The organism is Streptomyces zaehneri (assembly GCF_032248645.1).
Classification (GTDB): domain Bacteria; phylum Actinomycetota; class Actinomycetes; order Streptomycetales; family Streptomycetaceae; genus Streptomyces; species Streptomyces coriariae.
This window is the reverse complement of the sequence record NZ_JASTTJ010000002.1, coordinates 56,484-112,739: the sequence shown is the minus strand read 5'-3', so window position 1 is coordinate 112,739 and position 56,256 is coordinate 56,484. Positions and strand designations below refer to the sequence as shown.

At 71.9% G+C, this 56,256-nt stretch carries 51 protein-coding genes and 1 pseudogene (2 of these 52 running past the window's edge); 25 read left to right on the top strand and 27 right to left on the bottom strand.

Going from position 1 to position 56,256, the window contains the following annotated elements; all coding sequences use genetic code 11:
- Positions 1-137, bottom strand: the start of a protein-coding gene (locus tag QQM72_RS03345) for a TetR/AcrR family transcriptional regulator (protein WP_314219258.1). It extends 430 nt beyond the left edge of the window; only the first 137 of its 567 coding nucleotides appear in the window; the start codon lies at positions 135-137; the stop codon falls past the left edge of the window.
- Between the two features lie 187 nt (positions 138-324).
- Between QQM72_RS03345 and QQM72_RS03340 the strand changes: the two genes are divergently transcribed.
- On the top strand, positions 325-618 hold the full coding sequence (locus tag QQM72_RS03340; RefSeq protein WP_314219257.1) for an SHOCT domain-containing protein: 294 nt from the start codon (positions 325-327) through the stop codon (positions 616-618).
- A gap of 204 nt (positions 619-822) precedes the next feature.
- Here QQM72_RS03340 and QQM72_RS03335 read toward each other — a convergent pair whose 3' ends face one another.
- Positions 823-1,359 carry an ATP-binding protein gene (locus QQM72_RS03335; protein WP_314219256.1) on the bottom strand — a complete coding sequence of 179 codons (537 nt, stop codon included), beginning with the start codon at positions 1,357-1,359 and terminating at the stop codon, positions 823-825.
- Between the two features lie 224 nt (positions 1,360-1,583).
- On the bottom strand, positions 1,584-1,907 hold the full coding sequence (locus QQM72_RS03330) for a hypothetical protein (RefSeq protein ID WP_314219255.1): 324 nt from the start codon (positions 1,905-1,907) through the stop codon (positions 1,584-1,586).
- A 397-nt stretch (positions 1,908-2,304) separates the two neighbouring features.
- On the opposite strand from QQM72_RS03330, the gene QQM72_RS03325 reads away from it, so the two are divergent.
- Entirely contained in the window at positions 2,305-3,429 is a 1,125-nt protein-coding gene (locus tag QQM72_RS03325) for an L-cysteine desulfhydrase Cds1 (protein WP_314219254.1), read from the top strand.
- 40 nt (positions 3,430-3,469) lie between these two features.
- Here QQM72_RS03325 and QQM72_RS03320 read toward each other — a convergent pair whose 3' ends face one another.
- Entirely contained in the window at positions 3,470-3,940 is a 471-nt protein-coding gene (locus tag QQM72_RS03320) for an SRPBCC family protein (protein WP_314219253.1), read from the bottom strand.
- 55 nt (positions 3,941-3,995) lie between these two features.
- Positions 3,996-4,826: a DeoR/GlpR family DNA-binding transcription regulator gene (locus QQM72_RS03315; RefSeq protein ID WP_314219252.1), complete on the bottom strand. Its 831-nt coding sequence runs from the start codon at positions 4,824-4,826 to the stop codon at positions 3,996-3,998.
- 281 nt (positions 4,827-5,107) lie between these two features.
- On the opposite strand from QQM72_RS03315, the gene QQM72_RS03310 reads away from it, so the two are divergent.
- Complete coding sequence (locus tag QQM72_RS03310) at positions 5,108-7,453, top strand: hypothetical protein (protein WP_314219251.1); 2,346 nt, start codon at positions 5,108-5,110, stop codon at positions 7,451-7,453.
- Between the two features lie 5 nt (positions 7,454-7,458).
- Here QQM72_RS03310 and QQM72_RS03305 read toward each other — a convergent pair whose 3' ends face one another.
- The 4 genes from QQM72_RS03305 to QQM72_RS03290 form a co-directional block, all read right to left on the bottom strand.
- Complete coding sequence (locus QQM72_RS03305; protein ID WP_314219250.1) at positions 7,459-9,906, bottom strand: right-handed parallel beta-helix repeat-containing protein; 2,448 nt, start codon at positions 9,904-9,906, stop codon at positions 7,459-7,461.
- Positions 9,907-10,013: 107 nt separating this feature from the next.
- Positions 10,014-10,619, bottom strand: a complete 606-nt coding sequence (locus QQM72_RS03300; protein WP_314219249.1) for an Rv1733c family protein — start codon at positions 10,617-10,619, stop codon at positions 10,014-10,016.
- A 181-nt stretch (positions 10,620-10,800) separates the two neighbouring features.
- Positions 10,801-11,625 carry an MOSC domain-containing protein gene (locus tag QQM72_RS03295; protein ID WP_314219248.1) on the bottom strand — a complete coding sequence of 275 codons (825 nt, stop codon included), beginning with the start codon at positions 11,623-11,625 and terminating at the stop codon, positions 10,801-10,803.
- A gap of 39 nt (positions 11,626-11,664) precedes the next feature.
- On the bottom strand, positions 11,665-12,096 hold the full coding sequence (locus tag QQM72_RS03290) for a DUF6643 family protein (protein ID WP_020125984.1): 432 nt from the start codon (positions 12,094-12,096) through the stop codon (positions 11,665-11,667).
- A gap of 281 nt (positions 12,097-12,377) precedes the next feature.
- Here QQM72_RS03290 and QQM72_RS03285 point away from each other — a divergent pair, with 281 nt between their 5' ends.
- Entirely contained in the window at positions 12,378-13,700 is a 1,323-nt protein-coding gene (locus QQM72_RS03285; protein ID WP_314219247.1) for a TerD family protein, read from the top strand.
- Between the two features lie 53 nt (positions 13,701-13,753).
- Here QQM72_RS03285 and QQM72_RS03280 read toward each other — a convergent pair whose 3' ends face one another.
- Complete coding sequence (locus tag QQM72_RS03280) at positions 13,754-14,917, bottom strand: glycosyltransferase (RefSeq protein WP_399076063.1); 1,164 nt, start codon at positions 14,915-14,917, stop codon at positions 13,754-13,756.
- Between the two features lie 69 nt (positions 14,918-14,986).
- Between QQM72_RS03280 and QQM72_RS03275 the strand changes: the two genes are divergently transcribed.
- The gene (locus tag QQM72_RS03275; RefSeq protein WP_314219245.1) at positions 14,987-15,772 is read left to right on the top strand and encodes a glutamate racemase; all 786 of its coding nucleotides are present in this window, start codon (positions 14,987-14,989) and stop codon (positions 15,770-15,772) included.
- Positions 15,773-15,877: 105 nt separating this feature from the next.
- A complete protein-coding gene (locus QQM72_RS03270; protein ID WP_314219244.1) occupies positions 15,878-16,453 on the top strand; it encodes a hypothetical protein in 576 nt (191 codons plus the stop codon).
- Positions 16,454-16,478: 25 nt separating this feature from the next.
- Here QQM72_RS03270 and QQM72_RS03265 read toward each other — a convergent pair whose 3' ends face one another.
- Entirely contained in the window at positions 16,479-17,561 is a 1,083-nt protein-coding gene (locus QQM72_RS03265) for an O-antigen ligase family protein (RefSeq protein WP_314219243.1), read from the bottom strand.
- A gap of 219 nt (positions 17,562-17,780) precedes the next feature.
- On the opposite strand from QQM72_RS03265, the gene lnt reads away from it, so the two are divergent.
- The 4 genes from lnt to QQM72_RS03245 all read left to right on the top strand — a co-directional run bounded on the left by lnt (position 17,781) and on the right by QQM72_RS03245 (position 22,769).
- Positions 17,781-19,391: an apolipoprotein N-acyltransferase gene (gene lnt, locus QQM72_RS03260; protein WP_314219242.1), complete on the top strand. Its 1,611-nt coding sequence runs from the start codon at positions 17,781-17,783 to the stop codon at positions 19,389-19,391.
- Positions 19,392-19,417: 26 nt separating this feature from the next.
- Positions 19,418-19,897, top strand: coding sequence for an NUDIX hydrolase (locus tag QQM72_RS03255; RefSeq protein WP_314219241.1), 480 nt, complete (start codon positions 19,418-19,420; stop codon positions 19,895-19,897).
- Between the two features lie 54 nt (positions 19,898-19,951).
- Positions 19,952-20,755, top strand: coding sequence for a 3-hydroxybutyrate dehydrogenase (locus tag QQM72_RS03250; protein WP_314219240.1), 804 nt, complete (start codon positions 19,952-19,954; stop codon positions 20,753-20,755).
- An 85-nt stretch (positions 20,756-20,840) separates the two neighbouring features.
- Entirely contained in the window at positions 20,841-22,769 is a 1,929-nt protein-coding gene (locus QQM72_RS03245) for a helix-turn-helix domain-containing protein (protein WP_314219239.1), read from the top strand.
- Between the two features lie 62 nt (positions 22,770-22,831).
- Here QQM72_RS03245 and QQM72_RS03240 read toward each other — a convergent pair whose 3' ends face one another.
- Positions 22,832-24,265: an MFS transporter gene (locus tag QQM72_RS03240; RefSeq protein WP_314219238.1), complete on the bottom strand. Its 1,434-nt coding sequence runs from the start codon at positions 24,263-24,265 to the stop codon at positions 22,832-22,834.
- A 232-nt stretch (positions 24,266-24,497) separates the two neighbouring features.
- On the opposite strand from QQM72_RS03240, the gene QQM72_RS03235 reads away from it, so the two are divergent.
- Positions 24,498-26,303, top strand: a complete 1,806-nt coding sequence (locus QQM72_RS03235) for a RecQ family ATP-dependent DNA helicase (protein ID WP_314219237.1) — start codon at positions 24,498-24,500, stop codon at positions 26,301-26,303.
- A 495-nt stretch (positions 26,304-26,798) separates the two neighbouring features.
- Complete coding sequence (locus QQM72_RS03230; RefSeq protein ID WP_314219236.1) at positions 26,799-27,611, top strand: VOC family protein; 813 nt, start codon at positions 26,799-26,801, stop codon at positions 27,609-27,611.
- 92 nt (positions 27,612-27,703) lie between these two features.
- Here QQM72_RS03230 and QQM72_RS03225 read toward each other — a convergent pair whose 3' ends face one another.
- Entirely contained in the window at positions 27,704-30,010 is a 2,307-nt protein-coding gene (locus QQM72_RS03225) for an ATP-binding protein (RefSeq protein WP_314219235.1), read from the bottom strand.
- 278 nt (positions 30,011-30,288) lie between these two features.
- Here QQM72_RS03225 and QQM72_RS03220 point away from each other — a divergent pair, with 278 nt between their 5' ends.
- Positions 30,289-30,432: a hypothetical protein gene (locus QQM72_RS03220; RefSeq protein WP_314219234.1), complete on the top strand. Its 144-nt coding sequence runs from the start codon at positions 30,289-30,291 to the stop codon at positions 30,430-30,432.
- Positions 30,433-30,515: 83 nt separating this feature from the next.
- On the top strand, positions 30,516-31,190 hold the full coding sequence (locus QQM72_RS03215; RefSeq protein WP_314219233.1) for a DUF4232 domain-containing protein: 675 nt from the start codon (positions 30,516-30,518) through the stop codon (positions 31,188-31,190).
- Between the two features lie 272 nt (positions 31,191-31,462).
- Here QQM72_RS03215 and QQM72_RS03210 read toward each other — a convergent pair whose 3' ends face one another.
- On the bottom strand, positions 31,463-31,864 hold the full coding sequence (locus QQM72_RS03210) for a ribosomal maturation YjgA family protein (protein ID WP_314219232.1): 402 nt from the start codon (positions 31,862-31,864) through the stop codon (positions 31,463-31,465).
- A 318-nt stretch (positions 31,865-32,182) separates the two neighbouring features.
- Here QQM72_RS03210 and QQM72_RS03205 point away from each other — a divergent pair, with 318 nt between their 5' ends.
- A complete protein-coding gene (locus QQM72_RS03205) occupies positions 32,183-33,214 on the top strand; it encodes a hypothetical protein (RefSeq protein ID WP_314219231.1) in 1,032 nt (343 codons plus the stop codon).
- A 332-nt stretch (positions 33,215-33,546) separates the two neighbouring features.
- Here the strand turns inward: QQM72_RS03205 and QQM72_RS03200 are convergent, their stop codons facing one another.
- Both QQM72_RS03200 and QQM72_RS03195 read right to left on the bottom strand, forming a co-directional pair.
- Positions 33,547-34,752: a PP2C family protein-serine/threonine phosphatase gene (locus QQM72_RS03200; protein ID WP_314219230.1), complete on the bottom strand. Its 1,206-nt coding sequence runs from the start codon at positions 34,750-34,752 to the stop codon at positions 33,547-33,549.
- Positions 34,749-36,356: a sensor histidine kinase gene (locus tag QQM72_RS03195; RefSeq protein ID WP_314219229.1), complete on the bottom strand. Its 1,608-nt coding sequence runs from the start codon at positions 36,354-36,356 to the stop codon at positions 34,749-34,751. Before QQM72_RS03195 ends, QQM72_RS03200 begins: the two co-directional genes overlap by 4 nt.
- A 110-nt stretch (positions 36,357-36,466) precedes the next feature.
- Here QQM72_RS03195 and QQM72_RS03190 point away from each other — a divergent pair, with 110 nt between their 5' ends.
- From QQM72_RS03190 to QQM72_RS03180, 3 genes and pseudogenes are all read left to right on the top strand, one after another.
- Entirely contained in the window at positions 36,467-37,237 is a 771-nt protein-coding gene (locus tag QQM72_RS03190) for a response regulator (protein ID WP_314219228.1), read from the top strand.
- Between the two features lie 113 nt (positions 37,238-37,350).
- Positions 37,351-37,941 (top strand): annotated as a pseudogene (locus QQM72_RS03185) (GNAT family N-acetyltransferase); the annotation flags it as partial.
- 223 nt (positions 37,942-38,164) lie between these two features.
- Positions 38,165-39,682, top strand: a complete 1,518-nt coding sequence (locus QQM72_RS03180) for a glycoside hydrolase family 43 protein (RefSeq protein ID WP_314219227.1) — start codon at positions 38,165-38,167, stop codon at positions 39,680-39,682.
- A gap of 86 nt (positions 39,683-39,768) precedes the next feature.
- Here the strand turns inward: QQM72_RS03180 and QQM72_RS03175 are convergent, their stop codons facing one another.
- Both QQM72_RS03175 and QQM72_RS03170 read right to left on the bottom strand, forming a co-directional pair.
- Positions 39,769-40,626: an SDR family oxidoreductase gene (locus QQM72_RS03175; protein ID WP_314219226.1), complete on the bottom strand. Its 858-nt coding sequence runs from the start codon at positions 40,624-40,626 to the stop codon at positions 39,769-39,771.
- A gap of 126 nt (positions 40,627-40,752) precedes the next feature.
- Entirely contained in the window at positions 40,753-41,163 is a 411-nt protein-coding gene (locus QQM72_RS03170; RefSeq protein ID WP_314219225.1) for a hypothetical protein, read from the bottom strand.
- A gap of 233 nt (positions 41,164-41,396) precedes the next feature.
- Between QQM72_RS03170 and QQM72_RS03165 the strand changes: the two genes are divergently transcribed.
- Positions 41,397-42,116: a DinB family protein gene (locus QQM72_RS03165; protein WP_314219224.1), complete on the top strand. Its 720-nt coding sequence runs from the start codon at positions 41,397-41,399 to the stop codon at positions 42,114-42,116.
- A gap of 248 nt (positions 42,117-42,364) precedes the next feature.
- On the opposite strand, the gene QQM72_RS03160 is transcribed toward QQM72_RS03165, so the two are convergent.
- A complete protein-coding gene (locus QQM72_RS03160) occupies positions 42,365-42,832 on the bottom strand; it encodes a winged helix-turn-helix transcriptional regulator (protein WP_314219223.1) in 468 nt (155 codons plus the stop codon).
- Positions 42,833-42,923: 91 nt separating this feature from the next.
- Between QQM72_RS03160 and QQM72_RS03155 the strand changes: the two genes are divergently transcribed.
- Positions 42,924-43,424, top strand: coding sequence for a PaaI family thioesterase (locus tag QQM72_RS03155; protein WP_314219222.1), 501 nt, complete (start codon positions 42,924-42,926; stop codon positions 43,422-43,424).
- 187 nt (positions 43,425-43,611) lie between these two features.
- Here the strand turns inward: QQM72_RS03155 and QQM72_RS03150 are convergent, their stop codons facing one another.
- Positions 43,612-44,271, bottom strand: coding sequence for a YceI family protein (locus QQM72_RS03150; RefSeq protein ID WP_314219221.1), 660 nt, complete (start codon positions 44,269-44,271; stop codon positions 43,612-43,614).
- Positions 44,272-45,081: 810 nt separating this feature from the next.
- Here QQM72_RS03150 and QQM72_RS03145 point away from each other — a divergent pair.
- The 3 genes from QQM72_RS03145 (at position 45,082) to gndA (ending at position 49,245) form a co-directional block, all read left to right on the top strand.
- Positions 45,082-46,776 carry a cellulase family glycosylhydrolase gene (locus tag QQM72_RS03145; protein ID WP_314219220.1) on the top strand — a complete coding sequence of 565 codons (1,695 nt, stop codon included), beginning with the start codon at positions 45,082-45,084 and terminating at the stop codon, positions 46,774-46,776.
- Between the two features lie 334 nt (positions 46,777-47,110).
- Complete coding sequence (locus QQM72_RS03140; RefSeq protein WP_314219219.1) at positions 47,111-47,617, top strand: MarR family winged helix-turn-helix transcriptional regulator; 507 nt, start codon at positions 47,111-47,113, stop codon at positions 47,615-47,617.
- A gap of 188 nt (positions 47,618-47,805) precedes the next feature.
- Complete coding sequence (gene gndA / locus QQM72_RS03135; protein WP_054240726.1) at positions 47,806-49,245, top strand: NADP-dependent phosphogluconate dehydrogenase; 1,440 nt, start codon at positions 47,806-47,808, stop codon at positions 49,243-49,245.
- Between the two features lie 66 nt (positions 49,246-49,311).
- Here gndA and QQM72_RS03130 read toward each other — a convergent pair whose 3' ends face one another.
- Together QQM72_RS03130 and QQM72_RS03125 are read right to left on the bottom strand one after the other, a co-directional pair.
- Positions 49,312-50,766 (bottom strand): glyceraldehyde-3-phosphate dehydrogenase, encoded by a 1,455-nt coding sequence (locus QQM72_RS03130; protein WP_314219218.1) that lies wholly within the window; start codon positions 50,764-50,766, stop codon positions 49,312-49,314.
- A gap of 116 nt (positions 50,767-50,882) precedes the next feature.
- Positions 50,883-51,284 carry a DUF3291 domain-containing protein gene (locus QQM72_RS03125; protein WP_314219217.1) on the bottom strand — a complete coding sequence of 134 codons (402 nt, stop codon included), beginning with the start codon at positions 51,282-51,284 and terminating at the stop codon, positions 50,883-50,885.
- 157 nt (positions 51,285-51,441) lie between these two features.
- Here QQM72_RS03125 and QQM72_RS03120 point away from each other — a divergent pair, with 157 nt between their 5' ends.
- Together QQM72_RS03120 and QQM72_RS03115 are read left to right on the top strand one after the other, a co-directional pair.
- Complete coding sequence (locus QQM72_RS03120; protein WP_314219216.1) at positions 51,442-52,071, top strand: MerR family transcriptional regulator; 630 nt, start codon at positions 51,442-51,444, stop codon at positions 52,069-52,071.
- Positions 52,072-52,315: 244 nt separating this feature from the next.
- Positions 52,316-52,714, top strand: a complete 399-nt coding sequence (locus QQM72_RS03115; RefSeq protein ID WP_314219215.1) for an SseB family protein — start codon at positions 52,316-52,318, stop codon at positions 52,712-52,714.
- A gap of 55 nt (positions 52,715-52,769) precedes the next feature.
- Here the strand turns inward: QQM72_RS03115 and QQM72_RS03110 are convergent, their stop codons facing one another.
- The 5 genes from QQM72_RS03110 to QQM72_RS03090 form a co-directional block, all read right to left on the bottom strand.
- On the bottom strand, positions 52,770-53,162 hold the full coding sequence (locus QQM72_RS03110; RefSeq protein ID WP_020126045.1) for a MarR family winged helix-turn-helix transcriptional regulator: 393 nt from the start codon (positions 53,160-53,162) through the stop codon (positions 52,770-52,772).
- Between the two features lie 84 nt (positions 53,163-53,246).
- Entirely contained in the window at positions 53,247-53,597 is a 351-nt protein-coding gene (locus QQM72_RS03105) for a VOC family protein (RefSeq protein ID WP_054240730.1), read from the bottom strand.
- 126 nt (positions 53,598-53,723) lie between these two features.
- Positions 53,724-54,758, bottom strand: a complete 1,035-nt coding sequence (locus tag QQM72_RS03100; RefSeq protein WP_314219214.1) for a LacI family DNA-binding transcriptional regulator — start codon at positions 54,756-54,758, stop codon at positions 53,724-53,726.
- Positions 54,755-55,660, bottom strand: a complete 906-nt coding sequence (locus QQM72_RS03095) for a carbohydrate ABC transporter permease (protein ID WP_314219213.1) — start codon at positions 55,658-55,660, stop codon at positions 54,755-54,757. The genes QQM72_RS03100 and QQM72_RS03095 overlap by 4 nt, the downstream gene beginning before the upstream one ends.
- Positions 55,657-56,256, bottom strand: the 3' portion of a protein-coding gene (locus tag QQM72_RS03090) for a carbohydrate ABC transporter permease (RefSeq protein WP_314219212.1). 387 nt of this gene lie beyond the right edge of the window; 600 of the gene's 987 nt are visible here — the last part of the coding sequence; its start codon lies beyond the right edge, outside the window; it ends in the stop codon at positions 55,657-55,659. The genes QQM72_RS03095 and QQM72_RS03090 overlap by 4 nt, the downstream gene beginning before the upstream one ends.

Genomic DNA, 56,256 nt, shown 5'->3' with positions numbered 1-56,256 from the left:
TTGCCCTTGAAGTGGTGGTACATGCTGCCCTGCCCGGCGCCGGCGCGCTCCAGGATCGCCTTGGGGCTGGTCCCCACGTAACCGCGCTCCCAGAGCAGCTCCCGGGTGGACTCGATCAGCCGCTCCGGAGTACTCATGACCCGACTGTACATACTAGTAGTTACAGAAGTCGAGTCCCACGGAACAGCCCTCGGGGAGCAGCCGGGACACGCGCGCGTACTCCCGGCGAGGTACGCGCACCGCCGCTGGCCGTACGACGACCCGGACCCCCTCCCGGCGGGAGGCTCGAGGCATCACACAGACCCACTGAGGAGATGACCCGAGATGAACACCCTGGCGAACCGGGACGGCGGCGGACCCGGCCCGTGGATCCTGCTCTTCCCGCTGATCTGGGCGGCCGTCGTCGTGGGCGTCCTCACGCTCCTGCGGCGCACGGTGTGGCGAGGCCGCCGCGGTCCGTGGAGCGCGGCCGGCGACCCGCGGCCCACCGGCGACTCACCGCTGGCCGTCCTCGGCCGTCGCTTCGCCTCCGGTGAGATCGACGAGGACGAGTACTGGCGTCGGCTGTCCGTCCTGGACGAGCAGTTCGGCCGTACGGGCAGGGGTGGTACGGCATGAGCACCGCGACCGCCACCACGGCCACGCGGACCGCCGCGCGGGTCGTCGACGCCGTGAAGGTCCACGACGCCGACGATGCCACCGCGCCTTGACTTGCTGCCGGCCATCGCCACGGAGTGACCTACACCCGGACGGCGTAAGCCTCAGGGACCGGTCACCGTGGCCCAGTGCGACGGACGCCCCGAAGGTGACGTCACCGCCCGGTCAGCCGACGACGGCCGACCGGGCGGGGGCATGTGCGGGCCGCAGGTCGTCGACGGACACGACCTCCGTGAACCGCGGCGGGAGCTGCTCCCTGGGCGTACGACGCGGCGGACGCGCCGACAGCTCCCGCGTGGCGACGGGGGCCGGCAGCGTGAACCACACGACCTTGCCGGACTCGCCGTCCGGCCGGGCGCCCCAGCTCTCGCTCACCGCCGCCACCATGGCCAGGCCGCGTCCGCAGGTGGCGAGCGCCTCGTCGTCGACCACCCCCACGACCGGCAGGCGCGGGTCGTGGTCGCGCACGGAGACGGTGAGCCGGTCGAGCAGCAACTCCATCTCCACGACGCACGTCTTGTCGGGCTGTGCGTGCAGGTGGACGTTGGTCAGCAACTCCGTCACACCGAGCGCGGCGCGGTCTATGAGTGGATCCATATGCCAGTAGCGCAACTGCGCCGATACGATTCTGCGGACCTGGCCGATCCGCGACGGCAGGGCCTGAAGCTCGACCGTGCAGTGCCTGTTCGGGTTGGTGATCACGGCTGCGACTCCCCGACTTAGGTCCGGAAGAACACGGGATTCGGATCGAGCAGAGCGTCTGCGCAAGGCGGCCGCCTGCTGTCGTGGCCGGCGGGCTGGTTCGCAGCGTTATCGCCGGTAAACCCAGAGTGACGTGAGACCAGAGTGACGCAGGGGCCACAGTGCCGCAACTCGCGTCGGCCACGCCACCCGTTCGGCCCCGGGCGCGGTACCTCGGCACCGGCTCAGCCGCCGCGCCCCGCCGCCCTGCGCACGGCCTCGATGAAGCGGCGCGCCGCGGGTGGCCCCGGTTCGCCGGGCGCCGGGTCATGGTCGCCGAGGGTCAGCAGATACCGCTTGCCGTTGAGGTCGGCCAGCGCCCGGTCCTCCGGTGCGAACCAGGGCCTGGAGGCGCGGACCGCCTGCACGGGCGCGCTGTCGATCTCGCTGCCGTAGCTGGTCAGCAGCTCCAGCCTGCCCTCGCTGATCCGGACCTGACCGGCTCGGGTGAGCGAACGCAGCCGCTTGCCGATGCGCACGCCCGTAGCCGTGAACTCCGGCTCCGCCATGCCTCCCCGCCCCCTTGTGCGCCTGGGCGAGCCGAACCGTGCACCCGCGTGGGTCGTGATCCAGCCCGCGTCGTGATCGGACCCGTCATCGGTCCAGTGTGCGCCCCCGTCCGGGACCCGCGTCCGGACCGGCGTCATCACCCCGCCCGGACCTTCGCCCGACCCGGTGCAGTCTGCCCGCGCCCGGCGTAGAGCACCAGTGCGCACGACGCCTCGGCGTCACCCGTCCGGAGCATTCGCGGGAATGCGCCCCCGCGCCCCCAGAGCCACCCCCCAGGGCCGCCTTTGAGGCTCTCAAAGGTGTGTTTATGCAGGTGAGAAGCGTGCGACTGATGTTTATGATCGGTGTGTCGGCCGCGCGGACCACCGTCGGCGCGAAGCCTGAAGGAGCCCCGCCGTGACCACCCCCGAGCACCACAGGACCGGCGCCACCCTCGACGTCGACCGCAGCGACACCGGCTACCGCGACTGGCTGAAAGAAGCCGTCCGCAAGGTCCAGGCCGACGCCAACCGCTCGGCCGACACTCATCTGCTGCGCTTCCCGCTCCCCGAGAAGTGGGGCATCGACCTGTATCTCAAGGACGAGTCGACCCACCCCACCGGAAGCCTCAAGCACCGACTCGCCCGCTCGCTCTTCCTCTACGGCCTGTGCAACGGCTGGATCCGGCCGGGGCGTCCGGTGATCGAGGCGTCGAGCGGTTCGACGGCCGTCTCCGAGGCGTACTTCGCCAAGCTGATCGGCGTGCCCTTCATCGCGGTCATGCCGCGCACGACGAGCGCCGAGAAGATCCGCCTGATCGAGTTCCACGGCGGGCAGTGCCACTTCGTCGACGACTCCCGCACGATGTACGAGGAGTCCGCCCGCCTCGCGGCGGACAGCGGCGGCCACTACATGGACCAGTTCACCTACGCCGAACGGGCCACGGACTGGCGCGGGAACAACAACATCGCCGAATCCATCTTCCGCCAACTGGAGTGGGAGCGGTTCCCGGAGCCCGCCTGGATCGTGGCCACGGCCGGCACCGGCGGCACCTCCGCGACCCTCGCCCGGTACGTCCACTACACACAGCGAAACACCCGCATCTGCGTCGCCGACCCGGAGAACTCGTGCTTCTTCGAGGGCTGGACCACCGGCGATCCGGACGTCACCTGCGACTGCGGCTCACGCATCGAGGGCATCGGCCGGCCGCGCATGGAACCCAGCTTCGTGCCCGGCGCCGTCGACCGGATGATGAAGGTCCCGGACGCGGCCAGTGTCGCCGCCGTACGCGCCCTGGAACGGGCCATCGGCCGCAAGGCGGGCGGCTCGACCGGCACCGGGCTGTGGAGCGCGCTGAAGATCGTCGCCGAGATGGTGGCCGACGGACACCGCGGCAGCGTCGTCACCCTGCTGTGCGACCCGGGCGACCGCTACCTCGACAAGTACTACTCCGACACCTGGCTCGCCGAACAGGGCCTCGACATCGTCCCGTACACCGCCGCGATCGATTCGCTGCTGGCCACGGGCGTGTGGCCGGCCTGACCTCCGGCACGCGCCGCCCGAGCGGAAGGGCCAGGAGCCCCTACGGGGTGAGCCGGCGGTCCAGCTTCGCCACCGCGTCCCGGAACGACCGCCCCAGACCGGCCCGCGCCAGCCGCAGGACCGCCCGGAACGCCCCGTTGCCGTCGGCGGCGAACGTCCACTGCACTCGCGTCCCCGCCCCGGCCGGCGTCAGCCGCCACTCCTCGACCAGCGCCCGGACGCCCGGCGCGTTGGTCACGTCCACGCGGTAGGCGTACAGCTCCGGCTCCTTCGCCACGAGCACCGTCTCCCGGAATCGCGTGCCGCCCCTGAGCCGTACGTCGCGCCCCGCGCCGTCGTCCAGGGGCTGGACGGACGCCACGGCCGGGAACCACTGCGCCCAGCCGGTCACGTCCTCGGCGAGGGCGCGGAAGACGAGCGCAGGGGGAACGGACATCTCCCGGGCGAAAACCAGCCGTACAGGAGCGGTCTCGACGAACGCGAGTCCTTCGGGGCGCAACCGGTGAGCCATGCGCGCAACCTCCTCGTGGCGAGGAAACGGGTGCGTCACCCTAGCCGCAGGCCCTTCAGATGTCTGCACCCTCACCGGGCTCGCCCGCGACCACCAGCCGCCGCAGGTGCTCGGAGACCTCCGCGCGCGCCGCCTGCGGCAGCCCCGCGTCCGTCACCAGCGTGTCGACCTGCTCCAGCGCCGCGAACGAACTCAGGCCCACCACACCCCACTTGGTGTGGTCCGCGACCACCACGACCCGGCGCGCCGACTGCACCAGGCGCCGGTTGGTCTCGGCCTCCGCGAGGTTCGGCGTGGAGAGACCGGCCTCGGCCGATATCCCGTGCACACCGAGGAAGAGCACGTCGAAGTGGAGCGCCGCGATGGCCTGGTCGGCCACCGGACCCACCAGCGAGTCGGACGGCGTGCGCACCCCACCGGTCAGCACGACCGTGGCCGCGCCCTGCCGGGGACCCGAGGTGCGCTGCGCCACGTGGAAGACGTCGGCCACGCGCACCGAGTTGGTCACCACGGTCAGATCCGGCACGTCCACCAGATGATGCGCCAGCGCGTACGTCGTCGTACCGCCCGACAGCGCGATCGCGCTGCCCGGGGCGACGAGTTCCGCCGCCGCCTTCGCGATGTCCTCCTTGGCGGTCAGCTCCAGACCCGACTTCGCCTCGAAGCCCGGCTCGTGGGTGCTCGCCTCCACGACCGGCACCGCACCGCCGTGCACCTTCTCCAGGACACCCTGCCGCGCCAGCGCGTCGAGGTCGCGGCGCACCGTCATGTCCGACACGCCGAGCTTGCGGGTCAGCTCGTTGACCCGTACGCCGCCCCGGCGGCGTACCTCGTCCAGGATCAGGGCGCGGCGCTGCTCCGCGAGGAGGTTCTGATTCTCACTCACGTACGCTCCGGTCCTTTCCCTCAGCCCGTCCGACAGGCCCGCTCACCTGCTCAGACGAGGCCATTCTCGCCGATTCCGGTGCGGGGGCGTCCCATCCTCGCACGGCTTGCTCACAGCTGGTCCACCACCCCGATGCGTGCATGCCACCCACGTGTGGCGTGGGCGTTCCCCACACGCTCCGAGGAGGTTCCGTGACGGAAGGTGTATCAAGCCTTCGAAGTGGCGATCCTTATGTCCGCGCGGACACATGTCGAAGGCGTGTCACGGGGGAAGTGCGAACAGTGGAACGTGCCTCAGCGGACAGAACGGCCCTGGAACTCCTGGTCCACGGCGTGGGTGGCGCCACGCCCGAGAAGATGCTCAACGATCCGCGCACGGTGCGGATCACCGGCGACGACACGGCGGCCGTGTTCCGGCGCGCCGACGACGTCACCGCGGACACCGGCCCCGCCGACGACCGCGGCCGCGACACCCCGGTCCCCGAGGCCTACGTGTGGTCCAACCTCACCTCCGGCAACGGCACCCGCGCCCTGTGGCTCCTGCTGCTGCCGTTCATGGTCGTCAACCTCGCCCACTGGATGCGCCCCGCCGCACGGGAGGGCGTCCGCGCGGTGCGGCTGTACGGGCTGCTCGTGCGGCTCGCGGCGCTGAGCCTGACGGTGCTGCTCGTCGCCGCGGCCTGCGAGGTCGCCCTCGACCTGACGGCCTGGCAGTGCGCGGGCACGGCCGCGTGCGCCGAGCGTCACTCCTGGCTGGGCTTCCTCTCCCCGGCGGTCTCCGACGGCGGCTGGTGGAGCAGGCCGGGCCGCCGGCTCGCGCTCGCCGCCCTGGTCCCGACCGCCCTCGTCGGTCTCCTGTGGTACCTGTCCCACCGCACCTGGCGCGCGTACGAGTCCCAGGAGCCCCTCGACCGCGCCTGCGAACCCGAGAACGGCCCCGGTCACACCGCACTCGGCCGGCCCGGCTTCTGGTACGGGCGCCGGCTGGTGGCCCGCCTGCGCGCGGCCCACACCGCGGCGGGACTGCTGACGGTGGCGGCGGCCGTCGGCACGGCGGCCGTGCGCCAGGACCGCCGGCCCGGCGGCGCCGACCTCCTCGACTGGCTGGGCCGGTTGCTGGAGGCGTCCCTGGTGGCGGGCGCGCTCGCCACGGTGTGGGTGGTGTGCCGCCGGGGGCGCAGCGAGCACCGCCTCGACCGCCGCATCGACGCGCACCTCGTCCACCGGCTGCCCCTGGCCGCACTCGTCCTGCTCGTTCTCACCCTGGTGTACGCCGGGTGGCAGCGCCCCGGCTGGCAGTCCGAGGGCCGGCTCCCCGGGGACGCGACCTTCGGCGGTCTCGCCCTCGCCCAGGGCGCCCTGGTGATCGCCCTCGCGGTCGTCGCCCGCGTCCTGCACCACTGCCCAGGGGAGCCCTCCGCGCCGGTGGCCCCGGGCGGGGCCACCGCCGTCGAGCGGGTTCAACTCGACCAGCAGGAGCGCTGCGCCCTGCGCGGGCTCGGTGGGCCCGCTGTCGCGATGCTGGCCTGTGCGCTGGGCGGAGTGATGTCCGGCGGGGTGTCACAGCGCGTGTCCGACTGGCTGGACGGCACCGGGACCTTCCTCGACGGGCCGCCCGTGCTCCTGACCTGGCAGGCGTCCGTCATCCCCGTGCTGCTCGTCGTCCTGCTGGCGCTGTGCGGACTGCTCGGCCGGCAGACCTGGCTGCTCACCCGGGCCGAGCAGGACGCGGTGGGCCGCGCGTACGGGGTCGGACCCGGCGACCCGGCCCGCACCCGGCGCATCGCCCGCGCCCGCGCGATGGCCACGCTCACCGACCGTGGCCCGCTCCTCGTCGCCGTCGTCTCCACCGCGACACTGCTCCTGGGCGCGGGCGCGCTCGTCGGCGCCTTCGGCACCGGGAAGACCCCGGTCCGCGCCACGGACGGCGCCCAGGCCTTCGTCCAGGGCGCCGCCCAGACCGCTCAGGCCATGGGTTCCTGGCTCATAGGGCTCGGTTTCGTCCTCTTCGTCACCTGGGGCCGGCGCGCCTACAAGGACGCCTCCGCGCGGCGCACGATCGGCATCCTCTGGGACGTCGGCACCTTCTGGCCGCGTGCCGCGCACCCCTTCGCCCCGCCCTGCTACGCGGAGCGCGCGGTCCCCGACCTGACCTGGCGGATGGCCAGTTGGACGCGCGCCACGGGCGGACGACTGGTGATCTCCGGGCACTCCCAGGGCAGTGTCCTCGCGGCCGCCGCGGCCTGGCAGCTGAAACCCTCCGACCGCAAGCGGGTCGCCCTGCTCACCTACGGCTCCCCGATCGAGCGTCTCTACGGCCGCTGGTTCCCGGCCCACTTCGGCCCGGCCGCGCTCGCCGCCCTGCACGAGGACATCGCCTGCTGGCGCAACCTGTACCGGCTCACCGACCCCATCGGCGGCCCGGTCCGGCTGGCCGGCGACGACTGCGGACCCCGGGTGGACCGCGAGCCCCTGGCTGATCCGCTGGCGTACGGCCGCACCGCGGAACACCCGCTGCCCGCGCCCGTCCTGGGCCACTCCGACTACCAGGCCGACCCGGCGTTCGTGGCGGAACGCGAGATGCTGCTGGGACGGCTGCGACCGGAGCTGCCCCAGCAGCGCGGCTGAGCGGATCAGGGCAGCTCGGGCAGATCCTCCGCGTACAGCAGGGTGAGGTCGTCCGTGCTCGGCTCGGCCACCTGGGCGACCCGGCCGGCATGCCGCTCCACCATCGCCTCGAACGTCTGGCGCGCGGTACGCCCGTTGCCGAAGGAGGGTCCCTTGGGGAGCTCCGTGAAGTACTTCAGCAGGGCGTCCGAGGTGCCCGGAGCGAGCCGGTACTCGTGCTCCTCGGCCTGCTGTTCCACGATCCGCAACAGCTCTTCGGGGCCGTAGTCGCCGAAGGTGATGGTCCGTGAGAAACGGGACGCCACGCCGGGGTTGACCGAGAGGAAGCGCTCCATCTCCGCCGTGTAGCCCGCGACGATCACCACCACGGAGTCCCGCTGGTCCTCCATCAGCTTCACCAGGGTGTCGATGGCCTCCTTGCCGAAGTCGCGGCCCGCGTCCTGCGGCGACAACGCGTACGCCTCGTCGATGAACAGCACGCCTCCGTGCGCCCGTTGGAAGGCCTCCTGGGTGCGGATCGCCGTCGAGCCGATGTGCTCGCCGACGAGGTCGACGCGGGACACCTCGACGAGATGGCCCTTCTCCAGCACGTCCAGGGCGGCGAGGATCTCGCCGTAGAGGCGGGCGACGGTGGTCTTGCCGGTGCCGGGGGAGCCGGTGAAGACCAGATGGCGCTTGACGGAGGCCGCCTTGAGCCCGGCCTGCTGACGGCGCCGGCCCACCTCGATCATGTCGATGAGGGCCCGCACCTCGCGTTTGACGCTCTCCAGGCCCACCAGAGTGTCCAACTCGCCGAGCACGTCCTTGGACGTGCGCACCGACGTCTCCGGCTCACCGGCGGCCCGCTGCGGCTCCGGCGCGGTGACCCGCTGTTCGGGGACCACGCCCAGCAGACCCGGCGACTGGGCGGTCGTCTGCACCACCGTCGCCGGCGCCGCCGGGGCCCCGGGTGTCCGCACGCCCGCGCTCTCGTCGCTGGTGCAGTCCTCGACCAGGGGGCCGGAGCCCGAGCCCGCGTCGCCGCCGGCGTCGGCGAACTCGTAACCGCCGCGCGCGCAGCGCTCCGTACGGCACTTGCGCAGCGTCGTACGACTGCCGTCTATGACGTGGAAGCCGTAGCCGCCGCTGTTCGTCACCCGGCAGTTCAGGAAGGTGCCGCGGCCGCCGGCCGACACATAGAAGCCGGCCTCGGAGGGGGAGTCGACGGTGCAGCGCTCGACGGTGGGGTCGGCGCCCTTGGTGACGATCACGCCGGTCTGGGTGCTGTCCACGCTGCAGTTGTTGAGGGTGCCGCCGCTGCCGTGGTCGCGGAACCACGCGCCGGTCGCCGCGTCCCGGATCCGGCAGTCGTCGAGTTGGGCGGTCGCCCCGTCGCTCACCGACACGGCCGTGTTGCGCACCTGGGACAGGTCGCTGTCCACGACGTCCGCGCGGGAGCCCCGGTCGAGGACGAACAGCGCGTCGGGCACGTCGTGCACCCGGCAGGAGTCGAGGACCGCGGTGGCGCCGTCGCTGACCCAGACGGCCGGGTAGTCGCCGGTGCTGTCGAAGATCTCGCACTGGTTGGCGTCCACGCGCGTGCCCGGGTCCCACACCGACAGCCCGTTGCGGCCGAACTGACGCACCGTCGTGCGGGTCAGTGTCAGCACGGAACGGGAGCGCAGGTCGACCGCGTTCTCCGGGATGTCGTGAATGCGGCAGTCGGCCAGGGTGAGCACGGCGTCCGTGTCGAGCGTGACGCCGTCGGAGGTGGTGCGGTGCACATCGCAGTCGGTGAGGTGCGCGGTGGCCCGGGCGGTGATCTGGACACCGCTGCCCCTGACCTCGTAGACCTCGCAGCCCACCGCCTCCAGGGAGGAGTTGTCGCCGGTCGCGCTCAGACCCGCGCCCGACGTGTGGTGCACCCGGCAGCGCTCCAGCCGGGGGTGGGCACCGCCGCGCACCGAGACGCCGGCCTGACCCGCCGCGACGACCTCGCACTCCTCGAAGACACCACCGCCGCCGTCGACCACGGCGATGCCGATGCCCGCCGGGTTGTCGACGGTGCACCGGCGCACCGTCGGGCGGGCACTGCCCCGCACCTCGATGCCCGCCGCCGATCGCGTGACGATCCGTACGTCCAGCAGCTCCGGCGTGCCGTCCTCGACGAGCACCGCGGGCGCGGCCGCGTCCTGGCCCTCCACGTGCAGGTCCTGTACCACCGCCGAGGCGCGCACGGTCAACGGCACCCCGTCCAGGGGCGCGAGGCGCACGGAACCGGGGGAGCCCTCGGGGCCGCGCAGCGTCACCGACCGCTCCACCACCAGGTTCTCCCGGTAGGTTCCTGGAGCGATGGTGAGCACGTCACCCTCGGCCGCGGCCTCCAGGGCGGCGGCGAGCGATGCGTACTCACCCGTGCGGCGCCGCCACCTCGATGTGCCGGTGTGCGTCACCTGGACCGTGCCCTGTGCCATGGCGTTGATGTGCCCCCACCTCGTGGTACGCGGGTTGATGCCGAATGGTTCGGCCGGACCACCGTAGCGTGCGCGCGGGTGGTGGGTTGACCAGAGACGGAAGGCCGTCAGCTGCCGGTGCCGGTGCGGCCCCAGTCCGGGCCCGCGCGGTCCCAGGCCTGGTCCCAACGGGCGTACCGGCGGCGGACCAGGCGCCAGACGATCAGCCGCCGAACGCCCTCGACGGTGCCCGCGGTGAGCAGGGCCGCGCCGAAGCCGGCGAGCACGGCGTGCGTCGTCGCCGTGGCGGAGTCCAGTGGACGGGCCACCAGCGTGCCGTGCCCGTCCGTCCATATCTCGAAGTGGTCGCCGCCGTGCGGGGTCTTGAGGCCGGCAAGGACCGTGCCGTGCCGTGCCGTGCCGTCAGGGGCCGTCCAGTCCGCGACGACCCGGGTGCGGGCTTCCCGGCCGGTGGCCGTCTCCGGGTCGACCTCCAGCGGCGAACCGTCCAGCTTCCGCACCACGGTGGCCGTGACCTCGTGGCGGGACTGCCGCTGCTCGTGGACCGACCGCTGGAGCACATCCTGCGCCACGGCGCCGACGAGGGAACCCACCAGGGGCGCGACGAGGAGGATCAGCAACAAGGCCGACAAGGCCACCCACGCCTCGACCAGATCCGTCGTACGACGCAGTGGGTTGTGTCGCCAGCGCCGGATTCCGCCGATCGATCGCACCCCCGCACCCCCTTCCCGCTCCGTGATAACCCCCGTTGGAGCCGTTCACGCGCGAGCCCGGGGAAAGAGAGAGCGAAATCACCAGAGCCCGGGACCTCTCATGAACTTCTCACGCAATCCCAACGCTCCGAAGCCGGGCGGGGGTTCCCACGGATCGCCGGGCATCCGGCCCAGGCCGGAACTATGCGATGACGCGCACCGGATCGCCGACTCTGATCGTGCCGTGACCGAGCGGCACCAGGTTCTGTCCGAAGATCAGCTTGCCGCCGAGGCGCCGATGCCGGCCCAGGGTGTGGAGGGGCTCCTTGCCGCGTGTCGCGGTGCCCTGGTCGGTAGTGGTCACGACGCAGCGGCCGCACGGCTTGGCGACCCGGAACTCGACCTCGCCGACGACGAGGCCCGACCAGCCGTCCTCCGCCCACGGATCGGTGCCCGCCAGGACCAGGTTCGGCCGGAAACGGTTCATCGGCAGTGGGCCCTCCTCGGCGTGCTCGCCCTGGGCGATCAGCGAGTTGAGGGCGTCCAGGGACGTGGTCGTGGCGGCCAGCAGCGGATATCCGTCGGCGAACGTGACGGTCTCGCCGGGCCGCCCGTACTCGGGGTCCACGGGCCGACGGGTCGCGGGGTCGTCCATGTGCACCAGCCGCACGTCGGCGCCGAGGTGGGCACTGCACCAGGCGTGCGCGGCGTCGTCGGCGAGGACCCCCTCCACCTTGTCGCGGAAGATCTCCATCGACACCGTGCCCACCGGCTCTGGCACCGGCACGGTCAGCGGCTCCAGACCGGGCGCGGACAGACGCACGCCGCCGCCGGGCAGAAGCCCGGCGGCGGCCAGCGCGAGGCGTGGCTGCTGACGTTGTGTGACGACCCTTCCCCCGTGGTCGATCAGCGCCCAGCGTCGGTCCCCGGCCAGCCCCCAGGGCTCCACGACGGCCTCCCGGGGTGCCTGACCCGGGAACGCCTTGACCGGATGGATGTGAATCGACAGCAGCTGCACATGCCCCATGGGGTCATCCTGCCAGGTGGCGCCGACGACCCCGTGGGCTCAGTAGCCCCGGTACTGCTGGTTGTACGGGTCCTGGTACTGGGGCGCGGCGGGCCGGGGAGCGGCCGGACGCATGGCGTCGTAGCCCGTGCCGGGGCCCGCCGGACGCGGCTGCTGCTGCGCCTGGGGTCCGGGGTAGCCGCGCGGAGCGCCGGCCTGCGGCGGGATGTACGCCGCCGGAGCCTGCTGCAACGGCGCGGGCTGCTGCGCCTGCGGGTAACCGTAGCCGTAGGACTGCGAGGGGCCCGCCGGGAGGGCGGGCAGCGCCGACGGCAACGCGGGCAGGTTGCTGCTGCCCATGTCGTACGCGGCGGGGACCCGGATCGGGGCGATCTGCGGGGTGCCCCGCTCGGCCACGAGCGAGTCGTAGATCGGAGTGTCCGGGAAGGAGGCGTAGTAGCCGCCGCCATAGGTGGAGCGGGGGGAGGTCATGGCACATAAGTTAAGCCCACGATGTGCTGGTTGGGGAGACCGATAAGAGGGTTGATTTCCGTGTCCGCAGTGACCTCGGACCCCCAATGCGAGCGAACTTGGGAAAAAAGGACGGCACGTGCCCTTCCGATCGTGTAAAGGCCGAGTTCCGAGCGCGTTACCGGCGGTTGGTCAGCGCTGATCCCGCCCTCCCGATGGGAGTTCCCCGTCCCGCGCAATAGGTTGGCCGGAAAGACAACCCGAGGGGTGCCGAGGCGTGCGGCCCGGTGCACTGACACGCGATGGGGGCGTACATGTCAATGTCGAAGGGATCCAATGCTCCGGTGCCGACCACGGCACTGCGGGTCGAACTGGGCTGGCGCGCGGGAACGGGCGTTCCGGACGCGGACGCCTCGGCGCTGCTGCTGGTGGCCGGAAAGGTCCGTTCCGACGCGGACTTCGTCTTCTACAACCAGCCGGCCCACTCCTCCGGAGCCGTCCGGCACGAGGGCAAGCGCGACGCCGGGGGCCGGGTGACCGACAGCCTGCTCGTCGACCTCGCGCGCGTGGAGCCCGCGATCGAGACCGTCGTCCTGGCGGCCTCGACGGACGGCGGCTCGTTCGGGCGGGTGCCGGACCTCTACATCGAGGTACGGGACGCGGCGCAGGGCACCGTCGTGGCACGGTTCGACAGCGCGGGCGCGACGGTGGAGACGGCCTTCGTGCTGGGGGAGTTCTACCGCCGCCAGGGCGCCTGGAAGTTCCGGGCCGTCGGCCAGGGCTACGACAGCGGTCTCGAAGGCCTGGCCACCGACTTCGGGATCACCGTGGACGAGCCGCAGCAGGCGGCCGCCCCGGCCCCGGCGAGCCTTCAGGTTCCTCCTCCGCCGCCATCCCGGCAGCCGACCATGCCCGCCATGCCGGCCACCGTGCCCCCGCCCGTCCACCAGGCACCGCCGCCTCCGCCGGCACCGCCCGTCGCACCGGTCCGGCTGACCAAGGTGACGCTGACCAAGGCCGCCCCGTCGGTCTCCCTGAGCAAGCAGGGCGGCACATCGGGCGCCCTGCGCGTGAACCTGAACTGGGAGGTGCGCAAGCAGTTCTCGGGGTGGGGCAGCAAGCGGGGCCGCGCGGTCGCCATGCACAACGACCTCGACCTCGACCTCTGCGCCCTGTTCGAGCTCGCCGACGGCCGCAAGGGCGTGGTCCAGGCCCTCGGCAACGCCTTCGGCGCCCTGCACCAGCCGCCGTACATCCACCTCGACGGCGACGACCGCACCGGCGCCCTGGCGAGCGGTGAGAACCTCACCGTGAACCTCGACCACAAGAACGACTTCCGCCGCATCCTGGTCTTCGTGACCATCTACGAGGGCGCGCGTTCCTTCGCCGACCTGCACGCCACCGTCACGCTGCAACCGCAGTTCGGCGCCGCGATCGACTTCTCCCTGGACGAGTGCACGGTGCCCTCGACCGTGTGCGCGCTCGCGCTGATCACCAACAACGGTGGTGACCTCGTCGTCCAGCGCGAGGCCCGCTATCTGGTGCCCGAGCGCGGGGTGAGCCCCCAGCGGACCCTCGACTACGCCTACGGGTGGGGCATGAACTGGACGCCGGGCCGCAAATAGAGGCCGGCCCTGTGGTCGGGGGCCTGGGTTGACAGGGGTCCCGGTACGACGGCTCAGCCCTCGTCCGCGACGGCGTCCGGACGGGCGTAGGTGCGGCCCTTCCAGGCCGCGCCGCGTCCCCGGTAGTGCTGGACCGCGGAGTCGACCGTCATCAGCAGGTAGAGGAACGCGGTGAACGGCAGCAGGGGAGCGAGCCACAGCGGCTGCCGGTAGTAACGCAGCATCGGCACGTATGTTCCCGCCATCACCAGCCACGCCAGACCGCCGAACACCGCGGTGGCCCCACTGCCCGCGGCGAGCCCGCCGAGCAGGGCGAGCGGAGGCACCAGGTACACCAGCGCCAGGCCGAGCACCGTGCCGGTCAGCAGGAGCGGACTGTGCCGCAACTGCGCGTAGGCGCTGCGCGAGACCATCCGCCACAGATCGTGCAGCCTCGGGTACGGCCGCACGCTGTCCACCCGGTCGGCCAGCCCCAGCCAGACGTGACCGCCCGCACCCTTCACGGCCCGCGCGAGCGCCACGTCGTCGATGACCGCGTGCCGGATGGCGTCCGGGATCCGCGCCCGCTCGGCCGCGTCGGTGCGCAGCAGGACGCAACCGCCCGCGGCGGCCGCAGTCCGCGCCCCGCGTCGGCCGATCCGCCGGAAGGGGTAGAGCTGCGCGAAGAAGTAGACGAAGGCGGGTACCACCAGCCGCTCCCACACGCTCTCCACCCGCAGCCGGGCCATCTGGGAGACGACGTCGAACCCTCCGGTGCGGGCCGCCGCCACCAGCTCCCGCAGACTGTCGGGCCCGTGCGCGATGTCGGCATCCGTGAGGAGGAGGTACTCGGGCTCACGCGCCCGTGCCAGGCCGATGCCGTGACGCACCGCCCACAGCTTCCCGGTCCAGCCCGCGGGAGGTTCGCCCGGCGAGTCCACGGTCAGCGGGAGCCCGCCCCGCTGCCGGGCGAGCGCGCGCGCCAGTTCCCCCGTGCCGTCGGAGCTGCCGTCGTCGACGAGGAAGATCTCCGCCCGTCCCGGGTAGTCCTGCGCGAGCAGGGAGGGCAGGCTCGCGGGCAGCACCGCCGCCTCGTCGCGCGCGGGGACGACGACGCAGACGGACGGCCACTCCCGTGGCTCCTCCCGGGCCGGCAGCCTGACGTCCGTGCGCCAGAAGAAGCCCTGACAGAGCAACAGCCACAGCCACGCGGCCAGAGTCACGGCGGCGATCCACACGATGGCGCTCACGCGCGCAGTCTGCCCCACGCCACAAGGCCGCAAGAGCACATCGTCTATGGTGGCCGGGTGAAGATCGCGCTCATGGACTCCGGAATCGGCCTGCTGGCGGCCACCGTCGCGGTACGGCGCCTGCGACCGGACGCCGATCTCGTGCTCTCCCTCGACCCCGACGGCATGCCCTGGGGCCCGCGCACCTCGCAGGACCTGACCGAGCGTGCCGTGGCCGTCGCGGAGGCCGCCGCCGCGCACCTGCCCGAGGCGCTCATCGTCGGCTGCAACACGGCGACCGTGCACGCCCTGCCCGCGCTGCGGGCGCTCCTCGAACCCGGCATCCCGGTCATCGGCACCGTCCCGGCGATCAAGCCGGCCGCCGCCGGCGGCGGCCCCGTCGCGATCTGGGCCACGCCCGCCACCACCGGCAGCCCCTACCAGCGCAACCTCATCCGGGACTTCGCCGGGGGAGTCACGGTCGCCGAGGTGCCCTGCTGGGGACTGGCGGAGGCGGTCGAGCACGCGGACGAGGCGGCGATCGACGACGCGGTCGCCGCGGCCGCCGCCCTCACCCCCGAGGAAGTAACGACCGTGGTCCTGGGCTGCACCCATTACGAACTGGTCGCCGACCGCATCCGTGCCGCCGTACAGCGCCCCGACCGGCCGCCGCTCGTCCTGCACGGCTCGGCCGGAGCCGTGGCCGCGCAGGCACTGCGCCGCATCGGCGCGCGCCCCGCACCCGAGGCAGCGGCGCTCGGCACCGTGACGGTGCTCCTCAGCGGCCGTCCCGGCGCTCTCCCGGCGCCCGCCCTGGCCTACGCGGAAGGCCGACTGCTGGAGGCCGTCAGCGCCCCCCGGTGACCGACGGGCCCGGACCGGCCCCCAGGGGCCGCCCGCCGTCCAGGCGGAGCAGTCACCCTGCGCTACGTGCTACCGGCGCAGCGAAACCTGAGTAACCTCATGAATATGAGGGACCACCCCCACGACGAGAGCATCCCGCTTCCCGACGTCCCGCATGCAGACGCCCCGCATCCCGACGTCTGGACCGGACGCGCCACCAACCGGTTCCAGTGGGTGCTCGCGCTCGTCGGCGCCGCCTGCATGGCGCTCGGCGTCGAGCTCGCCGTCGAGTCCGCGTGGACGTCCGGCATCGCCCCCCTCGCCATGTCCGTCGTCGGTTGTATCGCCGCCGGGTTGCTGGTTCTCTTCGGCACCCTCGCCTTCGTCCACGTCGACCTGAAGCTGGACAAGGAGTCGCTCGAAGTGCGCTGCGGCCACATCGGGCTGCCGCGTCGGCGGATCCCGCTGGCCCATGTCGCCGGGGCCGACTTCGTACCGCTCGTCACTCCGCGCCACTGGGGCGGCTGGGGCTATCGCTGGCGGCCGGAGAAGGGCACGGCCGTCGTGGTGCGTCGTGGCGAGGGTGTGCTGCTGCGGCTCTGGGACGGTCACACGTTCACCATCACCGTGGACGACGCGGAGTCGGCGGTGCGCGTCATCAGGGACCGGCTGCGGGCGGGCACCTCGGGCCCCACGCCCTGAGGGGCGCCCCGGCAAAGCACTGGGGTCAGGCGGCCGGGCGGTCGCCGTGGCGCAGGTGCCGATCGAGTTCCGGCCGGGTTTCGGGCACCGCGGGTTCCTCGGCGAGCGGCCGGGCCGTGGCCAGGCCGGCCAGCAGTCCCGCACCGACCGACACCGTGGTGAAGCTCAGCGCGTTGCCGATCGCGGCGACGGCGGCCAGGGCCGTGAGCGCGGCACCCGCGGTGAGGACGACCGGGGTGGGGCGCGGCGCCCGCCAGAGGGCGAACAGCACCCAGCAGAAGGCCGCGGCGAGCAGCACCACGCCGACGACACCCTGCTCCGCCGCCAGCTGCAGCGGCGCCGAGTGCGGCTTGCCGTCGGACAGCGTCGAACGCGCCGCCGCACCGCTCAGCTCCCCGAAGCGCCCGGGGCCCACGCCGAGGCCGGCCTCCCCGTGGGCCATGCCCAGGGCGTCGCGCCACAGATCGACCCGGTGCGCAGTCAGCCGGTCCGTCAGAGACCCGGCGAGGCCGCCGGCCAGCACGTTCCCGGCGACCGCCCAGATCAGGCCCGTCACCAGGGCGGCGGTCACGGCCAGGGCCGCCAGCCACGGTCCCCGGCGGCGCATCCGGCCGGCGGCCAGGGAGCACAGCAGTACCGCGCAACAGGTCACCACGGCCGTGGTCGAGCCCAAGAAGGCCCCGGCGACCGTGATGCCTCCGGCGAGCAGCCACAGGCCGAGCCGCACCACCGGCACGGGGGTCGCCCAGGCGGCGCAGCACGCGGCACCGGCCGACAGGGTCAGCACCGCGGCGGTGGCGCCGGCGTGACCCAGTGGCGCGACGATCTCGGGGCCCGGGGCGAGCCGGGGCCGGGCCACCGACAGGGTGAGCCCCGCCAGCGCCCCTGCACAGGGCCCGGTGACCGGCAGCAACACCCCGAGGATCCGCCCCGCCGCATAGCCGGCGGCCACCGCCAGCACCGCGAGCAGGAAACCCTCGGGGCGTCCGTCGTGCACGGCGGCGGTGACCAGGGACCAGATGGCGCAGGCCCCGAGCACGGCGACGCCCGCCGCGTCAGAAACGTTTCGTCTTTCCCCGTCCCCGTCCGTGTCGAGCGCGGACGTCATCCCCGTGGAACCCACCAGTCCCCCCGAACCCGGTCGCCCCCCGACCGTGACGGCCCTGAACCGTGACGGACCCCGGCCGCCCGCGCGACCTGGGGCACTGGCACACCGTAACGGCTGATGGGCGGTTTGTGGATGAGTTGCGCCGGGTTGTGCGGGCGGCGGAGACCGCCCCACGGACTGCGCTGTCGGCCAAAAGGTCACTCGCCGTACACTCCCGGAGTGACCGTCACCGCAACTTCCGTGGGCCAGCCGGACCAGCTGGAGCCCCAGGCCGCGCGGGCCCCGCGCGGCGCGCGGCTCCTGCGCATCGTCCCGGCCGCCGCAGCCGCGCTCTCCGGAGTGCTGCTCTACGTCAGTTTCCCGCCGCGCACCCTGTGGTGGCTGGCGCTGCCGGCCTTCGCCGTCCTCGGCTGGGTGCTGCGCGGGCGCAGCTGGAAGGCGGCCCTCGGTCTCGGCTACCTCTTCGGGCTGGGTTTCCTGCTGCCGCTCCTGGTGTGGACCGGTGTCGAGGTCGGCCCCGGGCCCTGGATCGCCCTGGTGGTCATCGAGGCGGTCTTCGTCGCGCTGGTCGGCGTGGGCGTCGCGGCCGTGTCCAAGCTGCCGGCCTGGCCTCTGTGGGCGGCGGCGCTCTGGATCGCCGGTGAGGCGGCACGCGCGCGCGTGCCCTTCCGCGGCTTCCCCTGGGGCAAGATCGCCTTCGGCCAGGCGGACGGCGTCTTCCTGCCCCTCGCCGCGCTCGGCGGCACCCCCGTACTGGGCTTCGCCGTCGTCCTGTGCGGTTTCGGCCTGTACGAGGTCGTGCGCCTCGTACAGGAGCGGCGGCGCTCGGGTGAGGTGCGGCGGTCGGCGGCCGCTCTGGCCCTGCTCAGCGTGGCGGTCCCGGTCGTGGGCGCCGTGGCCGCCCGCTCGCTCGTCAGCGACAAGGCGGAGGACGGCACCGCGACGGTCGCCGTCATCCAGGGCAACGTCCCCCGTCTCGGTCTGGAGTTCAACGCCCAGCGCCGGGCCGTGCTCGACTACCACGCGCGCGAGACGGAGCGCCTGGCCGCCGAGGTGAAGGCGGGCAAGGTCGCCCAGCCCGACTTCGTCCTGTGGCCCGAGAACTCCTCCGACATCGACCCCTTCGCCTACGCCGACGCCGCCGCGGTCATCGACAAGGCGGCCAAGGCGATCGACGCGCCCGTCTCCGTCGGCGGCGTGGTCGAGCGGGACGGCAAGCTCTACAACGAGCAGATCCTGTGGGACCCGGTGAAGGGACCCACCCAGACGTACGACAAGCGGCAGGTCCAGCCGTTCGGCGAGTACCTCCCGCTGCGCTCGTTCATCGGGGCCGTCAACGAGAACTGGACCTCCATGGTCGGCCAGGACTTCAGCCGGGGCAGCAAGCCGGGCGTGTTCGACATGGACGGGACCGAGGTCGGCCTCGCCACCTGTTACGAGGCGGCCTTCGACTGGGCCGTGCGCGACACGGTCACCCACGGCGCCCAGCTGATCTCCGTGCCCAGCAACAACGCCACCTTCGACCGCAGCGAGATGACCTACCAGCAGCTGGCCATGTCAAGGGTCCGCGCCGTCGAGCACAGCCGTACCGTCACGGTGCCCGTGACCAGCGGGGTCAGCGCCATCATCATGCCGGACGGGAAGATCACCCAGAGGACCGGCATGTTCGTCGCGGACTCCCTGGTGCAGAAGGTGCCCCTGCGCTCCTCCGAGACACCGGCGACGAAGCTCGGCATCCTGCCCGAGATCGCCCTGGTGCTCGTCGCCGCGGGCGGCCTGGGATGGGCGATCGGCGCCGGGGCGCGGGCCCGACGGAGCGCCACGGACTGAAACCGGCGCCCCGATAGGGTCGCCGTATGCCGACTCCTGACTTCATCACCGAGATCCGGGCCTCCGCGGGCCACCAACTGCTCTGGCTCCCCGGCGTGAGCGCCGTCGTCTTCGACGACGAGGGGCGGGTGCTGCTCGGCCAGCGCGCGGACAACCACGAGTGGTGCGTGATCTCGGGCATCCCGGAACCGGGCGAGCAGCCCGCGGACTGCGCGGTACGGGAGGTGTACGAGGAGGCGGGCGTGCACTGCGTCCCCGAACGCGTCGTCCTGGTCCGTGCAGGCCGGCGGGTGAGGTTTCCGAACGGCGACGAATGCCAGTTCATGGACGTCACCTTCCGCTGCCGGGCCGTGGGCGGTGAGGCGCGCGTCAACGACGACGAGTCCGTCGAGGTGGGCTGGTTCGCGCTGGACGCGCTGCCGCCGATGCAGGACCGGCAGCTGTTCCGCATCAAGCAGGCGCTCGCCGACGAACCCACATGGTTCGAGACCACGTCTTCCGCGTGAAGTATGGGCGATGACCACATGGGACGGTGACCCGGCTCTGCCTAGGCTCGTCGCATGACTTCGCCCCAGGCCGCCGCTCCCGGTCCCGCCACTCCCTCGCTCGACCTCGGCGGCCGCACCGCCCTCGTCACCGGCGCGGCCGGCGGCATCGGACGGGCCTGCGCGCTGCGGCTCGCGGCCGCCGGGGCCAAGGTCCGCGCCGTCGACCGGGACGCGGCAGGACTGGAGACGCTCGCCGGGAGCGCGGCCGGTCTGTCCGGCTCGCTCGAACCGTACGTCCTGGACCTCACCGACCTGGACGCCGCCGAACTCGCTGCCGCCGGGACCGACGTCCTGGTCAACAACGCGGGGCTGCAACGGGTTGCCCCACTGGAGGAGTTCCCGCCGGACGTCTTCCACACGGTGCTCACCGTGATGCTGGAGGCACCGTTCCGGCTCATCCGCGGAGCCCTGCCCCACATGTACGGGCAGGGCTGGGGCCGCATCGTCAACGTGTCCTCCGTGCACGGACTGCGCGCCTCCGCCTACAAGTCGGCGTACGTCGCCGCCAAACACGGACTCGAAGGCCTCTCCAAGACCGCCGCCCTCGAAGGCGCGCCCCACGGTGTGACCTCGAACTGTGTCAACCCCGCCTATGTGCGCACCCCGCTCGTGCAGCGGCAGCTCGCCGACCAGGCGCGGACGCACGGCGTGCCCGAGGAGCGCGTGCTGGCCGACGTGCTGCTGCGGGACAGCGCCGTCAAGCGGCTCATCGAACCGGAGGAGGTCGCCGAGGCCGTGGCGTACCTGTGCGGCCCGCAGGCGTCCTTCGTGACGGGTACCTCGCTGGTCCTCGACGGCGGCTGGACCGCGCACTGAGCGCACCGAGTACCCTGCCCGCCCGCGCCGGCGGAGTTGTCCACAGGGCTGACGGGGCGGCCCGGCGATGAGGAATCCTGTGAGCATGTCCCGCGATCACCTGAAGGGCGCCACGGCAGCCCTCGGTCCCACCTATGACGCCGACGCGCCGTTCCTCGAGCTGCTCGCCCGGGGCGCGGCCGCCGAGGCGTACGACCGGCCCGTGCTGCTCGCCCGCGCCGAGGGAGGGTCCGGCGAACGGATCGCGGCACTCGAACACGCCAAGCTGCTCGCGCTGCGGGTCCGCTCCGAGCTGGAGGGCCGACGCCGCCGGGAGGCCGAGCTGTCCGCCCTCTTCGAGACGGCCCACGACCTCGCGGGCCCACGCGACGTGGACGCCGTGCTCCAGGCGATCGTGCAACGGGCCCGCTCGCTGCTCGGCACCGACATCGCCTACCTCAGCCTGCACGACCCGGCCAGGGGCGACACGTACATGCGGGTCACCGAGGGTTCGGTCGCCGCCCGCTTCCAGCAGCTGCGCCTCGGTATGGGGGAGGGACTCGGCGGCCTGGTCGCCCAGACGGCCCGCCCCTACGTCACCGACGACTACTTCCGTGACGACCGCTTCCGGCACACGACGACCATCGACGCGGGCGTACGCGACGAGGGACTGGTCGCGATCCTCGGGGTCCCGCTGATGCTGGGACCCCACGTCATCGGGGTGCTGTTCGCCGCCGACCGGCGCGCCCGGGTCTTCGAACGGGAGCAGATCGCCCTGCTCGGATCCTTCGCCGCGCTCGCCGCGGCCGCCATCGACACCGCCAACCTGCTCACCGAGACGCGTTCGGCCCTGGCCGGCCTGGAGCACGCCAACGAGATCATCCGGGACCGCAGCGCCGTCATCGAGCGCGCCTCCGACGTCCACGACCGGCTGGCCGAACTCGTCCTGCGCGGCGGCGGGGTCCACGACGTGGCCGCCGCGGTCTCCCAAGTGCTCGACGGCACCGTGGAGTTCCTGGAGACCGCGCCGGCCGCCGCCGTGGAGGCCTCCCGCGCGGAAGGCCACGCCGTACGCCATGAGCACGACTGGATCGCGGCGGTCGCGGCGGGCGGCGAACTGCTCGGCGCCCTGGTGCTGCGCGGCCACCCGGGCCTCGACCCGGTCGACCAGCGCACCCTGGAGCGGGCCGCGATGGTCACCTCCCTGCTGCTCCTGGCCAGACGCTCGGCCGCCGAGGCCGAACAACGGGTTCGCGGCGAGCTCCTCGACGACCTGCTCGAAGCCCGCGACCGTGACCCGCGTCTGCTGCGCGAGCGCGCCACCCGGCTGCACGCCGACCTCGACGCGACCCATGTCGTGCTCGCGGCCCGCCTCGACGCCGCCGCACCCGACGCCGACCAGGAGGCGGCCGCGCGCCGCCGCCTGTGGTCCGCCGCCTCTCACCTGGCCACCACCCGGCACGGCCTGGCCGCCGCCCGCGACGGTGGCACCGTCCTGCTGCTGCCACTCGAACACGGCGACACCGCAACGGAGTTGGCCCGACGTACCGCGCTGCACCTCGGCACCGCCGTGCACGAAGCGGTCACCGTCGGCGCGTCCGCCCCCGTACGGGGCCTCGCCACCGACCCGGACACGGTGGTCGCCGGGTACGCGGAGGGCCGCCGCTGTCTCGACGCCCTGCGGCTGCTGGGCCGTTCCGGCGACGGGGCGGCCGCCGAGGACTTCGGCTTCCTGGGGCTGCTCCTCGCCGGGGACCGGGACGTGGCGGGCTTCGTGGAGCGCACCATAGGACGCGTCGTCGCCTATGACGAACGACGCGGCACCGACCTGCTGCGCACCCTCGACGCGTACTTCGCGTCGGGCATGAGCCCGGCCCGCACCAAGGACGAACTCCACGTCCACGTCAACACGGTGGCCCAGCGACTCGAACGCGTCGGCCGCCTCCTGGGCGACGACTGGCAGAGCCCGGCGCGCGCACTGGAGATCCAACTTGCCCTGAGACTGCACCGATTGGCGACCCCGGCGCCGCACTGAGCGGCCCCCGTACGCGCGCGGACGGCGTACGGAGGCGTTGTGCGGCGGCCACGGGGACGGGATCAGACGACGCGCGCGTCCGTCGCCGGGGTCTGCGGGTGCTCCGAGCCCACGCCGGGATCGCCGTCGGTCTGCTTGCCGCCGGCCGGATCGGCCGGATCGCCGTCGGTCAGGTCACGGTGACGGGTCTCCTCGGCGACTCCCACGGCGACGACTGTCAACACAGCCGCGGCGATCACATAGAGGGCGATCGGGGTGGAGCTGTCGTAGTCGGCCAGCAGCGCGGTGGCGATCAGCGGCGCCGGCGCGCCCGCGGCGACCGAGGCGAACTGGGCGCCGATGGAAGCGCCGGAGTAGCGCATCCGGGTCGCGAACATCTCGGAGAAGAAGGCGGCCTGGGGCGCGTACATCGCCCCGTGCAGCACCAGACCCACCGTCACGGCGAGGACGAGACTGCCGAAGGTGCCGGTGTCGACGAGCGAGAAGAAGGGGAACATCCAGAGCCCGATCCCGACCGCGCCCAGCAGATACACCGGCCGGCGCCCGACCCGGTCGGACAGCGCACCCCAGGCCGGGATCACCGCGAAGTGCACGGCGGAGGCGATGAGCACGGCGTTGAGAGCGGTCTGCTTGGAGACACCGGCCGAGGTGGTCGCGTACACGAGGATGAACGCGGTGATGACGTAGTAGGAGATGTTCTCCGCCATCCGCGCGCCCATCGCGACCAGCACGTCACGCCAGTGGTGCCGCAGCACCGACACCAGCGGCAGCTGCTCGGCCTGCGCCGAGCGCACCGCCTTGCGGGCCTCGGCCTGCGCCAACGCCTGCCGGAAGACGGGGGATTCATCGACAGACAGACGTATCCACAAACCGACGACCACCAGTACCCCGGAGAGCAGGAAGGGGATCCGCCAGCCCCAGGAGGCGAAGGCGGCGTCCGAGAGCACGGCCGTGAGCAGCGACAGCACACCGGTCGCGAGCAACTGCCCCGCGGGGGCGCCCGTCTGCGGCCACGAGGCCCAGAAACCGCGCCGCCGCGCGTCCCCGTGCTCGGACACCAGCAGAACGGCTCCGCCCCACTCACCGCCGAGCGCGAACCCCTGGACCAGCCGCAGCACGGTCAGCAGCACCGGGGCGGCGCTCCCGACGGTCGCGTGTGTCGGCAGCAGCCCGATCGCGAAGGTCGCCCCGCCCATCAGCAGCAGGCTCAGCACCAGCAGCTTCTTGCGCCCGAGCCGGTCCCCGTAGTGCCCGAAGACCAGCGCGCCGAGCGGCCGCGCGGCGAAACCGACGGCGTAGGTCAGGAACGACAGGAGTGTGCCGACGAGCGGGTCGGAGTCCGGAAAGAACAGCCTGTTGAAGACGAGAGCGGCGGCCGAGCCGTAAAGGAAGAAGTCGTACCACTCGATGGTGGTGCCGATGAGGCTGGCGGCGACGATGCGTTTGAGGCTGGCTGGAGTTCCCGGGGATGGCGGAGCGGTCGCGGGGGAGGACATCGGTACCACTTCCAAGCGGTTGGCGGGGACGTTCCGTGTCGCCATACCGTAGGAATCCGCAGGTCAGGGGCACATGTGGTGGGACACCATAGTTCTGCGTGCGGAGGTGCGTGCGACCACCATGACAGCGTCGCTGGGCCTCCACGAGAGCGAATCGTGAGGCGATATCCCGGCGAACCGGGGTAGCCGCCAGGCACACGGCGGTTGGACGCCAACCCTTTGAAGGAGAACCATGTTCGCACTCACGTCCCGTCGTCTGCGCGGCATCGCTCGTCGGGTCTTCGGGTGGCAGCAGTTGCGTCCGGCCCAACTGAGCGCGATGAAGGCCGTGATGAAGGGGCGTGACGTACTCGCCGTCATGCCGACCGGCGCGGGCAAGTCGGCCGTGTACCAGGTGCCCGCGGTCTTGCTCGGCGGTCCCGTCGTGGTCGTCTCGCCGCTGATCGCGCTTCAGCGGGACCAGATGCAGAGCCTGCTCGGATCCGGCGCGCTGCGCGCCGCCGTCATCAACTCCGCGCAGCGCCGAAGCGACAACGAGACGGCGTGGGCCCGCATCAGCGCCTCTTCGGTCGACGTGGTCTTCCTCGCTCCTGAGCAACTCGCCAAGCCGGACGTCACGGACCGGCTCGCCGCCGTCCGGCCTCGGCTGCTGGTGGTGGACGAGGCGCACTGCGTGTCGTCCTGGGGGCACGACTTCCGTCCCGACTACCTGCGGCTGCGCCACGCGCGCGAGCGGCTCGGCAACCCGCCGGTGCTCGCCCTGACCGCGAACGCGGCCGCGCCGGTGCGCCGGGACATCGCCGAACGTCTAGGCATGAACGACCCGGTGGAGGTAGTGGCCGGCTTCGACCGACCCAACATCCACCTGGACGTGTCGACCTTTCAGGACGGAGCCGCCAAGGAGCGGTTCGTCGTGGAGCGGGCGGCCGTCGAGGAGAAGCCGGGAATCGTGTACGCGGGGACGCGGCGGGCCGCGGACAGCTATGCGGAGCAGTTGAGCGACCTCGGACTGTCCGCCGCGAGCTACCACGCGGGCCGGTCCGCCGCCGAGCGCGGCCGGACGCAGGACCGCTTCAGCTCCGGTGAACTCGACGTGGTCGTGGCGACCTCGGCGTTCGGGATGGGCATCGACAAGGCGAACGTACGGTTCGTGCTGCACGCCTCCGTCCCCGGCTCGCTCGACGCCTACTACCAGGAGATCGGCCGGGCCGGCCGCGACGGGGCACCGGCCAGGGCGATCCTCGCCTACCGTCCGCAGGATCTCGGCCTGCAGCGCTTCTTCGCCGCCGGCGCTCCCGACGCCGACGCGTTGCGCCGCGTCGCCGCACGGCTGCGCGCCGAGGAGGGCGCCGTGGGCGCGACCCGGCTCCGGGCCGACTGCGAACTCGGCGCGACGGCGCTGTCCGCCGTGCTGAACCTGCTGGAGGAGGCCGGGGCCGTCCGTACCGGACGGGACGGCAGCCGCTTCACCGGCGCGGCCGGCACCGACGGCGCCTCCGCGGATGACGACGTCGACGCCGCCGTGCAGAGCGCCCTCGCCGTCCACGCCACGCACCGTAAGCTCGAACAGTCCCGGGTCGACATGATGCGCGGGTACGCCGAGACGACCGACTGCCGACGACGTTTCCTCCTTGGTTACTTCGGCGAGTCCGTCCCCGTCCCGTGCGGGGCGTGCGGCAACTGCACGGGCCCGGTGGCCAAGCCTGCGGCCGGGCTGAGGCGCGGGCGGTCCGAGGACGCCGGACGGCCGTACAAGGCGGCCACGCGGCAGGGCCGGTGGACCCGGGCCGGTGCGCGTGCGGGCGGCTCTTCGGGTGCGGTCCGGGCGGTGGAGACCGTCGCACGGCCCGCGGCGGACGACCACCCCTACCTGCCGGGCGTCAGCGTGCGCCATGACCAGTGGGGGCAGGGGGAGGTCATGAGCGAGGGCGACGGCAAGATCACCATCCTGTTCGAGTCGGTCGGCTATCGCACCCTGTCGCTGGCTGTGGTGACGGACAAGCAACTGCTCGCCACCTTGCCCGACTCAGCGCGCTGACGCTGGACCCGCGAGTCCGGGGCGTCGAGCAGCAGCACGGGCACCCGTGGCCCCGCACCCGCGTATCCGCAGTTCACCACGCCCGTCCCCACGTGTTCGCAAGCCCGGCATCCCCCTCAGCACATCCAACAGGGCCCCCGGCGGCGGGAAGAAGACCCAGTCCCTGGCCTTGGCGACGTCCCGCAGCGCCCGTTCCGTCGCCGGCTCCGGGTCCGCGCCCTTCAGGTAGTCGTGGAGGGCCACGCGGTACGACGTGAAGGCGGAGCGGTCCTCGGCGGTGAAGGCGGGGCCGGTCAGGACCGGGGGAGCGAGGTCTTCGCGTACGCCGGTGATCAGGGCGAAGGCGGTGGCGGTCCGCCAGGTGCCCGCGCTCGCGTCCTCGCCGCGGGTGGCCGGGTGGCCGGGTGGCCGAGGGTACGGACGCGGCCGACGCGCGATTGTCGGTGGCCGGTGTCACGCTGAAACGGCACAGGAACACCTGCGAAGGGAACAGCCGTGATCACGACCGACCTCACGCCCGGCTCCCCCTGCTGGCTCGACCTCGGTGCGCCCGACGTCCGCGCCGCCGCGGCCTTCTACGGCTCGGTGCTCGGCTGGGGCTACGAGTCGATGGGCGACGGCGGGGGCGAGGGCGCGGACATGGAGGGCGGGATGTTCCAGAAGGACGGCAAGACCGTCGCCGGTCTGGGCAAGCTGTCCGAGGAGGGTGCTCGCTCGGCCTGGATGATCTACTACTGCGTCACCGACGCGGATGCCACCACCCAGGCGGTGGAGGGCGCAGGCGGCGTGGTCCGGGTGCCGCCGAGAGACCTCGGTGAGTGGGGGCGGATGGCGCAGTACACCGACCCGTCGGGCGGCCAGTTCGCGGTCTGGCAGCCAGGCGGGAACGCGGGCTTCGAGCTGGCCGACGTGCCGGGTTCGCTGTCCTGGACCGAGCTGTACACGAGCGATGCCGCAGCCGCGAAGGAGTTCTACGGCGCGGTCTTCGGCTGGCGGTTCAGCGACACGGAAATGCCGGGCGGCGGGGGCACGTACACCCTCATCACGCCTGCCGGGCTTCCCGAGGAACGTATGCAGGGCGGCCTGATGCAGGTCCGCGAGGAGGACCTCGCCCTGGCGGGCGGGCAGGCGTACTGGCACCCGGTGTTCGCCGTCGCCGACTGCGACGCCGCCGTTGCCGCGGTCACCGGGGGCGGCGGCAGCGTGCAGATGGGCCCGACGGACGCGGAGGGCGTCGGCCGGCTCGCCGTCTGCCTCGACCGGTCCGAAGCCGACTTCGTGGTGCTCACCCCGTCCTCCCCGAGCTGAGCGTTCCGGTTCATCCTCGAGCCGGCGGCGCGACACCGCCGACCGGTCCTGGGCGCACCTGTGCGGCAGCCGGTGTGCGGGGCCGGCCGACCTCACATGACAGTGCCGGCCTGGTCGAGTGCGTCGAGTGCGGCGGCGGCCTGTACGAGGAGCGGGCTTCTCAGCGCGGCGAGGCCGTCGTGGGCGGCGATCAGCGTCTCCCGGGCCTCACGGTGCCCCGTGGCACTGAGCACCCGGCCCAGATCGAGCCGAGCCGGTTCGATCCAGGCAGGCATCTGCGCGGCTTCGAAGTCGGCGAGCGCTTGCCGGAGCGGCGGTTCGGCCTCGTGCCAGCGCTCCAGGGCCGCCAGGTCGTTGCCGATCTGCTGCCGGGTGACCGCGTGATACAACGCCATGAGCTCGTCCGTCCGCCCCGCAATCCCCGTGCGGCAGATCTGCTCGCTGCGGCGGTGGATGTCGAGGGCCTCCGCCGCCCGGCCGGTGTGCCGCAGCAGGGTACCCAGGCTGTTGAGGATCGTCAGTTCGGCCAGCCGGGCCTGCGGGGAGTCCTGCGAGGCGAGGCGACGGGCCGCCTCGCGCAGGCGGCTGTGGGCCTCCTCCGCCCGGCCCAGCCGGTGGAGCGCGCCCGCACCGTAGCCGAGTGCCCAGCCTTCCTGAAGCCCGTCCCCGCAGTCCCGGGCCGCCACAAGCGCGGTGTCGGCCGTGGTCAGGGCGGCTTGGGGATCGTGGACGCAGAGGTTGTAGGCCCAGGCGAGGTAGTTGAGGTGGACCGCCTCCTCTCGTCTGCTGCCCAGTGAGCGGGCGGAGTCGACGGAGCGTCGGAACACCTCCACCCACTGCTCCCAGTGCTGGTTGACATCGGAGAACCAGTGCATCGCCTCCGCCGTGTCCAGAACCTGTCGGTGCCAGCCCGTGCCGTGGGCCCGGCGCAGCGCGGCGAGCCACTGGGCGCGCTCGGTCTCCAGCCAGGCCCGCGCCTCCTCCCGACCGGCGGGCGCTCCGTCCGGGTCCGGGTCGCCGTGCTGCGCGGTCCGGTCGTGGTCGACCTCGAAGTACAGCGCGGCGGCAGTGGCCCGGCGCAGCATCCATCGCGCGGTCCGGTCGAGGGCGGCGTCGCGGACGGCGGGGCCGTCCTCCGCCTCGGTCTGCTCGGCCGCGTAGAGCCTGAGCAGGTCGTGGAAGCGGTAACGCTCGGCGCCGGCATCGCTCTGCAGGAGCCCGGCGTCGGTCAGCTCCTCCGCGCAGGCGAGCGCCTCGTCGTAGGACAGACCGGCCAGGAGTGCGCCGGTCTCGGGGCTGAAGTCCGCTCCGGCGGCCAGCGCGGCGCGGCGCAGGAACGTCCGTGAATTCGGGGGTAGTTGCCGGTACGAAAGCGCGAAGGCGGCACGCACCCGCAGGCTTCCGGCCTGGAGGCCGTCCAGCCTGCGGCCTTCGGCGGCGAGGCGGGCGACGAGCTTGTCCAGCCGTTCGTGCGGCCGGCTCAGGAGCCGTTGGCCGGCGATCCGGACGGCCAGTGGCAGGTGTCCGCACAGGTCGGCCAGGTCGCGTGCGGCCTGCGCCTCCGCCCGGACCCGTTGCGCACCGAGGATGCGGGTGAGGAGTTCCACGGCCTCCTCGCGTCGCAGCAGGGCCAGATCGCTGCGGTGGACGGACTCCAGACCCGCCAGGGCGTTGCGGCTGGTGACGATGGTCAGGGACGGGCCGGTGCCGGGCAGCAGGGGGACGACCTGGGATTCGTCGGCTGCGTTGTCCAGCAGCAGGAGCACCCGTCGGTCACCGACCAGGGACCGCCACAGGCCGGCACGGTCGTCGGCGTCGGCCGGTATCGAGGCGCCGGCGACTCCCATCGCGCTGAGCAGCCGGGCCAGCAGGTCCCGGGGGACGGCCGGTTCAGGATCCATGCCGCGCAGGTCCAGGGCGAACTGCCCGTCAGGGAAGTGCGGGGCGAGGCGATGCGCGGCGTGCACCGCGAACGCGGTCTTGCCCAGACCGGGTTGCCCGGTGACCACGGTGACCACCGGCCGCCCCGGATCGGCGTCTCGTGCCAGGTCCAGCAACCGGCCCAGGGCCGGGGCGCGCGCGGTGAAGTCCTGGATGTCACGCGGCAGGGCCAAGGTGGCGGGGACGGCGGGGCCGGAGGCTGCCCGGGGGCGCGGACGCCCCATGGCGGCGGACTTCTCCAGGTCCGCCGCCTCGTCGTCGCCCAGCCCCAGTGCTTCGGCCAGAGCCTGAACCGTGCGGCGCTGCGGCCCCCGGGTACGCCCGCGTTCCATGTCCGCCAGTGATCTGACACTCACCCCGGCGGCATGGGAAAGCGCCTCCTGGCTCAGCCCGGCGCCGGCCCGCAGACGGCGCAACTGCTGCCCGAAGTCCCCGGTGAGAGGCGTGGCACCGCGCACTGTTGATGTCCCCGATCGTCCGGCTCTTCCTGCGCGAGCCCCCGGCAGAAGTATGGCGGACGGCACTTCTGCCGGGAGAACCGCCTGGGAGACGGAGACCGTCGGTGATCGACTGAGGACAGGCGCGGGAGCGGCCCCTGGTTCCACGGAGCCGGGCAACGAACCCTCGGCGGACGGATTCCGCGGGGACGGCCTGTGCGGGCCGTGCAGCCGCACTGACCAGCCGCCGTCGACCGGCCATCACCCGCATGCGGGTGATCGCTTGGGGGAGATCTCACATGAACAGCAGCATTGAGCACAGCGTCGGGGTGTCCAGGCGCAGCGTTCTCAGCGTCCCCGAGGTGCTGGCGGCGGCGCACGCCTGTCCCCGCGAGTTCGTGTACACCCTCCCGTCCGACCACCGGCCGGGCAAAGGCAACTGAGAACCGCGGACCACCAACAGGACCACCACGGCCGACGGCACCGAGCCGCGGCTCCACACCACTCACCAACGGGGGAACTCTCCATGAACACGCTTCGTCACCGCTCCACGCTGCTCGCTGTCGCGGGCACGGCCCTCGCCCTGTCCCTCACGGCCTGCCAGAGCGACGCGGACACCAAGTCGGCCCCCGCGGCGACCTCTTCGGCGACCGGTAAGGCGGCGGACGGCACGGGCACCAGCGCCTCCGGTTCGAAGGGATCGACGGACTCGACGGGCCCGGCGGAATCCACCGACGCCGACGGCGCCGCGGGCTCGGCCGGCGAGCAGGCAACCGCCTCAACCCCGGTGTGCACCGCGGGGGACGTCACCGTCACCGCCGCCACGCAGGACGGTCCGCCCTACACCCACCTCGTCCTCACGGCGAAGAACACCTCCCGCCACTCCTGCCGGCTGACGGGTTTTCCGCACGTCCAGTTCCTGGAGAGCCACAAGCAGGACGTCGAGGCCGTCGCCAAGAGCAAGCCCGCCGCGCCGGTCGTGCTCGCCGCGGGAGCGCCGGCCTACGCCCTGGTGAAGCTGTCCGACGGCGGGGTCGACGAGGACAACGAGCCCGTGTCGGCGTTCTCCGTCATGCTGGAGGGCGACTCCACCGTCATCGCCGTCACCGCGCCCGCCAGCGACGGCGTCGCCGTCGATCCGGCAAAGGCCCTCACCGGCTACTGGACCCCCGAACTCCGCAACGGCGCGGATGACTTCTGAGACCCGCTGCGAGGCATGACGGCCTCGACCGGCCCCTCTCCGCGCGGCCACGTCAGGCGCCACAGATCCGCCTGACGGGCCGCGGGTGAGTGGCGCGCGACGGCGTGGCCGACATGGCACCTGCCGGGTGGAGGAACTGCTCCACGGGGCCTGCCGGACGAACGGAGCCGCCTCACTTCCGGAGAGGGCGGAGCGGGAGATCCTGCCGGCAGGACGCGGTGTCCGATGCCGTTCGCCGCCGCTCGCCGCCCTTCGCCACCAGAAGGCTGGTATCAACCGGGTCCTCCGCGCGGACGTGCCGGGGAGCGCCCCATCGCGGTGTGGACGAGCCAGCCCCCTGCCGCACCGACCGCGTACCAGAACAGGTCGGGTGGATTGAAGGTGGAACCGAGCACGAGGCGGGTGACGGCGCTGCGCTGGGAGAGCTCCGCCGTCACCTCGCTGAGCTGCAGGAACTCGACCCCGCAACTGATGGCCAGTGCGCTCGCGGCGGCCGTCAGGGGCGTCAGCCGTGGCGCCACCAGTACGACGAGGGTGAGCAGCAGGACGGTGTACAGCGCGTCTCCGCCGTACTTGGCCAGGCTTCCCGTGGCCACCGCCCGGAGTCCCAGCCCCGCGCCGACGGTCACCACCGCGGCCCCGGCCGCCGCCAGTCGGATCCGTGCGGGTTCCACGGCGCGGTCATCGGTTCCGGGGACGAGGGGCACAGGGGCATACTGCCGGACGTCCGGTGCTCGCCGCGAGCACACCGCGGGCCGGACAGGAACCCCCGGCCGTCGCCCGCCGGTCCGGCATCGGAGCCGGTGGTGGCAAGGCAGTTGGTGATGACCGCACAGGGCCGAGGGCCACTCGACGCTCTTCCCTTACACAGGACGAGTGAATGAGCCGGTTGTTCAGTTCGCGGCGGGTGGCGAGTCTTCTACGGTCTCTGAATGGAGCCGAGGGCTGCAGGAAAGGTCCTGCGGGCGGGGGACCGGTGGAAGGCGCACCTGATGTCGGGATTGGCGAAGTCGCCGGACGTACTCGAGGTCCGGGCGGGCCGCTGCCATCGGACCGGGGCGTGGGCCTGGGGCGCGGTGGGCCTGGCCTGTCTCGTGGGAACAGCACTGGCCTTCAGCGGGCCGTGGGTGGCCGGGAGCGCGGCGGCGCGCAGGGTGGCCTTCGGGCCGTCCACCGCCTGCTGGGGGTTGGCGGCCTCCCTGGTGCTCCGTGCGTGGGGGTCGAGTGGACGGGTACGGACGCGTCTGCTGCTGTTGGCGGGTTCGGCGGTAGCCGGGGGTGTGTACCGGGGGGCGGTCGGTGTGCTGTCGGCTCACCCTCCGGGTCCGGGACGGGACGAACCATCGCTGCTCGGTTCGGTGGTGGTCACCGGAGTGACGCTGGCGGTCGGCCTGGGGATGGCCGGTCTGGTGGTCGCGGCCGATGCCGGCAAAGGCAGGCACGTGTTGCTGCGACGCGTGCTCGACGGGGTCGTCACAGCCGGGGTCGTGCTCATGATGGGGTGGGTGCTGCTGCTGGGGGCCGGTGTCGGCTGGCGGCTGGGGACGGGGATGGTCGGTGTCCTGTGGACCGCGGAGGTCGTGTTCCTCAGTTTTCTGTTCGCCCTGTGCCGTCTTGTACGGAGCGATCAGCGAGTCTCCTTGTGGGTCGGGATCGTCGGGCTGTCCCTCATGCTGATCGGCGACACCCTGCGCCTGTGGACGGTCGGCCCGCACAGCCCCGGGGCGATGTCCTGGCAACTGGTCGACACCTGCAGTACCGCGGGCCTGCTGGTGGTCGCCGTCAGCCCTTGGCTGCCCGGCGGGGCCGGCGTCCTGGGCACCGCTCAGCCGACGTTGCGACGGGGGACAGAGGGTGCCGCGGCGTTCGTCCCCCTGACGGTCTGCACCGTCACGGCGTTGGGATATGTGCTGGCTCCACCTGCCCGTGACCCGGTGCCGCTGTTGGTCGGCGGGGCGGTGCTGCTGAGTCTCTGGGCACGCCAGACGCTCCTGCCGAGCGAGAACACCGGAAACGACGACTGAGTCCCGTGCGGCTGTGCTCCCTGCTGCGGGCGCTTTCGCTCGCGACCCAGGCCGGACGAGGAGGGCGAGGCCGGGGCGCGATGCGCGGCGCGAACGTCCCGGGGATCGGGGCACGCCGGCGGTCAGCGGCCCGCACGCGACGTACGACCGCCACGGGCCAGCGTCCACCCGGAGCGGCTCGCCGCGCAGGAGCCGGGGTGGGCCGACGACCGCTCCTTCACGTGCCACCGGTCACTGACGGAACGCCCCGAGTCCGTTTGGCGCCACCTGACCGAGGCCGCCCTGCTCGCGCGCTGGTGGCCCCCTGAAGAGCGCCGCCGCTCAGGAAGGTCTCAGGCGTGGGTGGGGCGGATGCCCCAGTCGAGGCGGAGCACGGCGAGGTCGTCGGAGTGGCGCCCGGCGTTCAGCTCGTGGGTTTCCTTGATGAGGAGGTCGACATGAGCGGCCGGGTCTGCCGACGGCAGGGTTCCGATCAGCGTGAGCAGTCCCTCGACGCCGAGCCGTTCGTTCGTCGCCCCGTTGTGCCCCTCGGTGAGGCCGTCGGTGTAGAGGGTCAGGGCACCCGTGGCCGGGAGCGGGATGACGGTGGAGGGCCAGCTGCGCAGCCCGGGAACGATGCCCAGGGCGATGCCGTGCGCGGCGGTCAGTTCCCGGGTTCCCTCGGCCGTGGTGAGCAGGGGCTCGTGATGGCCGGCCAGGTGGAGCGTGGCGGTCGCGGTGTCCTGGTCGAGGGTGAGCAGGGTGCAGGTGGCGAACAGCTGCTGGTTGCCGCGTTCGGCGATCAGGATGCGTTCCATCAGGTGCAGCAGGTCCTCGCCGTGATGTCCGCCGAGTACGAGGGAACGCCAGGCGATGCGCAGGCAGACACCGAGCGCGGCGGCGTCGGGGCCGTGTCCGCTGACGTCACCGACGACGGCGTGCAGCAGTCCGTCGTCTCCCTCCACCACGTCGAGGAAGTCCCCGCCGAGCAGGGCCATCGCGGCGCCGGGCAGGTAGCGGGAGGTCACTCGCACGGTGGAGGTGTCGAGCATCGGCTGGGGCAGCAGGCCGCGTTCCAGACGGGCGTTCTCCTCCGCCCGCAGCCGGGTGGCCTGGGCTTCCGCGCTCGCGCGCTCGGTCTGGCTGCGGTAGACGGCGTAGCGCACCGTCCGGTGCAGCAGGTCCGCTTCGACCTTGCCCTTGACGAGGTAGTCCTGGGCTCCGGCGGCCATGGCGTCGGTGCCCGCCTGCGCCTCGGACAGCCCGGTCAGGACGATGACGGCGGTGTGCGGGGCCAGGGCTCGCACGGCGGCCACCGCGTCGATGCCCGACACGTCGGGGAGGTGCAGGTCGAGGAGGACGCAGTCGATCGGGGCGCCGGCCAGTTCGGTGCGGGCCTCGCCCAGGGTGGTGCGGGTCGTCAGCTCGAACCGCAGCCCCGTGTCGTACAGGAGCTCCTCGACGAGCAGGGCGTCGCCCTTGTCGTCCTCGATCAGAAGGATGCGGTACATCGGCTCTTCGGGCGCCGCTTCGGGACCGGTCGTCATCGCTGTGGTCATCGTGTCTGCTCGGTGCCGGCGCGGTCGGCCTCCGGCAGGGTGGACGGTCCGGGGTTCGCCGGCGGCTCGGGTGCCAGGGTGAAGGCGATGCGGGTGCCGTCCTGGTAGGCGGTGTCGACGCCGATGGTGCCGCCGTGGAACTCGACGATCTTCTTGCACATCGCGAGGCCGATCCCGCTGCCGGAGTAGGCGTCCTTGGTGTGCAGCCGTTGGAAGATCACGAAGACCTTGTCGGCGTACTCCGCAGCGATGCCGATGCCGTTGTCGGTGACGGTGAACCGCCACAGTTCGTCTTCCCGGGCCGCCGTGACATGGATGTTCGGCGCTTCGCCGGGGCGGCGGAACTTGACGGCGTTGCCGATCAGGTTCTGCCAGAGCATGCCCATCTGGGTGGGGTCGGCGACCAGGGTCGGCAGCGGATCGTGGGTGACCGTCGCTCCGGCCTCCTCGATGCCGACGCTCAGCGCGGACAGGGTGCGCTCCAGCACCGTTTCCAGGTCGACGCTCTGGTGGGTGTTGTGCATGCGTCCGACCCGGGAGAAGTCGAGCAGGTCGTTGATGAGGACCTGCATACGGTTCGCGCCGTCGACCGCGAAGTCGATGTACTGGTCGGCCCGGGTGTCGAGTTGCCCTCCGTAGCGCCGCTGGAGGAGCTGGGTGAAGCTGGAGACCTTGCGCAGCGGCTCCTGGAGGTCGTGGGAGGCGACGTACGCGAACTGCTCCAGCTCCGCGTTGGAGCGCTGAAGGTCCGCGGCCTGCGCGTCGAGACGCTGACGCGCCTCTTCGCTGAAGGCGAGTTCCCGAACGAGGCGGCGGCGCATGAACTCGATCTCACCGCTGAGGCGCCGCAGGTCGGCGGGGCCGGTCGGGGTGATGGCATGGCCGAAGTCGCCGTCGGCGATGGTGCGGGCGTCCGCGCCGAGCTGATCCAGCGGCCGGGTGATGCCGCGGCGCAGTCCTTCGAAGACGAAGGCGGTGAGGACGACGACGAGCACCGCGGCGGCGCCGAACACCGCGTTCCGCAGGGCCATCGTGGCCATGAGGTCGTCCCTCGCCCGGACGCGCTCCGCGCGCAGCCGCTCCTGCTGTGCGCTCAGGGCGGCACGTACGTCGTCGAAGTCCTTCTTGCCCTCCGCAGCCCGCTCGGTGGCCAGCGGCGAGGGGGAGCCGGCCGGCGCGGCGGCGATCGGCCGCGCGATCCTCTCCTGCCACTCGGCCAACGCGTCCTGCACGGCTTTCAGGTCGTCCAGGCCGGCCCGGTCGTCGGCGAGCAGCTCGGTGAGTTGCGCGATGCTCGTCTTCTGTTCGGCGAGGCCTTCCTGATAAGGAGTGATGAAGTCCGTCTTGCCGGTGATCCCGTAACCGCGGATTCCGGTCTCCTGGTCGAGAAGAGCCGACTCCAGCCGGATCGCCGTGGTCAGCGCGGGAGACCGCACGTCCACGAGGTCCCTGCTGATCGACTCGGTCCGCGCCAGGATCCATGCTCCCGTGACACCGAGAAGAGCCAGAACCGCCAGGGACGCGGCCGCGCCCACGCGAAGCCACCGCCGGGTCGTCCACGTGGAAAGCCACCGCGCACGCGGTGGTCTCTCACTGCCGGTCATGCTGTGGAACTCCTTACTGCGAACATTTGCCCGAAGGCAACGGTCGGCACACTCTAGACGGCGACAACGCTTGTTGTCGCGAACTCCTCCCGGACCATAGAGTGCCAGGTATGCCAGGCAGGAACTTCGATCTGCGGACCAGTCCGCAGGAGACGGCCGTCATCGCGGACGCCGCGGTCGGCAACCTTGCCCAGCGCCTTGCCCACCGGCTGCTGGAAAGCCCCCCGGACCCGGCACCGGACGACCCGGCACAGGCCCTGGCCCTGCTCCACCTGCTGGACCAGCTCCAACAGGCCGCCGAACGGCTCCAGCGGGAAGCGGCCGTGGCTGCCGCCCGCGCGGGAGCGGGCTACCCGCAGCTCGGCGCCGCCTGCGGCCTGACCCGCCAAGGCGCCCGGCGCCGCTGGCCGGGGCTCTTTCACCACTCTGACGAGACACCCACGGAGCATCCGATGATGACCACCCCCGCCCGCCCGTTCGACGTCCTGCTCGTCGAGGACGACGTCGCCGACGCGATGCTCATCGAGGAAGCCCTCTCCGAGCGTGGAGCGCGCAACCTGGTCCAGGTCACCGACGGAGTCGCCGCCCTGGAGCACCTGCGCACCCCGGGCAACCCGCGGCCCGACCTCATCGTCCTCGACCTGAACATGCCGCGCATGAACGGCCGCGAGCTGCTGAAGGTCCTCAAGAGCGACGAAGACCTTCAGACCATCCCCGTGGTCGTCCTCACCACGTCCACCGCCCCCGGCGATGTTACCGACGCGTACAGCAGCCACGCCAACGCCTACGTGACCAAGCCCGTCAACCTGGACGAGTTCGAGCAGGCCGTCCAGAGCATCGACGCCTTCTACCTCGACACCGCCACCCGGCCCCGCCCCTGAAGCACCGAACCTCTGAGGCACGGAACCCCCGAACCCCCGAACCTCCGAGTTCCTGAAACCCCGAACCCCGGACTCCCAACCTCCACCACGTCCGTCGCGCGGAATTCGGGATCGAGGACCTGGCCGAGCCCGAGCGCGGCGTACTGCCGGCGGGCGAGGTGTCCGTCGAGGCGCCGACGGGCGCACTGCTCCAGGATCTGCTGCTCGAGCACGGCTGGAACGCCGACGAGCCGTGGACGCCGCTGCGCCGTGACCTCACGCGGCCGGTGAAGGATCCGGGCCTGCGGATCGAGGTGACCGGGCCGGCGCAGGTGCGGGCGCGGGCCGCCGTACAGCGGGCGGCGTTCGACGGGTCGACGTTCACGGACGCGCACTGGCACGCGATGGCGGCCGGACCGCCGTACGCCGACGCACGGTGTCTGGTGGGGTACGACGCCCGGGGCAACGCGGTGGCGGCGGTGACGGTGTGGTCGGCCGGGCCGGGGAAGCCCGGCTTGCTCGAGCCGATGGGCGTGCACCGGGAACACCGCGGTCACGGCCACGGCAGGGCGATCACCGTCGCCGCGGCGGCCGCACTGCGGGAACTCGGATCGTCGAGCGCGATCGTCTGCCCCCCGAGCACGAATGCGGGCGCCGTCGCCACCTACAGGTCGGCAGGCTTCCGGCGACTGCCCGAGACCCGGGACCTGCGCCGGGACGCCTGAGCCGCGTCTCACGACCGTCTGCCGCGGCATCGCATCGGGGGAGACCCGCCGGTGAGCTCGGCGGGTCGGTCTCTCGGCGACGGAAACTTTCGGTACGCGGCGGAGAAATTGACAGGAAGCAGCGCGCCGCGCCTACTCGATCGTGATCGTCCGGCTCCGCCGCTGAACCGACCGGACCGGCTCCGCCGGAACCTCCGGCGGGTCACACCAGTGAAAGGACTCGATGAGGGTGTCGAGCAAGCCCGATAAGGCCGAGACCATCGACAACCCGGTGATTCCGGGCTTCCATCCGGATCCGTCCGTATGCCGGGTCGGGGAGGACTACTACCTGGCCTGCTCCAGCTTCGAGTACTTCCCGGGAGTACCGATCTTCCACAGCCGGGACCTGGTGCACTGGGCGCAGATCGGCAACGCCCTCGACCGGCCGAGTCAGCTGCGCCTGCCGCTCGACACCCCGTCCTCGGGCGGCGTCTACGCCCCCACGCTCCGCCACCACGACGGCCGCTTCTGGCTGATCGTCACGAACGTGAGCGCCGACGGCAATCTGCTGGTCACGGCCACCGACCCGGCCGGCCCCTGGTCCGATCCCGTCCGGCTGCCCGGAGTGCACGGCATCGACCCGGACCTCGCCTGGGACGAGAACGGCGACTGCTGGTGCACCACAGCCGGAGTCGGGCAGATCCGCATCGACCCCCACACCGGGGAGACGTTCGGCCCGCAGCGCCGGCTCTGGTCCGGCAGCCCCGGCGCCAAGGCCCCGGAAGCACCGCACCTCTACCGGATCGGCGACTACTGGTACCTGCTCATCGCCGAAGGCGGCACCGAGCGCTGCCACGGCGTCTCGATCGCCCGCGGCCGCACACCCACCGGCCCGTTCGAACCGTGCCCGGCCAACCCGATCCTGACCCACCGGGGCACCGACCACCCCGTCCAGAACACCGGTCACGCGGACCTGGTGCAGGCACCCGACGACTCGTGGTGGATGGTGCTGCTCGGCGTGCGGCCGGGCGGTGGCACCCCGGGGTGGCATGTACTGGGCCGGGAGACATATCTGGTGCCGGTCGACTGGGTGGACGGCTGGCCGGTCGTCGGCGAACTGTCGACCTCGATGCCGGCACCTCCCTGGCCGTTGCTGCCGCAGCCTGCGGTGCCGGACCGGGACGACTTCGAGCAGAGTGAACTCGCCCCGTTCTGGGTCTCGTTGCGGCACCGTCCGCCGGAGGTGTGCACGACGAAGGAGAAGCCCGGCTGGCTCACCCTGCGTGCCCGCGGCGGATCGCTCGACGACACCGACGTGACGTTCGTCGGCCGGCGCCAGCAACACATGTCGTGCCGGGTACGCGTGCTGGCCGACGTCGCGGACGGCCGCGGGGGGCTGGCCGTCCGCCTCGACGAGGAGCATCACTACGACATCGAGGCCTCGTCCGGTGAGGTGCGGGTGCGGGCCCGTATCGGCCCGTCGGACACCGTGGTGGCGTCCCGGTCGACACCCCCCGGGCCCGTGGTCCTGCGCATCGAGGTGGCCGCCGCGCATGCCGTGCACGATGCCCGCACCGGCCCGGACACCGTCACGTTCGGCATCGAGGAGCCGGACGGCACCTTCGTCGAACTGGCCTCACTGGACGGGAAGTACCTCTCCACGGAGGTCGCCGGCGGCTTCACCGGCCGGGTGATCGGCATGTTCGCCGGCGGCGGCGCCGTCCACTTCGACTGGTTCGCGTACGAGCCGGTCGATCGCTGACCCGCCTGGTGCGAGGGAGATGGTCAAAAAGTGACATCACTCCGCTCCGCGACGCCGGAGACGTCGACGCAGGGGCCGCGCGCCGGTCAGCCCCGGCTCGCGCGGACGACGTCGGCGAGCGGGGTGGCGGGGCGGCCGGTGAGGCGGGGCACGGCCTCGCTGACCCCGTCGAGCTCACCGGCGGCGACGGCCGTGTAGGTCGACACCCAGGCGTCGAGCTGCCAGCGCGGGGCGCCGTAGGAGGCGCGGGAGGCGTACGCCTCCTCGACCGTCTCGGGCAGGTAGGTGACGGTGCGGCCCTGCGTCTCGGACAGGATCACCGCGGCCTCGGCGAAGCCCAGGGAGTCGGGCCCGGTCAGGTCGTACACGCAGCCGACGTGCTCGGCCGGGCGGGTCAGCACGGCCGTGGCGGCGTCGGCGACGTCGTCCTGCGCGACGAACGCGGCACGTCCGTGACCGGCCGGACCACGGATGACACCGTCCTCACCGGCCAGGCCGGGGACGAACTCCGCGTAGAGGTTGTCGCGCAGGAACGTGTACGGCAGGCCGCGCGCACGGATGTGCTCCTCGGTGTGGAAGTGGTCGCGGGCGAGGGTGAAGGTGGCGTCCGGCGCGGCGCCGAAGAAGGACAGATACACGAGGTGCTCGACGCCCGCCTGCGCCGCGGCGTCCACGAAGGTCTTGTGCTCGACCAGCCGGTCGGGGCTCTCCGAGGCGGACACCATGAAGACGGTCTTCGCCCCGTCCAGAGCGCGAAGGACGGCGTCGTGGTCGCCGTAACCGCCCTGGACCGGCGTGGCGTCGGGCAGTTCCGGTGCCCGCTCGGGGCTGCGGACCAGCATCCGCTGGGCCACTCCCCGCGCGGCCAGGCGACGGGCGACGCGACCGCCGAGTCGGCCCGTGGCTCCGGTGACCACCAGGGTCGGTCGGGGTGATCCGGTCATGCTGACATCACTTCCGTCAGGTCGGTGTGGGTGGTCGACGCCGGTGTATTGAAACCGGAGCCGGGCCCGTCGACGAGCAGGCGCGCGCTGCGGGCGCGTCGCGCCGGAAGAGGATGACGCCGATGATCAGGGCCGGAACCGGTCCACGGCGGGCTCGGGGTGGTTCGCGGTCGGCTTGCGGAGGTTTCCGACGAGGCCGCCGGCCGCGCCCAGCGACACCAGGCCCATACCGGCGGCGGTGGCCACGCCCTTCACGCCGTCCATGGTCAGGTAGCAGAACGCGGCCACGCCGCCGTTGAACAGGAACAGGAACCAGAGCGTGGACGACTTCGACAGGAACGCCTTGATCTTCGGCTTCCTCGCGATGCGCGAGCCCGCCAGCAGCGAGACGGCGATACCGGCGTAGGTGGCCATGTTCTTCTCGGTGCCGTCGAGGACGGCACCGGAGGCGGTGCTCGCGACGAGGCCGCCCACGAAGAACGACCAGAGCAGCAGGTTGGCGACGAACGACTTCACGGTGGCGAGCAGCGACTTCACGGGGTGTTCCTTCAGGCCGGGGTGCGTGGTTCTGACGATGGAGATCTCTGACGACCACGATCCCGTCGTCCGCCCGCCGCCACGAGAGACCGGCCTCCCGAACCCATGGTGTAGCCCGCTACACCACCTGCCGCTCCGGGGCGCGGGGAATTCGGTGGCGTGCCGTGAGGCGAGCCGTTAACTTCCGCCTGAGCGCGTCGAGTTACGAGGCGCGACCGTGAGGGGAGCCACGCATGGAGACCGAGGGCGCGCGAACCGACCGTCTGGGTGCACTGCTCGACCAGTTCGACCAGGCCAGGGAGATGGCGCAGGTACGGCTGACGGGGCTCGGCGACGAGGAGTACCTGTGGGAGCCGGTGCCCGGTTGCTGGTCCCTCCGGCGCCGGGGGGAAGCGGCGACGCCCAGGGCGTTCGGGCCCGGGGAGTGGGTGCTCGACCTGGGTGCCGCGGACATCCCGGCGAACGAGTACGCCGAGGTCGCCCGGCAGGCCGCCGACGGCATGTCCGTCGCCAGGATCGCCGAGGACTGGAGCGTGAGTGTCGAGCGGGTCGAGCGGGTCCTCGCCCACACCGGCGCCCCGGAGCCCGACGCGACGCCGGTCACGACCATCGCCTGGCGGCTGGGGCACCTCCACTTCGAGTTCGCGGGCATATGGGAGTGGACCTTCGGCGAACGGCGGCAGGACCCGAAGCTCATGGTCGACTTCACGCCCTCGGCCGCCCCGACCCTGGAGCGGTTCTGGGCGGTGATCGACCGCTGGCGGGAGGGCGTCGCAGGCGTCACCGACGAGCAGCTCGACACGGTCGGGTTCTCGCGGTACCCGTACAGCAACGACCGCGACTACCCGTACATCGCTGTGCTCGCGTCGGCCAACCTCGAGTTCATCCACCACATGGCCGAGATCGCGTTGCTCCGCGACCTGTGGCGGTCGCGCTTCACCACCACCGGCTGAGGCGTGTCCGACCATGCGCGGCGTCCGGTGCGGTGCGTCGCAAGGCTTGAGGATCGCCCGTGCACCGGATGTCCTCGGGTGATCCGATACCGCGGCGAGGTGTCCCACCGGACGCCGTGCGTCCGGTGGGAGTGGTCAGACACTCCTCAGGCCGGGCGCCCGGCGCCCTGTGCGGGCGCGGTGGCGTCCTGGCCGCAGGTTGCGAACGGGCCGTGCCGGGTTCGACCCGGAGGCGTACGACGTCACGCTCACGACCGGGGTCGGGCGCCGGGCCCCAGCCGGGCGGTGACCTCCCCCGGGCCGAGCGCGGAGTGTTCGGCGGAGCACTCGACGACGACGCGGAGCGGGGCGCCGCAGTCGGTGTGCCGCACGTCCAGCACGGGACCGTCTGCGTCGAGGGTGTACGCCTCGCCCCACTGGCTCAGTGCCATCAGGACGGGCCACAGGTCCCAGCCCTTGCGGGTCAGGCGGTACTCGTTGCGGGGGCGGCTGCCCGGCTCCCGGTAGGGGACGGTCCTCAGGACGCCGGCGGCGGTCAGTTTGCGCAGGCGGTCGCTGAGGACGGCCTCCGACAGGCCGATATGGCGGTGGAAGTCGTCGAAGCGGCGGACTCCGTTGACGGCGTCGCGCAGGATCAGCAAGGTCCACTTCTCCCCGATCACGTCGAGCGTGCGCTGGACGGGACAGTTCTCCGTGCTCGCCTCAAGCCACTTCATCCCGCCATCCTAGGGCCCTGACTTCGCCATTGACAGTCAGTCGACGGGGAGGCTAGCTTCATTTCAAAAAGCCAGATGGAGGAGCCGGACCGTGGGACGAACGCGTACGTATCAGTGGGAGGATCCGGAGATCCTGGCAGACGCCGCCGGACGCATGGCCGGTCTCGACTTCCTGCGCGAGCTGCAGGCGGGACGGCTGCCGGGACCGCCCGTCAGCCATGCCCTCGACTTCACCCTGGACGAGGTGGAGCCCGGCAGGGCCGTCTTCTCCCTGACGCCCGGCGAGGAGCACTACAACCCGATCGGCAGCGTTCACGGCGGCATCTTCGCCACCCTGCTCGACTCGGCGGCGGGCTGCGCCGTCCAGTCCACCCTCCCGCTGGGTACGGCCTACACCTCGCTCGACCTGACGGTGAAGTTCCTGCGGCGGATCACCGCCGACACGGGCACCGTCCGTGCCATCGGTACGGTGGTCAGTGCCGGTCGTCAAACCGCCCTGGCCCAGGCGCAGTTGTTCGACGCGACAGACCGTCTCCTCGCCCATGCCACCAGCAGCTGCCTGCTCTTCCCGGTGCCTCGCCCTCAGGGATGACCCCGCTCCGTGCGGGACCGGGCCGTCCGGCGAGGCGGCCTCATGCCGCGCTCGGCGCGGACGGCGGGCCACCGGGTGACCGTGTCGCTGTCGGTCATCCCACCGGTGCTGGTGTTCACCTTCTTCGCCCGTGGACGCATCGCCGACGCCACCAGCGGGGCCCCGCGCTCACTTCGGCCCGGGACGGTCAGCCCATGGGGGTGGTGCGAATCGCGGCGATGTCGAACTGGAGGCGCACCTTCTCGCTCACCATGGCGCCGCCCTCGGCCAGTCGCGCGTTGTACGTCAGGCCCCATTCGGAACGGTCGATGGTGGTGGTCCCGTCGAATCCGGCCCGTTCATAGCCGAACGGGTCGGTGACATGTCCTATGTAGGTGAGTTCAAGGGCTACGGGACGAGTGGTCTCTTTGATGGTGAGGTCGCCGGTCATGCGATAGACGTCGGGGCCCGCGAGTTGAACGGCGGTACTGGTGAAACGCATACGCGGATAGGTCGCGGAGTCCAGGAAGTCGCGGCCGGTCAAATGCGCGTCGCGCTGCTCCACGCCGGTGTCGACGCTGGCGGTGGACAACACGATCTCGGCCCGTGAGCGGGCCGGGTTGCGGCCGTCGAAGTAGAGCCGGCTCTGGTACTCCGTGAAAGCACCACGCACGGTGGTCACCAGGGCGTGCCGGACGGAGAAGCCGATACGGCTGTGCGCCGGGTCGATCATCCAGTCGCCGGTCAGCGCCGCGAGGGCGGGATTCGGCAGGCCGGCGGAGGGACGGGCGGGAGAGTCGGCGGGGCGTTGCGGAGCTGTGGGGGGAGCCGGGCGTCGGGGGGATGCGCCACGGGTGAACAGGTTCATGGTTCACGTAGTTACTGCACCGCAGATATCGCCGCAAGCCTTCCTCGGGAGCGACGGCGGATGAATCCGTACCGAAAGGCCGATACACCGTCACGGAATGACCGGTGGGTACAACACCCACACATGCCCGTCACGCCATGGTCAAGTGAATCCACGGACTTCGGCCGGTGGTTCCGCAGGGGACCGCTCGATGAAATCCGGGGAAATCGCCGTCAGGGCGGAACGTCGAAGAGGCGTAGCCGGAGAGTCAGGGTGCTGTAGCAGCGCACCGGCGTGGACAGTTCGGTGAGCGCGGTCGACCAGGGCGGCGCGGGCCGTTTCGTACGCGCGCTCCTCCAGTGCTCAGGACCGGTCGAGGAGTGTGCGGGTGAACGCCCGGCCGCACGACGGGATCGGCCGGACCGGGGTCACGCCCCAGCGCACGGCCGGAAGTTGGTCGTCCGTCAACCCGACGGCGGTGCCGACGGGCCCGCGCGCGTGACGTTCGACGGCGCTGACCCGGCTGCCGACAGTGTCGGGATGCCGCGCGCCTGTCGTGTCTTCGCGCTTCTCCCCACGGGGCTCGGCAGCCTCCCCGCATCCGGCGGGACCCTGCGCGAGGGCTTGACGTGTACTTGACGCAGTGGCTTCATGGGAGCGCTCCCACACGCCACCCCCCGGCACCCGTCACCCCCTCTGCCGCCTGAGTTTCCTGGCCTCACTTCTGGAGTCGCAGTGAGAACGACAAGGAGCACGACAAGGAGCACGACACCGAGCACGACACCGAGCACGACAAGGAGTACGAAGCGAACCACGCGAAGAATCACGGCGATGCGCGCAGCCGTGCGCACGGCAAGGAGCACCACCCGAAGCGCGTCGCGCGCCCACCCCCTGGGCACGCTGTTGACCAGACTCGCGGCCCTCCTCGGCCTGGTCCTCGTCGGTGCCCTCTGCCCGGCCGCCGCCCAGGCCCAGACCCGGTCGCCCGACGCTCTCGCCACCGGCCTGCACATCAGCGACGGCCGGCTGGTCGAGAGCAACGGGAACGACTTCGTCATGCGCGGCGTCAACCACGCCCACACCTGGTACCCGGGCAGGACGCAGCAGTCCCTCGCCGACATCAAGGCGATGGGCGCCAACGCGGTGCGCGTCGTCCTCGCCGACGGCCACCGCTGGAGCGCGAACAGTGCGTCGGACGTGGCGACCGTCGTCGCGCAGTGCAAGGCCAACCGGCTCATCTGCGTACTGGAGGTGCACGACACCACCGGCTACGGCGAGGACACCGCCGCCGGCACGCTCGACCAGGCGGCCGACTACTGGATCGGCCTGAAGGACGTCCTGGCCGGCCAGGAGGACTACATCATCGTCAACATCGGCAACGAGCCCTGGGGCAACACCGATCCGGCGGGGTGGACCGATCCGACCATCGCCGCGATCAAGAAGCTGCGCAACGCCGGTTTCCAGCACACGATCATGGTGGACGCGCCCAACTGGGGTCAGGACTGGCAGGGCGTCATGCGTGCCAACGCCCAGTCCGTGTACGCCGCCGACACCACCGGCAACCTGATCTTCTCGATCCACATGTACAGCGTCTTCGACACCGCGGCGGAGATCACCGACTATCTGAACGCCTTCGTCGACGCCCGACTCCCCATTCTCATCGGCGAGTTCGGCGGCCCCGCCGACCAGTGGGGCGACCCCGACGAGGACACCATGATGGCCACCGCCCAGCAGCTCGACCTGGGCTACCTCGCCTGGTCCTGGAGCGGGAACACCGACCCGATCCTCGACTTGACGATCAACTTCGATCCCGCGCAGCTCAGTTCATGGGGCCAGCGCATCTTCAACGGCGTCAACGGCATCGCCCAGACCGCCGAGGAGGCCACGATCTTCGGCGGCGGCACCCCGGGCGACACCCAGGCCCCCACCGCCCCGGGTACCCCGACCGCCGCCACGGTGACGGCCACCTCCGCCACGCTCTCCTGGACGGCCGCCACGGACAACGTCGGCGTCGCCGGCTACGACGTCGTACGGATCAGCGGCACCACCGAGACCGGAGTCGCCGCCTCGACCACCAACTCCGCCACCGTGACCGGCCTCACCGCGAACACCGCGTACACCTTCGCCGTCTACGCCCGCGACGCCGCCGGGAACCGCTCGGCCCGCTCCGCCTCGGTGAACGTCACCACCGGCAGCGCGCCCGCCGTGGCCTGCTCCGTCGGCTACCGCGTCGTGGGGGAGTGGCCCGGCGGCTTCCAGGGTGACATCACCCTGCGCAACACCGGCACCACCGCCATCAGCGGCTGGAAGCTGGCCTTCGCCTTCGCCGACGGCCAGACCGTCACCAACATGTGGGGCGGGACCGCCACCCAGAGCGGCGGCTCGGTGAGCGTCGCCCCCGCCTCGTACACGTCCACCGTCCCCGCCGGCGGTTCGGTCACCGTCGGCTTCATCGGCAGCAAGGGCGCCACCAACACCGCACCTACCGCGTTCACGCTCAACGGCAGTGCCTGCGCCACCACTTGACCGGCCGGTCCCTGCCGACCGGCGGAGGGCTTCCGGGCCTCCGCCGGTCGGCGGTCCGTAGCTGCGTTCAGCAACGGCGTTCCGCACCGGAAAGGGACTGCCGAAGAGCGGCTGCCGCGTCGCGTTCGGCGCACTCCCGCGAAGCGGTCCTGCCGTTCCGATCTTCCCGCCGTTCCGGTCATCCCGGCTCGCCCGCTCGTCCTGCCGTTCCGGTCATTCCGGCTCGTCCGCTCGTCCTGCCCTTCCCGTCGTACCGGCTGGTCCCACCGTTCCGGCTGGTCCGAGCCCGTCCGGCTCCCCGGGCGGGCAGGGGCCCACCCCGTAGGGTGTGCCCATGTCCACGACGCCCCGCTGGCTCAACGCCGACGAACGACGAGCCTGGCTGGCCTACATCGAGTTCTCCACCCTGCTCGCCGACCACCTCAACCGGCAGCTGCGGCGCGACGCGGGTATGACGCACGCCGACTACAGCGTGCTCGCCCACCTCTCCGCGGCCCCGGACGGCACCCTCGGCATGTCCGAGCTCGCGCAGCGTCTGAAGATCACCCGCAGTCGGCTCACCCACGCGGTGAACCGGCTGCGCGAGGTCGGTCTCGTGGACCGCCGGGAGGATCCCGCCGACGGCCGGGGCCAGCTCGCCTTCCTCACCGAACAGGGCAGGTCCCTGCTGGAGGAGGTCGCCCCGGGGCATGTGGAGGCCGTCCGCCGAGCGGTGTTCGATGCCCTCACCCCCGAACAGGTGCGCCAGTTCGCGGACATCGGCGAGGCCATCAGCGCGGCCCTGGTGCGGGCCGAGAACACCGAGGCCGACCCCGCGGGGCTGCCCTGGCGACGCCGTTAGCGGGTCGGGCGACCCGGGCGGTCGCGCCGGTCCGGGCGGCTCGACGAGGCCCGACCGGCTCACGGAATCGCTGATCGTCGCAAGGAATCGGTGACGGATCGAGAAGAACCGGCCGACGGTCCGTACCTGGGGGTACCGGGGGGCCGCCCGCCCCTTCGACCACGCCACCGATCCTAGGGACGTACCTCGTGAACGCAACCGCCGCCATCGGCGTCACCGGCCTCGGCGTGATGGGCCGCAACCTCGCGCGCAACTTCGCCCGCAACGGCTACACCGTCGCCGTCCACAACCGTTCCGCCGGTCGCACCCGCGCGCTCGTCGAGGAGTTCGGCCACGAGGGCGCCTTCGTCCCCGCCGAGTCGGCCGCGGACTTCGTGGCCGCGCTCGAACGGCCCCGCCGGCTGATGATCATGGTGCAGGCGGGCGCGGTCACCGACGCGGTCATCGACGAGTTCGCCCCGCTCCTGGAGCCCGGCGACATGATCATCGACGGTGGCAACGCCCACTACGCCGACACCCGCCGCCGCGAGGAGGCCCTGCGCGAGCGCGGTCTCCACTTCGTCGGCGCCGGCGTCTCCGGCGGCGAGGAGGGGGCGCTGAACGGGCCGGCCGTCATGGTGGGCGGCTCGACCGAGTCGTACGACGTCCTCGGCCCGATGTTCGAGTCCATCAGTGCGAAGGTCGGCGGCGAGCCCTGTGCCACGCACATCGGCACCGACGGCGCCGGGCACTTCGTCAAGATGGTGCACAACGGCATCGAGTACGCCGACATGCAGCTCATCGCCGAGGCGTACGACCTGCTGCGCCAGGTCGCCGGCTACACCCCGGCGGAGATCGCCGACATCTTCCGTACCTGGAACGAGGGCCGGCTCGGCTCCTACCTGATCGAGATCACCGCCGACGTCCTCGGCCACACCGACGCCACCACGGGCCTGGCCTTCGTCGACATCGTCGCCGACGCCGCCGGTCAGAAGGGCACCGGCCGCTGGACCGTGCAGACCGCCCTGGACCTGGGCTCCCCGGTGACCGCCATCGCCCAGGCCACCTTCGCGCGCGCCGCCTCCGGGCAGAGCGCACTGCGCGCCGCCTACGCCGGCCTCCCCGGGGGCACCACACCCCCGCTCAGCCGCACCGAGGCCACCCGCTTCACCTCACAGGTCGAGCACGCCCTGTACGCCTCGAAGGTCATCGCCTACGACCAGGGCTGGAAGATGATCCAGGACGCGGCCGGCGAGTTCGGCTGGAAGATCGACCTCGGTGCGGTCGCCCGGATCTGGCGCGGTGGCTGCATCATCCGCGCCTCGTTCCTCGACCGCATCCGCGCCGCGTACGCCGCCGACCCGGACCTGGTCAGCCTGCTCGGCGAGATGGAGTTCGCCATGGAGATCACGGACGCGCAGGTGCCCTGGCGGGAGACGGTGGCCTCCGCCGCCCGTCGTGGCATCCCCGTGCCCGCCTTCTCGGCCGCGCTCGCCCACTACGACACCCTGCGCGCCGAGCGCCTGCCCGCAGCCCTTCTCCAGGGCCAGCGCGACTACTTCGGCGCCCACACCTACCAGCGCACCGACCGTCCCGGTGCCTTCCACACCCACTGGGCCGAGGCCGACCGCCCGGAGACGTCGGCCTGACACACGGGAGTGGGGCGCCCTCGGCCCAGGGCGCCCCACTCCTTGCTCCGTATGTCGCCGCCGGTCTCAGACGCCCGTCGCCGGGTACGTCGGGTACTCCACCCCGGAGACGTGCTGGACGACACGGACGACCTGGCAGGAGTAGCCGAACTCGTTGTCGTACCAGAGGTAGAGGATCGCGTTGTCGCCGTCGACCTTGGTGGCGCCTGCGTCGATGATCGAGGAGTGGCGCGAGCCGATGAAGTCCATCGAGACCGCGTCCGGTGCCGTGGTGAAGTCGATCTGGCGCCTGAGCGGCGAGGTCAGTGACACCTCACGGAGGTGATCGAGGACCTCCTCGCGGGTCGTCTCCCGGCCGAGCCGCAGGCTGAGGATCGCGATCGAGACGTCCGGCACCGGCACGCGGATCGAGCTGCCGGTGATGGGCGCCTTGAGGTCGGGCAGCGCCTTGGCGACCGCGGAGGCCGCGCCGGTCTCGGTGATGACCATGTTCAGCGGCGCCGAACGGCCGCGACGGTCGGCCTTGTGGTAGTTGTCCAGCAGGTTCTGGTCGTTGGTGAACGAGTGGACGGTCTCGACGTGGCCGCGCAGCACGCCGTACTCGTCGGCCATCGCCTTCAGCGGCGGGACGATCGCGTTGGTGGTGCAGGAGGCGCAGGACAGGATCTGCTCGTCCGGCTTGATGGTGTCGTGGTTGACGCCGTGCACGATGTTCGGCACATCGCCCTTGCCGGGCGCGGTCAGCACGACCTTGTCGATGCCCGGCCGCAGGTGCTTGGCGAGGCCCTCGCGGTCGCGCCACTTGCCGGTGTTGTCGATGAGGATGGCGTTGCGGACGCCGTACGCCGTGTAGTCGACCTGGCTCGGGTCGTCGGCGTAGATCACCGTGATCTCGTTGCCGTTGGCGATGATCCTGTTGTTGGCCTCGTCGACCGTGATCGTGCCCTGGAACTGGCCGTGCACCGAGTCGCGGCGCAGCAGGGACGCGCGCTTGACGATGTCCTCGGCGGCCCGCTCGCCGCCGCCGCGCACCACGATGGCGCGCAGTCGCAGGCCGTTGCCGGACCCGGACTTCTCGATGAGCAGACGGGCGACGAGCCGGCCGATGCGGCCGAAGCCGTACAGGACGACATCGCGCGGCTCTTGCCGGTCGATCTTGTTCGCGCCGGTGGCGCCGGCCACGGCCTCCGCGGTGAACTCGGCCACCGACAGACCGCGGTCGTCGGCCCGGTAGGTCGCGGCGAGCATGCCGAGGTCGATCTGCGACGGGCCGAGGTCGAGCGCGGTGAGGGCCTCGAGGAACGGCAGCGTCTCGGTGACCGAGAGCTCCTCACCCGCGATCTGGCGGGCGAACCGGTGGGTCTTGAGGATGCTGACCACCGACTTGTTCACCAGGGAGCGGCTGTGCAGCAGGACGGTCACGTCCCGCTCGCGGTGCAGCTTCCCGATCATCGGGATCATCGACTCCGCGATCTCCTCGCGGTTCTTCCAGTTGGTGAACGAATCGTCGTTGAGCGTCACGGGCCTATCTTTCGAGCTAGGTGGCGCTCATATGCTAACCCTTCGGTCATTCGATCATTCAAGCGGGCCCGCGCTCAGGTGTGCACCCCATGACGTGAGGCCTCGCGGAGGGGGTTTCAGCCGCCGGTCCGCTCCTGGTCGGCGAGCCGCTGCCGGGCGTCCGTCCAGTCGATGGGCAGGTCGGCCGCCGGTACCTCCCAGAACGTGAAGACCGAGCCCTTCGTCGTGGGCCGCAGCCCTTGCATGATCGACCTGTGCGGCTCGGTCCCCGCGTACGTGTACAGCGCGGCCTTGTCCTCCCAGGCCGACAGGGTCCAGAAGGTGCGCTTCAGCGGCTGGGCGATCAGTGAGGCCCCGTAGGCGCCGGGCGCGCCGGAGACCTGCTTCCAGGCCCTGAGGGACTGGGCGAAGAAGCGCGGCACGTCCTTGAACGAGCGCAGCTCGAACCGGGACGCCATGACGAACGCCTCGGTGTCCGGAGCGGGGGTGTCGACGGTGTTCCAGCGCAGGGTGGGCATGGCTGTCGCCTTCTCTTCGGTGGATGCGAAGCAGTATTGGATACCTTCACTATCTATGTTAGACAGTGAAGGTATCCAGTTTTCAAGGGCAGTGCCGACCGAATTTCAAGGGCAGTGCCGGACCGAAACCGAACCGCAGGAACCGGAGCCGAACCGCATGCGCATCTCCGAGCTGAGCCGCCGCAGCGGCGTCTCCGTGACGACGATCAAGTACTACCTCCGCGAGGGCCTGCTCCAGCCCGGTCGGCAGACGGCGGCGACCCAGGCCGAGTACGACGGCCTGCACCTGCGCAGGCTCCGTCTGATCCGCGCCCTGACCGGCGTCCGGGGGCTGTCTGTCAGCACCACCCGAGAGGTGCTGGACGCCCTCGCGGAGCACGCCGGCGACACCCACCGCCTGCTCGGCCTCGCCCTGGGTTCGCTCCGGGTGGACGACGAGCCCGCCGAGGAGACGCCGGAGGCTGCCGAAGTGAGCGCGCTGGTCGAGGAGTTGGGCTGGGACGTGCACGAGTCGGCGCCCGCCAGGGCCACCCTCGCCGAGACCCTGTCCTCGCTGCGCTCCCTCGGCGTCCCGCTGGACCGGCGCACCCTGCTGCCGTACGCGCGGCTCGCCGAGCGCACCGCCACCCTCGATCTCGACCAACTCGACGGCTTCACCGATCCGTTGGAGGCCGCCGAACGCGCGCTGCTGCTGACCGTTCTGCTGGAGCCCGCGCTGATGGCGCTCAGGCGCATGGCGCAGGAGAACGAGTCGGCCCGCCGACACCCCTCCCAGGACCTGCCGTAACCGGGGACCGGCGTACGGGCATCTCCGGGCCGGCCGGGGAACCCTGTCGCAACGGTCGGAGGGGAACCCCTTCCCGGCCGGCTCCGGGCCGCCTCTCCATGGATCACACGCATCGCACGGACCGTCCGGATCTGTGCTGGGCATGTGGTGGTCGGCGCCCCGGTGGCCGGCGGGGGATTGAGCGGCTGCCGGTCGGGTACGCGTGGCCGGACCGCCGCTACGGCCGCTACCAGGGGAGACCGTCATGGAGACACCCGCGCACGACCGCATCGACAACCCCGCAGCGCTGGCGCTGGACGCGCTGGCCCGGGACACCGGGGACACCGCCGCACTGGACACGCTCGCGCACTGCGACGTCCTGGTGCCGGTGCCCGACGACGCCATCGACGAGGACGTCACCAACCCGGCCACGGTCGCGCTGCCCGTCCTCGAACAGCCCGGTGGCGCGCCCGTGGTGCCGGTGTTCACCTCCGAACCGGAGATGGCGGACCTGCTGCCCGAGGTCGCCCGCTACCGACTCGTGCCTCTCGGCGCGCTCGCCGCGCAGTGGCCGACCGGTGAGCTGTCCCTGTCGATCGACGCCGCCGGCGACCATCCGCTGACGCTCACCTCGGAGGGGGTCCGCACGCTGCTGGCCCGCTGACCCACGGACGCTTCCCCCGATCGGGCTCCCCCGCGGACCGGGGGAGCCGGGGAGCCTAGGACTCGGCCAGCATCCGCCCCAGCACCGCCCGCTGGAGCGGCAGTACCTCGGTGTGCAGGTCGCGGCCCTTACGGGTGAGGGCGACCCACACCCCGCGCCGGTCCTCCACGCAGACGGAACGCTCCACCAGGCCTTCCTTCTCCAGGCGGCCGATGAGCCGGGACAGCGCGCTCTGGCTGAGGTGCACCCGTCCGACCAGGTTCTGCACCCGGCACTGGTCGCCCTCCCGGGGTGCCTCGGAGGCGAGGATGTCGAGCACCTCGAAGTCGCTCGCCCCGAGACCGTGCGGGTGCAGCGCGCGATCGATCTCGCACATCGTGCGCGCGTGCACCGACAGGATGTCCCGCCACCGCTCTTCGAGGCCCGCCCCGGCCGTCTTCGCTGCCATATGTGCACGGTAACACCGATACAGCGATTCATTGAGTGTGCAACTAGTGCGGGTGCAAGCGGTTGCTCAGGTACCTCAGGCGTCTCAGGCGGCCGGGTCCTGGAGCAGCCCCACCAGGTTGCCGTCGGCGTCCTTCACGAAGGCGATCAGCCTGCCGCCGCCGACGTCCTGGGCGTCCTGGAGCAGCTCCGCGCCCGCCGCGACCAGCGCCGCGAGCCGCTCGCGCAGGTCCGTGACGTGCCAGTACGGAACCGGCCCGGTCATGCCCTTGGCGTGTCCGTTCGGGTCGAGACCGACGTCCTGCCCCGCGGCCTTGAAACCGACGTAGTAGGGCTCGTCGGCGTAGGGCTCGACCTCCAGCAGCACGCTGAACAGGGCCTTCGCCCGGGCGAGGTCCTTGACGGGGTAGATGATCGTCTGCATGCCGGCGCTCATGGCGTTCTCCTCGTTGACGTGCGGTGGGCGGGAACGGGTCCGTGTTCCCGCACTGCTCACGCTAGGCCGGGGAGCGGCTGACGGCTTCTCCGATCCTGACCGGTTGGGCGCACACCGCCCGGTCCGCTACGTCGACTCCCGCTTCACCAGCTCCGTCGGCAGGATCACCGCCGCCGGATCCTCGCCCCCTATTTGGGCCAGCAACACCCGGACCATCTCGTTGCTGATCCGGTCCCAGGGCTGACGGATGGTGGTGAGGGAGGGGCTGGCCGCGGTCGCCGCCGGGGAGTCGTCGAAGCCGCCGACCGCGACGTCCTCGGGCACCCGCCGGCCCGCCCGGTGCAGCGCCGTCAGCACACCCTGTGCCATCAGGTCGGACGCGACGAAGACCGCGTCGAGGTCCGGTGCCTGCGCCAGCAGCCGCTCGGCGCCCGCCTCACCGCTGGCCCGGCTGTAGTCCCCGGAGACGACGATCCGCTCGTCGTAGTCGACGCCCGCCTCGGCGAGCACCTCCCGGTAGCCCGCGAGCCGCTCCACGCCACCGGGGGTGTCCAGCGGGCCGGTGACCACGCCGACCCGCCGACGGTCCTGCGCCAGCAGATGGCGCACCATGTCCCGGGCGCCGTCCCGGTCGTCGGCGGCCACGTAGCTCACCTTGGACCCGATGCCGATCGGCTTGCCGCACGCGACCAGCGGGACGCCCGCCTCGCGCAGCTCCGTGGCGATCGGGTCCCCGGAGTGGCTGGAGACCAGCAGCACCCCGTCGACATGCCCGGCGGTGATGTACCGCGTGATGCGCCGCCGCTCGTCCTCGGTCCCGGCCAGCATCAGCAGGAGGGGGATGTCGTGCCCGGCCAGCGCCTGCGTGCAGCCGCGCAGCAGCACATTGAAGTTGGGGTCCTCGAAGAACCGCTCCTGGGGCTCGGTCAGCAGGAAGCCCACCGAGTCGGAACGGCCGGTGATCAGGGAGCGGGCGTGCCGGTTCACGACGTAACCCGTCCTGCGGATCGCGGCGTTGACCGCCTCGGCCGCGGAAGGGCTGACGTAGTGTCCACCGTTGAGCACCCGCGAGACCGTGCCCCGCGAGACTCCCGCCTCCCGCGCCACGTCGTGGATGGTCGGCGGTCTGCGCCGGCCCCCCGCACCATTGTTCATGGTCATGACTTTACGGCTCCGGACAGCAGGTCCAGGCTCCAGAACCGCTGAATGACCAGGAACAGCGCCACCAGCGGGATCACCGCGAGGAACGCGCCGGTGATCACCAGCGTGTAGAGCGCCGGGGTGTTGGCGCCCTGTTCGAGGAGCGTGAACAGACCGAGGGTGAGCGGGAACTTCTCGTCGTCGCTGAGCATGATGTACGGCAGCAGGAAGTTGTTCCAGATCGCCACGAACTGGAACAGGAACACCGTCACCATGCCGGGCACCATCATGGGCAGCGCGACCCTGGTGAAGATCCGCCACTCGCTCGCCCCGTCCATCCGGCCGGCCTCCACCACGTCGCTCGGCACGGCCGCGGCCGCGTAGATGCGCGCGAGGTAGACGCCGTACGGGGAGAGGACCTGCGGCAGCAGCACGGACCAGTAGGAGTCCGTCAGGTCCGCCTTCGCCATCAGCAGGTACTGGGGGATGGCGAGGATGATCGGCGGCATCAGCACGCCCGCGAGCAGCACGTTGAACAGCGTCTCGCGGCCCCGGAAGCGGTACGTCGCCAGCGCGTAGCCGCTGAACGCCGACACGCACGTGGACAGCAGCGCGCCGAGCACGGCGTACAGGGCGGAGTTGGCCATCCACTGCCAGTAGATGCCGTCGCGGTAGGCGTCAAGGTCGTGCAGGTTGTCGGTGAAACCGCTGCCCGGCAGGAAGGTGAACGTGGAGAACAGCTCACTGCCGGACTTGGTGGACGCGATCACCACCCAGGCCACCGGCAGCAGGCAGTACAGGGCGCCCAGCAGCAGACCGATCGTCGGGACCAGCGCGATCCGGCCGCGCAGCGGCGGACGGTTGCGGGACGCGCCGGCGGCACCGGCCGCGGAGGGGGCCTTCCGGACGGCAAGAGAACTCATCGTGCCCCTCCATGACTGGCGTCCCGCTTGGTACGGCGGTTCGCGGCCCGCAGGAAGCCGAAGGACAGCACCAGCGTGGCGAAAGCGATGATCACGGCCTCGGCGGCCGCCAGGTAGATGTCACCCGTGCCGAACGCGTCCCGGTACACCTTCATCAAGGGACTCCAGGTCGTGGACACGGAGTTGGTGAGCGGCTTGAGGGTGGTCGGCTCGTTGAACACCTGGAGGGTGGCGATGATCGAGAAGAAGAAGGTCAGCACCAGCGAGGGCGCCACCATCGGGATCTTGATCCGCAGCGCGACCTGCGTCGGGGTGGCGCCGTCCAGCTTCGCCGCCTCGTACACCTCGGCCGGGATGGCCTGCAACGAGGTGTAGATGACGATCATGTTGAAGCCGGTGCCGCCCCAGACCGCGATGTTCGACAGGGCGAGGTACAGCGGACCGCCGTCCAGCAGGTCCGGCTGCGGCATGCCCAGCTTCTCCAGCACGAAGTAGAACGGGCTGACGTCGGGCAGGTAGAGGAAGCCCCACAGCAGCGCCGCCACCACGCCGGGGATGGCGTACGGCAGGAAGATCGCGAGCCGGGTGAACGGCGC

Excerpts from the sequence above, each read along its gene's own strand:
- QQM72_RS03295 (WP_314219248.1), bottom strand. The coding sequence starts at position 11,625 with ATGGGGCATGTGCAGCTGCTGTCGATTCACATCCATCCGGTCAAGGCG.
- QQM72_RS03195 (WP_314219229.1), bottom strand. The coding sequence starts at position 36,356 with ATGACCGGCAGTGAGAGACCACCGCGTGCGCGGTGGCTTTCCACGTGG.
- QQM72_RS03125 (WP_314219217.1), bottom strand. The coding sequence starts at position 51,284 with ATGCCCACCCTGCGCTGGAACACCGTCGACACCCCCGCTCCGGACACC.
- QQM72_RS03150 (WP_314219221.1), bottom strand. The coding sequence starts at position 44,271 with ATGAACCTGTTCACCCGTGGCGCATCCCCCCGACGCCCGGCTCCCCCC.
- QQM72_RS03190 (WP_314219228.1), top strand. The coding sequence starts at position 36,467 with ATGCCAGGCAGGAACTTCGATCTGCGGACCAGTCCGCAGGAGACGGCC.
- QQM72_RS03200 (WP_314219230.1), bottom strand. The coding sequence starts at position 34,752 with ATGACCACAGCGATGACGACCGGTCCCGAAGCGGCGCCCGAAGAGCCG.
- QQM72_RS03175 (WP_314219226.1), bottom strand. The coding sequence starts at position 40,626 with ATGACCGGATCACCCCGACCGACCCTGGTGGTCACCGGAGCCACGGGC.
- QQM72_RS03305 (WP_314219250.1), bottom strand. The coding sequence starts at position 9,906 with ATGGCACAGGGCACGGTCCAGGTGACGCACACCGGCACATCGAGGTGG.
- QQM72_RS03240 (WP_314219238.1), bottom strand. The coding sequence starts at position 24,265 with ATGTCCTCCCCCGCGACCGCTCCGCCATCCCCGGGAACTCCAGCCAGC.
- QQM72_RS03205 (WP_314219231.1), top strand. The coding sequence starts at position 32,183 with ATGTCGGGATTGGCGAAGTCGCCGGACGTACTCGAGGTCCGGGCGGGC.
- QQM72_RS03100 (WP_314219214.1), bottom strand. The coding sequence starts at position 54,758 with ATGACCATGAACAATGGTGCGGGGGGCCGGCGCAGACCGCCGACCATC.
- QQM72_RS03115 (WP_314219215.1), top strand. The coding sequence starts at position 52,316 with ATGGAGACACCCGCGCACGACCGCATCGACAACCCCGCAGCGCTGGCG.
- QQM72_RS03270 (WP_314219244.1), top strand. The coding sequence starts at position 15,878 with ATGAGGGACCACCCCCACGACGAGAGCATCCCGCTTCCCGACGTCCCG.
- QQM72_RS03330 (WP_314219255.1), bottom strand. The coding sequence starts at position 1,907 with ATGGCGGAGCCGGAGTTCACGGCTACGGGCGTGCGCATCGGCAAGCGG.
- QQM72_RS03320 (WP_314219253.1), bottom strand. The coding sequence starts at position 3,940 with ATGGCTCACCGGTTGCGCCCCGAAGGACTCGCGTTCGTCGAGACCGCT.
- QQM72_RS03340 (WP_314219257.1), top strand. The coding sequence starts at position 325 with ATGAACACCCTGGCGAACCGGGACGGCGGCGGACCCGGCCCGTGGATC.
- QQM72_RS03250 (WP_314219240.1), top strand. The coding sequence starts at position 19,952 with ATGACTTCGCCCCAGGCCGCCGCTCCCGGTCCCGCCACTCCCTCGCTC.
- QQM72_RS03220 (WP_314219234.1), top strand. The coding sequence starts at position 30,289 with ATGAACAGCAGCATTGAGCACAGCGTCGGGGTGTCCAGGCGCAGCGTT.
- QQM72_RS03215 (WP_314219233.1), top strand. The coding sequence starts at position 30,516 with ATGAACACGCTTCGTCACCGCTCCACGCTGCTCGCTGTCGCGGGCACG.
- QQM72_RS03180 (WP_314219227.1), top strand. The coding sequence starts at position 38,165 with ATGAGGGTGTCGAGCAAGCCCGATAAGGCCGAGACCATCGACAACCCG.
- QQM72_RS03095 (WP_314219213.1), bottom strand. The coding sequence starts at position 55,660 with ATGAGTTCTCTTGCCGTCCGGAAGGCCCCCTCCGCGGCCGGTGCCGCC.
- QQM72_RS03160 (WP_314219223.1), bottom strand. The coding sequence starts at position 42,832 with ATGAAGTGGCTTGAGGCGAGCACGGAGAACTGTCCCGTCCAGCGCACG.
- QQM72_RS03285 (WP_314219247.1), top strand. The coding sequence starts at position 12,378 with ATGGGGGCGTACATGTCAATGTCGAAGGGATCCAATGCTCCGGTGCCG.
- QQM72_RS03290 (WP_020125984.1), bottom strand. The coding sequence starts at position 12,096 with ATGACCTCCCCCCGCTCCACCTATGGCGGCGGCTACTACGCCTCCTTC.
- QQM72_RS03165 (WP_314219224.1), top strand. The coding sequence starts at position 41,397 with ATGGAGACCGAGGGCGCGCGAACCGACCGTCTGGGTGCACTGCTCGAC.
- QQM72_RS03245 (WP_314219239.1), top strand. The coding sequence starts at position 20,841 with ATGTCCCGCGATCACCTGAAGGGCGCCACGGCAGCCCTCGGTCCCACC.
- QQM72_RS03140 (WP_314219219.1), top strand. The coding sequence starts at position 47,111 with ATGTCCACGACGCCCCGCTGGCTCAACGCCGACGAACGACGAGCCTGG.
- QQM72_RS03105 (WP_054240730.1), bottom strand. The coding sequence starts at position 53,597 with ATGAGCGCCGGCATGCAGACGATCATCTACCCCGTCAAGGACCTCGCC.
- QQM72_RS03110 (WP_020126045.1), bottom strand. The coding sequence starts at position 53,162 with ATGGCAGCGAAGACGGCCGGGGCGGGCCTCGAAGAGCGGTGGCGGGAC.
- QQM72_RS03145 (WP_314219220.1), top strand. The coding sequence starts at position 45,082 with ATGCGCGCAGCCGTGCGCACGGCAAGGAGCACCACCCGAAGCGCGTCG.
- QQM72_RS03120 (WP_314219216.1), top strand. The coding sequence starts at position 51,442 with ATGCGCATCTCCGAGCTGAGCCGCCGCAGCGGCGTCTCCGTGACGACG.
- QQM72_RS03255 (WP_314219241.1), top strand. The coding sequence starts at position 19,418 with ATGCCGACTCCTGACTTCATCACCGAGATCCGGGCCTCCGCGGGCCAC.
- QQM72_RS03265 (WP_314219243.1), bottom strand. The coding sequence starts at position 17,561 with ATGACGTCCGCGCTCGACACGGACGGGGACGGGGAAAGACGAAACGTT.
- QQM72_RS03235 (WP_314219237.1), top strand. The coding sequence starts at position 24,498 with ATGTTCGCACTCACGTCCCGTCGTCTGCGCGGCATCGCTCGTCGGGTC.